The sequence below is a fragment of the Deinococcus sp. Leaf326 genome, from assembly GCF_001424185.1.
Lineage (GTDB): Bacteria > Deinococcota > Deinococci > Deinococcales > Deinococcaceae > Deinococcus.
Genome location: NZ_LMOM01000021.1, coordinates 1 through 55,869, shown reverse-complemented (window position 1 = coordinate 55,869; position 55,869 = coordinate 1). Strand labels below are relative to the sequence as shown.

Sequence of the window (55,869 nt, the reverse complement as noted above, 5' to 3'; positions counted from 1 at the left end):
GCCTGAACGAGTGGCATACGGCGGGCCAGGGCCGCCCGCAGACCCCGGCCGCCGGGCTGGGCGGCGTCGAACTGTACGCCCCCGATCTCGCTCTGGTCCGCGAACGCCTCCAGGGCCAGCCAGACGTACAGGACGGGGGCGACCACCTGCGGCTACGCGACCCCTGGGGCAACGTGGTCACGGTGTTTCAGGGCTGAGCCTCCCGGTGCTCCGGGGCGGCGGAGCTAGGCCGTTCCAGTGGGAGTCGTAGCGGGCACACTGTCCCACACGGCCTCCAGTCCGGTCGGCGTGCTTGCCCCAGCGGGAATGGCCGTCACAAGCACCTCATACTTGCCAGTCACGAACACCTTGAACCCGCGGCCATGCAGGCCCCGGCGGGCGGCACTCACGTCGGCGGCCAGCAGGCTCAGGTCGGGCCGGGCAAAGTTGCGCATCCGGGCGCCGTAGCTCAGCTCGCCGGCCCGGTAACGCGCGTTGGGGTAGCCCAAGATCAGGCCGCCGCCCGGCGTGAGGTGATAGCGGCGGAGCGTGGCCAGCAGCACGTCCTGGCGCACCCCCGGACTCTGGAGCAGGCTCAGGGCCAGCACGAGGTCGAAGCGGCCCAGCTCGGGCCGGGGCAGCTCGTTCACGTCGAGCGGCACGAAAGTGCCCTGCGGATGACGGGCCGAGGCCGCCGCGAGCGCCGACGCGTCAAGGTCTACGCCGACCACCTCCAGCACGCGGCCTGGCAGGGCCAGGGCCAGGGCGTCGAGCTCGCGGCCCGCGTTGACGCCCAGGGCCAGCACGCGCCCGCCGGGCGGGGGGTCCACGCGCCGCAGCGCCTCGACGAAGGTGTGCAGAAACACCGGGTCTTCGAGCTTGTCCACCCGCGCCCAGTCGCCGCCCGCTCCGTAACCCGCCGCGTCGGGATCGGGGCCGGGGGGCCGGGACCGCAACCGCACGCGCACCCGACCCCCCGGCAGGCGCTCGGGGGTCAGCAGGTGGGCGCCCAGCAGATCAGCCAGGTCGGCCCAGACGGCCCAGGGACGGTGCGTGCCGGCCGGCCCCGTCTCGCCCGCATACAGGCCCAGGCCCAGATCGGGGTCGGGCACGTCAAGTGCCGCCTCGCCGTCCCGCAGGGCCGCACGCACGGCAGGCACGATCTCGGACAGCGGTTCGTGGGTAAACGTCAGGGGCACGGGGCGGCAGCATAACGCACGGGCGCGCAGCCACGAAAAACCCCCGCCGACAGGGGCGGGGGGCTAATGGACGTGGCTCAGCCTTTGAGAATGCCGGCGAGCTGGCGCAGGCCAGCCTGGTCTTCGGCGGGCGCGGCCGAGACGATCGCCTCGACTTCGCTGCCCAGGTTGGGCAGGAGGTTGGCGGCTTCTTCCAGGTTGCCGCTTTCCAGCGCGGCCTTGAGTTCGGCCAGACCAGCCACGACGTTCTCGGCGCCTGCCGCGCCGCTCAGGGCGCTGTGCCAGCTCGAGACGTTGGAGACGGCCGTGTCGGCGTCCACAGTGGTGAGGCCGCCGGAAAGGGCCTGGATGGTGCTCTGGAGTTGGCTGTTCATGGTCTGTCCTCCTGCTGAAAGTGGGGGGGTAGGCGAGCGGACGTGGTGCCCAAACATGTCACCACTCGGCCCGCGCGCGGAGTGTACGCCCGCCCCCGCTGTGAGAAATCGGCTAAGAGGACCGGCTTTGCGCCCCACCCCCACTCTGTCAGGTGGGCTACGGTGAGCCGCATGCGCCCGCGCTGAGCTGCACCTGTGCCTGACCTTCCCTTCCGAAACGGCGCCGACCTGGAGACGCTGCTGCGGCGGGTCTTTCTGGCGGCGGGAGACGACACGCCCGTCGGACGCCGCCTCGCCGTGACCTTCCTGATTCACGGTCCCGAGGCCTGCGTGCGGGTGGACGGCCGAGACGGCCAGACGGCCCACCTGAGCAGCGGCGACGAAGCGCGCAGCCAGGACAGCGACCTCGTGTTCGAGCTCGAAAGTGGCGAGGCCGCGCATGCCTTCTGGCGCGGCGAGCTCGGGCCGGTCGAGGCCGTGCGCTCGGGCCAACTGCGGCTACGCGGGCCGCTGCTTCAGGCCCTGGCCCTGGCGCCGGGCCTCAAGAAGGTGCAGGCGGCCTACCGCGGGGCGACGGCCGACCTGCCGGAGGGGGCGCCGGAACCCGCGCCTCAGTAGCCCCGGTGGGTCACCTGCGCGCCCCCGTCTTCCAGCCAGGCCGTCACCACGCCCACGGCTGCCTTGACGCCGGGCGTGATGATCGGGCCGCCGAAGCGGGCGAGGCGCACGAGGTGGGTGCCGTCCTCGCGGCCGGTCACGCCGATCAGGACCTCCTGGGTCAGCTCCGCCTCGACGACGTGGGCCTGCACCACCCAGCCGTCGCGGCGCAGGCTGGCGTACAGGTCGAGCAACACGACCGTCCAGCCCGGAGTGCTGTCGAGGCCGCGCACGGGCGCGTGGGCGGTCCGCTTGTCGAAATCGGTGGGCGCAAAAGCGGCGGGCAGCTTCAGGATGGCGTGGGGCACGTCGGTCTCGTTCTCCGGGTAGGGGGTGAAGGTGCCGCCCGGCACGCTGGGGTGCGCGGTCGCCACGAAGCGGACATGGTGCGCCGAGAGCCCCAGGTCGCGCCACTTGCGGGCGTACTTGGTCTCCAGGGCGGCGGCGGGCGGAGCCACATGCTCTGCGCGCATGACGCCGCTGGCCTCGGCCTCGGCGCAGGCGAACTCGAAGTATTCGTCGTGATCGGTGGTCAGGAGCACCGCGCCGCCGTCCCGCAGCCGGCTCGCCGCCAGCCGGAAAAAGGGCGCGCGCAGCAGCCGGTGCTCGGTATGCCCCGGCTTGGGCCAGGGATCGGGAAAATTCACGACGATTTCCGTGAGGCTGCGCGGCGGCACCACCTCGCGCACCAGCACGTCGGCCGGCAGCTTGGTCACGATGGCGTTCTCCAGGCCCGCGTCTCTCAGGCGGCGGTTGGCCTTGAGGAGCGACACGCCCGAGATCTCGACCCCCAGGTAGTTGGGCGCCTCGGCAAAGGTGCGGGCATAGTGCGGCCAGAAGTGCCCGTCCCCGAAACCGACCTCCAGCACCCAGGGGCGCTCCGGGGTGTGCGGGTAGAGGCGCGCGGGATCGTCGGGAAAGTGGAAGTCGCCGAGCTGATAGATCATGCGGCCTCCCCTCCCGGAACCTCGGACAGCAGTTCGGCCGCGAGACGTGCGGCGTCGCCCAGCACCGAGGCGTAGGTGTGCTCGCCGGGGGTGCAGCGCCCGAGCATCCGCACCCGCGCGAGGCGGTTGACCCGGAAGCCGTCCAGCTCGGAAGGCGCGGGCGTCAGGAAACGCACGTCGTAAGGCGGCGCGCCCTCGCCCGCCGCCGCGTGGGCCTCGGCGCCGACGAGCCACACGCCGCTGCGCGTGAGGTCATCGGCCAGAAAGTCGTAGGCGACCTCGGAAAGCCGCCCGGCCTCCTCCATCGTGTCCCCGATCAACAGGCGGCCCTTGAGAAAGGCCCCCACCGCCAGCACGGCCACGCGCGCCCGCAGCGGCGGCCCTTCCCAGGTCGAGAGGACGACCTGCTCGTCTTCCTCGTCGAGTTCGGTCACGGTGCTCTGAAGCAGGTGGATGCCGGCGGTGGCCTCGACGCGCGCCTTGAGCTGCCGGTGAAAGGTCCAGCCGTCGGTGTCGGGGGCCACCGCAGCGGCCACCTCGGCGAAGAGACTGCCGTCCGGGAACCCCGCGCCCTGGATGGTCGGCGCGTACAGGTTGCCCAGGTGGTCGAGGGCCTGCGACACGAGCAGCACGTCGCGGCCCGCACGGGCCAGCCGCCACGCCAGCTCGGTGCCCGCGAGGCCCGCGCCGACCACCGCCACGTCGTACAGGTGCCCCGGCTGCGGCTGGCTGCGGGGAGAGGAGGCGAAGAAGGTCACGCAGGCGAGTGTAGAGCACCCGGTCCAGAGACAGGCGGGTTCCTCCCGGACAGGACGCGGCGAGGGTGGTGCGGGGGCCTCATGGGCGGGGCATCCGCGGGCCGGGCGTAGCCTGTCACGCATGGCCCTCAACGCCGGCTATTCCTACCACTCGCAGGTTCAGCGCGGCGGCGTGAGCCTGCTGGCGTATCTCACGGGCACATTCCGGCATTCGGCCGCCGAGGTATGGGCCCAGAGGCTCGCGGCGGGCGAGATCGAGGTCGGCGGCGTGCGGGCCACGGGCGATGAAGCGCTGCGCCCCGGTCAGGAGGTCGTGTGGCACCGCCCGCCCTGGCAGGAGCCGGACGCGCCGCTGGAGTTCGGGGTGCTGTTCGCGGACGCCTCACTGCTCGCCGTGACCAAGCCCTCCGGGCTGCCCACGCTGCCGGGCGGCGGCTTTTACGAGCACACGCTGCTGCACCAGGTCCGGCGGCACTTTCCCGGCGCCTCGCCGCTGCACCGGCTGGGGCGCGGCACGTCGGGGCTGGTGCTGTTCGCGCGGGGAGAAACGGCGGGCGCGGCCCTCTCGGCGGCGTGGCGGGAGCGCGAGGTCACGAAGACCTACCTCGCCCTGGTCGCCGGATTGCCCAGCTGGGACACGCTGGAGATCACCGCGCCCATCGGCCCGGTGGCGCACCCCCGGCTGGGCGAGGTATACGCGGCCAGCCCGGCCGGCAAGGCCTCGCACTCCGCCGCGCGGGTGCTGGAGCGCCGGCCACAGGCCCTGGGCGTGGGCGAGACGCTGCTGGCCGTGGACATCCACACCGGGCGGCCCCACCAGATCCGCATTCACGTGGCCTGGGCGGGCTTTCCGCTGCAGGGCGACCCGCTGTACGCCCCCGGCGGCGGGCCCCTGCCCGAGCTGCCGGGGCTGCCCGGTGACGGCGGCTACCTGCTGCACGCCTGGCGCCTGGGCTTCCGGCACCCCGGCACCGGCCAGTGCCTCACGCTGGAGGCGCCGCCGCCCCCCGAACTCCAGATGTGAGCCGGACTACACATGGAAGCGCTAATTAATAAGTAAATACTCACTTATGGCCCGACCACGAACGATTTCCGACGAACAGGTGGTGGACGCGGCCAGGGAAGTGTTTCTGGAACAGGGATTTTCGGCGACCACTGCCGAGATCGCGCGCCGGGCGGGGGTGTCGGAAGGTACCCTCTTCAAGCGCTTTGCGAGCAAGGAGGACCTGTTCGAGGCCGCGCTGGGCCTGCACCAGCGGTCCACCTGGCAAGACGAGTTGCAGGCCCGCACCGGCCAGGGCGAGGTGCGGCGCACCCTCGAAGACGTGGCGATGTCCATCATCTCCGAGATGGAGCGGGTCGTGCCGCTGCTCACCACCGTCTTCGCGCGCGGTCACGACCCCAGCCACAACACCCTGCTCCAGCGCCTCGAACATCCGCTGCGCCACGACCTCGACGCCCTCGCCGCCTACCTGCGCGCCGAGATCGCCCTGGGCCGGGTGCGGCCGCTCGACGCCGACCTCACCGCCCTCACGCTGATGGGCAGCCTGACCATGCACGGTTACGACGCCTACCTCCTCACACCCGACACGCGCCGGTTGTCCATCGACCAGGGGCGGTACGTGCGCGGCCTGCTCGACCTGCTGTGGCCGGGCATGGCCCCCTAGGCCCCCGCCCATGCCGGTAAAAAAGCCCCGACTCATTAATGACCGTCTCCGGGCGGGTTCTTCCCGTCCTCTCGCCCGAGGTTCTATGCCCACACGTTCCCTTCCGTTTCTGCTGGCCGGCCTGCTAGTCGTGCCCCTCCTGCCGGGGTCGGTCGCTGCGGCCCAGACGGCGCCCGCCCAGGCAACACCTGCCTCGGTCGCCGCACCCGTCTCCTCCTCGTCCGCTCCCCTCACCTCACTGAACGCCGTGCTGGCCGGGCTGCGGCAGTCACCAGGCTGGCGGGCCGCCGACCTGAGCTACCGCGCCGCGCAGCTCTCGCTGGACAGTGCCCGCACCCGCGCCGGCCTGAGCCTGAGTGCGGGCGCCAACGCCGCGCTCGTGCGCGTCCCCTGGGAGAACGGCGCGTGGCAGAGCAGCGGCACCGTGACCCTGAGTGCCGGGATCAGCGTGCTGCCCTGGTCGCCCGCGCTGGAAGGAGTCCGCAGCGCCGAACGCGCGCTGGGCGCCGCTGCCACCGACCTGCGCTCGGCGCGGGCCAGCCTGACGCTGCAGGCGGCCCAGGCCTACGCCGGAGCGCGCAGCGCGGCCCAGGCCCTGGCGCTGGCCGACACGGGCGCGGCCCTGAGCGCCCGGGTGCTGGAAACGGCGCAGGCACGGCGCGCCCAGAACCTGATTCCCGAAGAAAGCCTGCTCCAGAGCCGGGGCGCGCTGGCGCAGGCCCAGGCTGCCCAGGCCCAGGCCGCGCGCGGCGTGCAGAGTGCGGCGCAGAGCCTGGCGCGGCTGCTGGGCACGCCGGTCACGCTGCCGGGAACGGCTGCCGAGTTCGCGGCGCTGCCTACGCTGGACGGCGCCGCTACCGACGAGGCCGCCCTGCTGGCCCGCGCCGCCGCGGCCCGCCCCGAGATCGTCCGCGCGCTGGCCGGCCTGGCCGACGCCCAGGCCGGGCTGGCCGCCGCGCGGCTCGACGCCACGCTGCCGGACCTGACGGCGGCTGTGCAGGCCGGGCAGCTCAGCGACGCCCAGGGCAATCCGGGGCGGCTCGTGTCGGGCAGCCTGAACTTCAAGACTGGCGTGCTGGGCGCGCAGGTCAGCCTGCCGCTGCGCAACACGGACGCGGTCCCCAGTGGCGTGGCCCTGAGCCTCACCGGGACCTTCCCACTGCTGGGCAGTGGCCGTCCACAGGCCGCCGCACAGGCGGTGCTCGGTACGCAACAGGCCGCCCTCGCGCTGGAGAACGCCCGCCTGGGCGTCGAGCTGGAGGTCCGGACCCGCTTCTCGGACCTTCAGAACGCGCGCGGCGCCCTGAGCGCCCTGCAACTCGCGCAGGACCAGGCCGCCGTCGCGCTGCAGAGTGCGCGCGCCCGTCTGGACGCCGGCCTCGGCACCGCGCTGGAAGTCGCGCAGGCCGAACTGAATCTCGCCCAGGCCGCGCAGGCGCTGGACCGCGCCGCGCAGGACCGCGCCCTGAGTGCGCTGGCCCTGGCCCAGGCGACCGGCGAACTCGACCCGGCGCTGCTGGGCAGCCTGCCGCCCGCACTGCCCAACCCTTCCGCTCCAGCCCCTTCAACCCAGACCCTTCCCACCGATTCAGGAGCACGCCCATGAAGACCCGCCCCGCCCTTGCCCTACTGACCGCCCTGACCCTGAGCGCCGCTCAGGCCCAGACCGCCCTGACCCTCACGCTGCCCTCGGCGGTGGCCCGCGCGCTGGACAGCGGCCCCGACGTAACGACCGCCCGCGCCAACCTGCAAAAGGCCCAGGCCAACCTGCGGGCGGTGCGCGCCGACCCCACCTCCATCATCACGACGCTGACCCAGGCCGAGCAGGGCGCGGCGGCGGGGCTCGCGGCACTGAACGCCGCCAAGCTGAACGTGGCCCAGACGGTGATCACGCAGTACGTTGCGGCTTCGGAAGCGGCCGGGCGCGTGAGCCTGAACACGGCGCAGGTCGCCCTGGACACCCGCAATCTCCAGATCGCACAGGCGCGCCTCGCCTCGCGGGTGGCGACCGCCCTGGACGTGAGCCGCGTGCAGACCGCCCTGAACAGCGACCGCCAGGAACTCGCCGACGCGCAGGCGCAGGTGCCGGTGCTGCGCGCGGGGCTGTCGCGCACGCTGGGGCTGGCGACCGGCACCGAGCTGACCCTGGCCCCATTGCCCATGCCCCCGGCCGCCAGTGGGACTGTTGCCACGTTGCAGAGCGGCCTGAACACCCGCCTGAGCGGGCTGGTGCAGGCAGCGCAGGGCGCCGAACTCGCGGCGCTGCAGGTGCGCGTCGCCAACAACGACTACACCCCGGCGCGCACGTTGCAGGACGCCCAGGTGGCCCTGGCGAACGCCCAGCGCAGCCTGGACGACGCTGCGCGCGCCGCCGCGACGGGCGTGCGCGACGCAGCCCGCGCGGTCGAGAACGCCCGGCAGCAGATCGGGGTAGCGCAGGCCCAGGCCCGCAACGCCCAGACCGCCCTGACCCAGGCCCAGGCCCGGCTGCGGGCCGGCACCGCCGCCGCCGTCGAGGTGCAGCAGGCGCAGGTCCAGGCACAGCAGGCCAACTTCGGCGTGCAGCAGGCGCAGAACGGCCTGTGGCGCGCACTCGCGGGCCTGGGGGTCGCCTCGGGTCTCGACCAGACCGGACTGGTGCGATGAGCCCCCGACCCCGTACTGGAACGCCGGCCCTGACGTTGGCCGCCCTGACCCTGGGCGCGCTGCTCGCGGCCTGCTCGCCCTCCGGCAAGGCGGCGCGCAACGACCTCGACGCCGCGCCGCCCAAGACCACCCGGCTGGCCGTGAGCACCGTGACGGCCCGCAGCGGCACCCTGAGCGCCAACCGCAGCGTGGCGGCCAACATCCGCGCGGTGCGTGACAGTCAGGTGGCGGCGCAGGCCGGCGGGGCCGTGCGTGCCCGGCTGGTGGACGAGGGCGAGCGGGTCGCGGCCGGGCAGGTCGTGGTGCAGCTCGACGACACCACGCAGCGTCAGGCGCTGGAAAATGCCCGCCTCCAGGTGCAGCAGGCGCAGATCAGCCTTCAGCAGACGCAGCAGAACGTGGCCGGGTCGGGCGGAGCGCTGGAGGCGGCCGTGACCTCGGCACAGGCCAGCCTCGCGCAGGCCACCCAGAGCGCGCAGAGCAGCGAGAACCTCTACAGCCTCGGGGGCATCAGCCTCGCGGACCTGCAAGCGGCGCGCGCCGCGCTGGCGCAGGCGCAGGGCGCCCTGGCCCAGGCCCGGCAGAACCTCGCCCAGAACGGCCGCAGCGCGCAGGCCAGCGTGCCGCTGCAACGCGCGCAGCTCGACACCGCGCAGGCGGGCGTGCGCCAAGCCGATCAGAACCTCGCGCGCACGCAGGTCCGCGCGCCCTTTGCCGGAGTCGTGGCGGACATCGGCGTCGAGGAAGGCGAGTTCGCCGCGCAGGGCAGCACCGTGTTCCGGCTGGTGGACCCGGCGAGCATTCAGGCGCGCTTCAACGTGCCGCCCGCCGACGCGGCGGCCCTCACCGACGGCACCCGGCTCAACCTCGGCTACGGCGGCGTGAACTATGTGGCCGTGGTGCGCGGCAACCCGGCAGTGGCGGGCACCGACCGCCTGGTGCCGGTCACCGCCAACGTGCAGGGCGGCGAGCGGCTGCCGGTGGGCGCCTCGGCGCAGGTGCGTTACCGCGCGGCGCTCGGACGCGGCGTGCTCGTGCCGGGCACGGCGGTGCAAAGCGACGGCGGCGAGAACAGCGTGTATGTCGCCGAAAACGGCGTGGCGCGGCGGCAGCCCGTGACGGTCGTGGCCGAGGCCGGGGCCCAGGCCGCCGTGACTGGTCTGGAGGCCGGCGCGCGGGTCATCAGCCCGGTGCCGGCCAGCCTGCAGGACGGCGACGCAGTCGAAGCGGGCCGCTCCGCGGCGGCAGTGCCGGCGGCTCCGGCCTCCGGTGAGGGCAGCCAGCCATGAGCGTGCGTGAATCGGCCGAGTTCAACGCGCCGCGCGGCAAACTGCCCGACGGCACGCCGGAACCGGGGGTCAATCCGCTCGTGCGCTTCAGCGTGCGCAATTACGTCTTCTCCATCGGCATCTTCGTGATGGTCGCGCTGCTGGGGCTGGTCTCAACGACCCGCCTGGGCGTGGACCTGCTGCCCAATTTCGAGGTACCGGTGCTGGCGGTCAGCACCGGCTATCCCGGCGCCAACCCGGATCAGGTGGACCGCGAGGTCAGCCGCCGCGTCGAGGACGCCGTGAGCACCCTGGCGGGCGTGAGCGACATCAACACGACGAGCGTGAACGGGCAGTCGGCCGTGGTCATCAGCTTCGCCGACGGCATCAACGTCGACTCGGCCGCCAACAGCGTGTCGCAGGCGGTCGCGGCCATCCGGGGCACGCTGCCGGCCGGCGCCGACGCCCCGGTCGTGCAGAAGTTCGACCCCAACGCCACCCCCATCCTGACCCTGGCGCTGCTGGGGGGCCGCGCCGCGCCCGAGGGCGTGACCACCTACGCCGAGGACACCCTGGTGCCCCGGCTGCAACGGGTGGAGGGCGTGGCCGACGTGACCCTGAGCGGCGGCCCCGAACGGCAGGTGCAGGTGCTGCTCGACCCCCTGCGCCTCCAGAACTACGGCCTGACGCCCGCGCGGGTCACGGGGGCCATCGGCGCCTCGGCGCTCGACCTGCCGGCGGGGTCGCTGACCCAGGGAGGCAGCGCCACCTCGCTGAGCACCCGCAACACGCCGCGCAGCGCCTCCGACGTGTCGGCCATCACGCTCGACGCCTCCAGCGGCCTGCGGGTCTCGGACGTGGCGAGCGTGCGCGACACGAGCGCCGCCCCCGGCAGCCTGGCGCGCGTGAACGGCCAGCCGGCGGTGCTGCTCGCCGTGCGCAAGGCCAGCGGCAGCAACAGCGTGGCGGTCGCCCGCGACGTGCGCGCCGCGATGGAAGCCCAGCCGCTGCCCGCCGGCTACCGGCTGACCGTCGCCAGCGACACCACCGAGCAGACCCGCGCGACGGTCAGCGACACCTTCAACGAGTTCCTCATCGCCGTGGCGGCGGTAGGCGTCATCTGCCTGCTGTTCCTGGGGCGGCTCAACACGGTGCTGTCGGTGATCATCGCCATTCCGATCTCCATCAGCGCCGCACCGCTGCTGTTCGGGCTGATCGGCGTGACCTTCAACCTGATTTCGCTGCTGGCGATCATCGTCGCCATCGGCATCGTGGTGGACGACTCGATCGTCGTCGCCGAGAACGTGCAGCGCTACCGCGACCTGGGCTACGGCCCGGTGCGCAGCGTGCTGCTGGGCGGCTCGGAAGTCTTCTCGGCCGTGACGGCCGCGACCTTCTCGCTGCTCGCCGTGCTGATTCCGCTGAGCTTCATGCCGGGCATCCTGGGGCAGTTCTTCAGCCAGTTCGGGCTGGGGATCGCCGCCGCCATCGCCCTGAGCTGGCTCGAGAGCCTGCTGTTCCTCACCGTGCGCATGGCCTACACCCGCGAACCCAAGGTCCTGACCTGGGCCGACGTGCCGCGCACGCTGGGGCTGCTGCCGACCTTCTTCCTGGCCGCCCTGCGCGGCGTAAAAACCGTCCCCGGCTGGCTCGGGCTGATCCTGGCGGGCGCCGTGACCTTCTTCGCACTGCGCGGGCTGGGCTGGCCGGCCGCCGCAGTCGCCGTACTGAGCGTGCTGCTGGCCCCGGCCGTGCTGGCGCTGGTGCGCTACGTGGTCACGGCGCTGTACGCCCTGCTCGAAGCCCTTACTGGCACGCTGCACGGCCTGACCAACCGCGCCGTGCTGCGGGTGGCGAAGGCCTACGCCCGCACCCTGGGCGGCGCGCTGAAACGGCCCGGTATCGTGCTGCTGATCGCGGGGCTGTTCCTGCTGAGCGCTCCGCTGGCGCTGCGCGGCGTGGGCTTCGGCTTCGTGCCCAAGAGCGACAGCGGCGTCCTGGGGGTCAACTTGGAGCTGCCCTCCGGCACCACCCTGAGCACCACCGATGCCATGACCCGCCAGATGGAAGCGAAGCTGCTCGGTCACCCCGAGGTCCGCCTGGTCCAGACCAGCGTGGGCCAGGGCCAGCAGTCGCTGAGCACGTCGGGCAACGTGGCCGCCCTGACCGTGACGCTGGTGGGCAAGGAGGAGCGCCCCGGCATCGAGGAACTGACCACCCGCTACACCGACGAATTGCAGCCCATCGCCGCGCGGGTGCCAGGCACCAGCCTGCGCGTGGGCGGCGAGTCGCTGGCCCCCGGCGGCGAGGCCGACGTGAGTCTGGCAATGAGCGCCCCCAACCAGGCGCTGCTGGCCGAGCGCGCCCGCACCCTGCTGGGGCTGCTGGAGGAAGACCCCAACATCCGTACAGTCGAGAGCAGCCAGGCCAACACCCGCGAGGAACGGACCTTCGTGCCGAGCGCCGAGCAGCTCTCGGGCACCGGCCTGAGCGCGACCGACGTGGCCCAGGCCCTGCGCACCTACAACGACGGCTCGGTGGCCGGCAGCGTGCGCGACGGCGACCGCAGCGTGGACATCGTGGTCAAGCTCGACCCGGCGCGCATCCAGGGCGAGCAGAGCCTGCTCTCGCAGACCGTGTACTCGCAGGCCCTGGGGGCCAACCTGCCCCTGTCGCAGCTCGGACGTTTCGAGACCGGCGAGGCCCCGGCCACGCTGCGCCGCCTGAACAAGGCCTACACCGCCACCTTCGACATCAACCTTGTGCCGGGCGGCCCCAACGCCTTCGCCTACCAGAACGAGATCATTCAGAAAGCCACCGCCGCCGGGCTGCTCGCGGGCGGGGTCACGCTGGGCAACGCCAGTTCGGTCGGGGTGGGCAGCCTGACGAGCGACCTGATCTTCTACGGGCCGGTCATCATGATCGCGGCGATCCTGCTCACGTACCTCGTGCTGGGCTCGCAGTTCAACTCGTTCCGCTACCCCATCTACCTGCTCATGCCCATTCCGCTCGCCATCGTGGGCGCGCTGTGGACCCTGCACCTGTTCGGGGCCGATCTCGACGTGATCACGGTGCTGGGGATGGTCATTTTGCTCGGCCTCTCGACCAAGAACTCGATTCTGTATCTCGAATTCGTGACCGAGCGCGCCCGCAGCCTGCCGCTGCGCGAGGCGCTGCTCGAAGCGGCCGAACTGCGTTTCCGGCCCATCCTGATGACCACCCTGACCGTGCTGGTCATCAGCATTCCGCTCGTGCTGGGGCACGGCGACGGCGCCGAGTTCCGCCGGGGCCTGGGGATCGTGATTCTGGGCGGCGTCATCACGAGCACGCTGCTGACCTTCTATGTGGTGCCCAGCGTCTTCTGGCTCTTCGAGCGCAAGAGGTTGAAGCCCGACCCCAAACCCGAACCCCTGGAAGGGGGGTTGGTGGCCGGGGACTGAAGCGCCGCGGCCAGAAAGGAGAGAGGGGAACGTCCAGTCCGGGCGCTTCCCCCCTCTTCTTCCCCAAGCCGCCTGAACCCTCCTCCCACGCGGAGCGGCCCTGCGGGTCCCTAGCCTGGGGGCATGAGTCTGAGAGACAGCTTCACCAGCGACGAGTGGTTCAAGGTCATGACCGGCCCCGGCCGCGCGGGCGCCGTGGTCGTGGCGGCCAGTCCCAGCGGCCTGACCGGCATCGTGGCCGAGACGCAGGCCATCGCGGCGGCGGTGCGCGAGAGCGTGAGTGCCCAGGGCCGCACGCCCCTGATGGAAGCGATGGCCGCCGACCTGCTGGGTAAGCCGCCCACGCCGCCCGCCCAGGAGCAGGCCCGCACGGTCGAGGACGTCCGCATCCAGAGCCTCGAAGCCGTGCGGCAGGCCGTGTGGCTCGTGAGCGCCAAGACCAGTCCCGAGGACGCCGAGGCCTACCGCACCATGCTCGTGCGTGTGGCCGAGCGCACGGCCTCGGCGGCCAAGGAAGGCGGCTTCCTGGGATTCGGCGGCGAGCAGGTGAACGACAAGGAGCGCGCCGCCATCGAGGAACTCAAGCGCGTCATCGGTGGCAACACCCAGACCCTGCCGGAGCAGCCCGCCACCCTGATCCACGAGACGCCCCCCGGCACGCCCGAACGCTGAACCGGTCCTACTAGCCCTTCACCTGCTGCCAGCGGCCCTCGGAGATCACCTCGGCGGCGCCGCCCACCACCATGATGGCGGTCTGGTCGTCGATGGCGTAGCACGGCCCCTCCAGGCCAGCCGCCCAGCGCTGCGCCGCCGACAGGGTGTTGCCAGGCATCGCCTCATGGTCCAGGTGTGGGAAGCCCGAGAAGTCCACGATTCCGAGCGTGCGGTCGTCCGGCGCCGAGGGCCAGGCGACGAACTCCTCCCCGATCCGGGGGGTGAGCACCATGCTGCCAGCACTGACGCCCACCCAGACCGTCTCGGCCAGGGAAGGGAGGAGAGCCGCCAGACCGGATTCCCGGAGCCAGTGGGCCAGGTAGGTCGCGTCACCTCCGTCGACCAGCAGCACGTCCGCGCCCCGGACCCACGGTTCCCAGCGGTCCTGGCCGATGCTCGGCAGCGCGGTGAGTTCAAGCACGCCCACCGACTTCCAGCCCAGGCCACACATGGTCGCCGGGGTGCTGTCGGTGACGAAACGCCGTACCGATGCCGGCCCGCACCAGGGGTGGCCCCACTGCGCCGTCGGAATGCACAGGGCGCTGGCCTCGGCGACCGGTTTGCCGAGCAGGCCCTCCAGGGCGCCGTGGATGCTCGCGTTCGTGACGCCGCCCGAAGTGAGCAGGAGTTTCATGGCGCCGCTCCCCACTGGCGGCACAGGTCCGGGGTACTGGTGTAAGAGGTCATGCCCCCCCAGTTTGCTCCTGGCAGAGAACTGACCCCCGTCTCAGAACTGTTCCCAGGGACATCCTGACGGCCGGGGCCAGCGCCGGAGGTCAGGTGATCCCAGCGCCCCGAACCGGGCGTGACGGCTGGGCCGCCGATTCCCCGAGGCCACTCGGCCGCCTCTGCTCCCGACCCCCGCCTGCGCTATGGTGAACGGCGAGCGGGGCCGCGACTGGCGCTGAACGTGGGCTGACCACGGGGAAGCGGTGCCCCAAACCGAGCTGATCGCGCGCCTGGGTCGAAGCGTCTCCGCACACGCGGGGGCGCTCCCGTGCATGTTGTAGATGCACTTTTTGGGGGAGCAGACATGGCAAGACGGGCACTGATTTCCGTGAGCGACAAGACCGGCGTGGTGGACTTCGCCCGCGCCCTCTCGGCGCGCGGCTGGGAACTGCTGAGTACGGGAGGCACCCACGCGGCGCTGGAAAGCGCGGGCCTGAAGGTGACGGCCGTGAGCGACGTCACCGGCTTTCCCGAGATGCTGGACGGCCGCGTCAAGACGCTGCACCCAGCGATCCACGGCGGCATCCTCGCGCGGCGCGAAAGTGGGCACCTGGGCGAACTGGCGGGCCAGGGGTTCTCGACCATCGACCTCGTGTGCGTGAACCTCTATCCCTTCCGGGAGACGGTGGCGCGCGGCGCGCCGGACCCCGAGGTCATCGAGAACATCGACATCGGCGGCCCGGCCATGATCCGCTCGGCGGCCAAGAACCACGCCGGCGTGCTGGTCCTGGTGGACCCGGCCGACTACGCCCTGGCCCTGCAGGACGAGGTCTCGGCGGCCGACCGGCGCCGGCTGGCGGCCAAGGCCTACCGCCACACCAGCGAGTATGACGCGGCCATCACGGCGTATCTGGATGGCGCGTCCGATGAATTGCCCACTGCGCTGCCCGAACACCTCTCGCTGGACCTGACGCGGGCCGCGCAGGTGCGCTACGGAGAGAACCCGCACCAGCCCGGCGCGGTCTACCGCTGGGGAACGGCGCGCGGGCCGGTCATCGACGCGCAGGTCGTGGCGGGCAAGCCCATGAGCTTCAACAACTACGCCGATGCCGACGCCGCCTGGGCGCTGTGCGCCGCGCTGGCCGAGCAGGAAGCCCAGACCGGGCAGGTCGCCTGCGTGGCCGTCAAGCACGCCAACCCCTGCGGCGTAGCCCTGGCGCAGGACGTGAAGACGGCCTGGGAGCGCGCCCGCGACGCCGACACCCTCAGCGTGTTTGGCGGAGTCGTCGCCGTGAGTGCCCCGGTGGACCTGGCGGCGGCCCAGGCGATGCGCGGCACCTTCCTCGAGGTCCTGATCGCCCCCGAGGTCACGCCCGAGGCCGCCGCGTGGTTCGCGGAAAAGAAGCCCGACCTGCGCGTGCTCGTGGCCGCGCAGCCCCGGAACGTGAGCGTGCTGGACGTGCGCCCGCTGACCGGCGGGTTCGCCGTGCAGGAGCGCGACGCCCGCCCCTGGGACGACCTGTGCCCCGAGACCGTGACCCGGCGCGAGCCGACGGCGCAGGAGTGGTTCGACCTGCGCTTCGCCTGGGCGGTCGTGAAGTACGCCCGCAGCAACGCCGTCGTGCTGGCCAAAAGCGGCGTGACGGTCGGTCTGGGCGCCGGCGCGGTCAGCCGCATCTGGGCGGCCGAGCGCGCGGTGGCGAACGCGGGCGAGGCGGCCAGAGGCGCCGTCCTCGCCTCGGAGGCGTTCTTTCCCTTCGACGACGTGGTGCGCCTCGCGGCCTCGGCAGGTGTCACGGCCATCTTGCAACCCGGCGGAGCCAAGCGTGACCCCGAAGTCATCGCCGCGTGCAACGAGCTGGGCCTGAGCATGGTCTTCACCGGCTCGCGGCACTTCCGGCACTGAGGGGCCTGAGCATGGGTAAGCAGCCATGAGTGACCATCCCCTGTCCCTGCGCGGCAAGACGCTGGCCGACGCCGTCCTCAAGGGCGTGCGCCGCGACCTCGCCGCCTGGGACTTCCAACCGCATCTCGTAAGTGTGCTGGCCTCGGCCGACGAGGCCTCGCGCGTGTACGTCGAGAGCAAATCGGGGCGCGCGCGGCGCCTGGGCGTACGCTTTTCGGTGCGCGACCTCGGGGCCGGGGCCACGCAGGAAGGGCTGCACGCGGTGTTGCAGGCCCTCTCGCACGACCCGGACGTCCACGGCGTGGTGCTGGAGCTGCCGCTGGCGCCGGGCCTCGACGCCGACGCCGCGCTGCTGTGCCTCGCGCCGCAGAAGGACGTCGAGGGCCTGACCCCCGCCAACCTCGCGCTCATCGCCGCCGGACGCGAACCGGAGGCGCTGCTGCCCCCCACGCCGCGCTCGGTGCGTTTCCTGCTGCGGCAGGCCCTGGGTGACGACCTGCGTGGGCGGCGGGCGGCCGTGATCGGGCCGGGACGCACGGTGGGCCGCCCACTGACTTTCATGCTCAACAACAAGGGCATGACGGTCACGCTGTGCAACGAACACACCCGCGACCTCGCCGGGGTGCTGGCCGGGGTGGACGCGGTAGTGGTGGCGGTAGGCCGCGCGGGGCTGCTGCGCGCGGATCAGGTCGGCCCCGAGCACGTGGTCATCGACGCAGGCATCAACGTGCAGGCGGGCGGCGAGGTGGTCGGCGACGCCGAGCCCCACCTGCCAGTACGCGCCCAGACCCCGGTGCCGGGCGGTGTGGGCCCGCTGACGAGCGCGCTGATGTACCAGAATCTCGTGCGCGCCGTGAAGTTGCAGCGCGGCGAGCCGGTCGAGTAGCGCTTTTCGGCGCGCGACCCCGCCTAGCCGCGCAGGAAGGCTCCGACCCGCTCCGGCAACGCCTGCGGGTCCATCAGGAAGGCGTCGTGGCCGTGCGGCGAGTCGAGTTCCCAGTAGGCCGCGCGCGGCAGCCGCTCGGCGCAGGCACGCACCTCGGCGGCCGGGTACAGCACGTCGCTCGTGATGCCCACCACGAGCACCGGCACCTGCACCGCGCGCAGGTCGGCGTCGCTGGGCTGAAAGGCGTCCATTGCGCTGGTCAGGGCCACGTAGCTGCGCTCGCAGAACCGGGCCTGCAACTTTTCGCCGTGGTACTCGAGGTAGGAGGTCACGGCGGGCACGCCGGGGCGGCGCTGGCCCGGCTGCGTCAGGGCGAGACTCTCGGGACTGCGGTAGCTGAGCATGGCGATCTGGCGCGCGACCTTGAGCCCCTCGCCGCCCGGCGCCGCGCGGATGGCGCTGCGGGCCGCCGTGTTCAGGCCAATCGCCCAGGGCGAGTGCCGCGCCGGCGCGCCCACAATCACGGCCCGTTCCACGAGGTCGGGGCATTCAAGGAGCCACGCGTAGGCCAGCATTCCGCCCATGCTCGCGCCGACCACACGCACCCGGCGCACGCCCAGGTGCTCCAGCAGGGCGCGGCCCACGCGGACCATGTCGCGCAGGCTCAGGGGCGCGTCCTGCCCGGCGATCTGCGGCAGTTCCGAGGGGCCGGACGTGCCGGCGCAGCCGCCCAGCACATTGGCGCAGATCACGTAGTCGCGTCTGGGGTCCAGCGGCCGGCCCTCGCCCAGAAAGTCGGGCCACCACTCGTGGACGGCGCCCGTGCCGGTCAGGGCGTGCAGGACCAGGGTGGCGTCCTCGCGGGCCTCGCCGTAGGTGTGGTAGGCCACCCGCACGTTGTTCACCGGGCAGCCGTTGTCGAGCAGCAGAGGCTCGCGGCGAAACAGCAGCGCCGTTCCCCGCCGGGGCCGACAGTCGCCTGCGTCCTCCTGTGGGGCCGGCGGCCGGGCTTCCTGGGGGGGCAGGGGGCGGGTGGGGGCCATCAACGCGGTCACGGGCGACCTGCGGGACATGGGGGACAACAGGAACAGAGAACAACGGAACGCGCCATGCGGCTGGCCTCCTCACAGTGAAGCGGGGCGGGGCCAACCCGGACAACAGAGAAGCGCCCCTCGACTCGGTACGGCGAGAAGGGGCGCGCAATTCCTCCGCGTGACCTTCCCTCTTGGTCCCGTGCCGGCGGTTCATCGTTGACCTGTCCGGTGGGCTGGCCTTGGCACCGTGACGTGATGGGGTCCGGTTGCCGCGCCGTCTGCGAGCCAGGTCTCTCGGGCGCTCTGAAGTGGGTCGGCTCCATGCGGGAGCTGCCTACCAGCGTAGCGTCCGGGACCGGCAGGGGTCAAGTCTGGCCCACGCCATACCGCGGCCGTACTGGCGACACCTGCTCAGATATTTCATCTACACTTCTGAGGTCGGACACATCCCCCTCACATCTCTAAGCGGCCTGTCTACCGGCCGCCCTTCAGGAGAGCTATGAAACGACTTTCCCTCACGCTCGGCACCCTGGGGCTCGCGCTGCTGGCGGCCTGCGGTACCTCGACGTCCCCCGTCCCCACGCCGGGCACCCCGGCCGACTTCTCGGGTCTCAAACTGCTTGCCCCCGGCCAGCAGGGCAACATGCGTACCGATCTCAAGGTCAACATCGTGTTCGTGGGCTACCGCCAGACCTCGCCCGGTCAGGTGGCGACGGCGCGTCAGGTCAGCACGGGCGACTTCGACCAGATCCTGCCGGCCTCGTACAGCTCGGTGGCCCGGGTCCCCAGTGCCTACGGCCGCACCGAGCCGACCGGCAACACCTTCGACTACAAGTACAACTATGTCTTCGCCGACCAGAGCTTCGAGGACGACTTCTTCAAGCAACTCAAGGACACCGGCACCGAGAAGAACCTGACGGTCTATCAGCAGCTCTACAACTGCCAGAACGACGTAGACCCCAAGACGGGCAACCCCACTTGCACCTCGCCGGCCGGCAACATCAACCGCGAGGTCACGGGCAACTACGAGATCGACGCGCTGAAGACCGAGAACTGGCTGGCCGACAACGTGGGCCGCGTGGGCGTGAAGGCCGGCGAGTACACCGTGTTCCTGGTGAACTGGTACGACCGCCCCGACTTCAAGTTCCACAGCTACACCCGCGCCGAGGCGGCCGACAGCGACACGGGGGCGAAGTTCGGCGAGCGCGCCAGCCGCCGCTTGGTCGCCTGGGGCGGCAGCGTGCGCGAGAACGCCGCCGCGCAGCGCGTGTGGTTCTACGACCTCTCGGCGAACCCCGACGTCTGGACGAGCGCCTACGACATCACCAACTCCGACACCGACGGCGACAAGACCGCCGACTACCGCATGCCCCCCATCTGGGACTACGGCAGCCGCAAGGCCAGCCTGGGCTACGGCCGCAAGGTCAGCCCCGACCTCGCCCTCGTGACGCGCTACGTGGCCCTGAACCTGCTGTTTACGCCCAGCCCGATCTACCGCGCGGCCCTAACGCCCCCGCAACTGCCCGAGGACATCCAGCTCGACCTCCACGTCGAGCAGGGTGACCAGGCCGCCGCACAGGGCCAGGTGCTCAAGCCCGACCTCGTGCAGAGCCGCGTGTCGGTCCTGCAACCCTTCGCCAAATTCTCGAACACGGTCAAGAGCACGGCGCTCAGCGGCGACCTGGCCGACGTGTACAAGTGCTTTTTCGTCGACACGAGCATTCCCGAGGATATCTGCTCGCCCGACTACGCCGACGTGACCGGCGAGCGCCTGTTCCAGTTCGGCGTGAACGAGCTACGCGCCAGCTACGCCACTACGCCGGCCGGGCGCTATCTGCTGCCGGTCTACCTGTTCAACGACGACGCTGACGCGCAGGGCGGGCTGCTGGGCGTCGCCTACGACGACGGCGAGACGGGCACGCAGAGCTTCGTATACTCGTTCCTGACACCGGGGCTGTTCAAGGCCGGCTACGGGTTCACCGACACGACCACGCACGAGGTCGGCCACCACCTCAGCCTCTCTCACCCGCACGACGGCTACGACAGCGAGACCGACACGTCCTACGGCCCCAGCGGTCCCTACGCCTTCGCCAACCTGGGCGACGAGAGCGCCACGATCATGTCGTACAACGACCTGTCGCGCACCTTCGGGCAGTTCAACCTCGACAGCCAGTACCGCTACCTCACCGCCGCCTACCTGACCAACGCCAACGCCGTGCTGCAGCTCGCGCGTCAGGGCGGCCAGGAAGCCCGCGTGGCCGCGGCGGCCAGCAGCGCCGACAGCCTGTTCGCGCAGGCCGAGAGCCGGTACGGCGCGCTGTCCTACCTCGAGGCCGCCCAGCTCGCCCACCAGGGCTACCGCCAGGTCCTGGACGCCGCGCAGTCCGCCGGGATCAAGGTCGAGGGGTACAAGTGGTACCAGAACCTCAACGGCCTCTCGACCCAGTCGCTCGCCGCCAAACCGCGCTACAGCCGCACCTTCTTGCCCCAGAAGGGCCTGGTGGTCTTCCCTGAGGAGACCCGCGCCCAACGCATCAAGCGCCTCGCCCGCTGAGCAGGGACTGAACGCAGGACGGACACCTCCGGGGAGGTGTCCGCCCTGCGTCTACGTCGTCTGCAAAAGCGGGCGCTTACTTCAGGATTTCGTCGCGCGTGACATTCAGGTACACGGCTACGTCGTCCATGCTCTCGACCTGCGACAGCTGGACATAGTGGTGCTGGCCGTCGGTGCTGTCGTTCTTGGTCAGCTTGAGCTGTTCTGCGCCTTCCATATGGTCCACCGTGCCGACGTGCTCACCGTTGACATCCTTGACCTGGAGGTGGTCGCCTTCCTTGGCGAGGCGGTCCTTGAGGTCCTGGGCGATGCGGTCGCTGATCTGGGTGTCTTGGGTCATGGGGCTAGGCTATGGGGCGCGCGTGGACCTGGGATGACAGTCAGCTTCAGGCGGGCGTTAGGGAAAATTGACCGAATCTGTAGGTCAGAGGAAGCTTCATTTGGGCCCTCCCCGGATGGCCTAGAGGTCAAGTTCGTGCGGGTTCGCCCAAGTGCCCGCCCAGCTCGGCCCGCACGACCATCAGCCCCTGCCCGAGCAGGTTCTGGCCCCAGGCCTGCCAGGAATTTTCGGCCTGCGCCTCACTGAACCCGATGCCCCAGATCCGGTCGTTGGCAGCGGCCTCCACGAGTTCGGCGTCACCGGTCTCCAGCAGCACCCGCCGCAGCGCCGCATTCTGTCCGAATTTCAGCCGCAGCATGTCCAGCGCGGCCCCGAAGCGGGCCTCCATCCACGCCCCCTCGCTAAAGGGCGTGACCCGGCGGCCCAGCGCTTTGCACTCGCCGGGTGAGGTGGCCCTCAGGATGGCCTGCCGCGTCGCCTCGTCCCCGAACAGGGCCGCCTTGCGGGCCATCAGGTACTGCTCGGCCCAGCGGTAGGTCTCGCCGCCGTCGGTAAAGACACTCGGATGGAAATTGGAGAACGGGTGCGCTGTCCGGTAGAAGTAGAGGGTGGCCGTCATGCCCCTACGGTGGCGCCCGCGCACCGCCAGGGCAATCGGCCGGATGAGCTAGGCCAGATCACCCTTTTGAACCCTGGGGAAGCGCTTGCCGTCGGGACTGGCCAGCGCCACATAGATCGTTGATGAGGTGGTCGTCGAGCAGCGCCGCACCGGTCAGGTCTGCGAGGTCCAGCCCCACCGTGCGTGTGCCACTGCCGGGCCGGGCGACCAGCAGGCACACGAGAGGCGCGTCATCCCGCACCCCGCGCCCACAAAAGCAGGTCGCCGTCGTCCGCTGTCCAGCCGGTGCCGACGCGCACGAACCCGGTCTTTTCCAGCACGCGGCCGCTGGCGACGTTGCCCGTGGCCGTCTGGGCCGTCAGACGGTGGACGCCGCCTGTGGCGAGCAGAGAGTCGCACAGCGCTCCCACAGCCTCGGCGGCGTAGCCCTGACCCCAGGAGGCCGGAGTAAAGCCGTAACCGATTTCCAGGTCGCCCGCCGCGTCCCGCCCACCCTTCGCGCCGAGCTGGCCTATGACCTCGCCGTCCCCGCGCCGCACCGCGACAAAGGTCAAGCTGGCCTCGGCCCGCCCGGAGGTCGTCAGTTCCCGCAGCAGCGCCGGAAACATCGCCAGCGCGTCGCCCGGCCACTCGGGGCCGAAGTGCAGCGTCCGCTCGCCCCCTGGGCCCTGGTCGTCCAGCGTGAATTCGGCCCGCTCCAAGCGGTGCTCAATCATCTCGCGGCTCAGGGGAAGCAGCCGCAGCCGGGGCGTGTTCAGCAGGGGCATGGAGGCAGCATACCGGGCACGAATGCCGCGAAGGGCTATCCTGGGCAGGATGACGAAAGACGGCGGCAAGAAAGACAACAAGGCGGCGCAGTACGGCGTGACGCCCCAGAGCGTGGACTTCAACGACTGGTACAACGAAGTCGTGAAGAAGGCCGACCTAGCCGACAACTCCCCGGTGGCGGGCGCGATGGTCGTGCGGCCCTACGGCTCGGCCCTGTGGGAAAACGTCGTGCGCTGGCTCGACGACCGCTTCAAGGCGACGGGGCACGAGTCGCTGATCTTCCCGACCCTCATTCCGATGAACTTCATCATGAAGGAGGCCGACCACGTCGAGGGTTTTGCGCCCGAGCTCTTCACGGTGAACAAGATCGGCACCGAGGAACTGGCCGAGCCCTACGTCATGCGCCCCACTTCCGAGACGATCATCGGGCACATGTGGAGCGGCTGGCTCAACTCGTACCGCGACCTGCCCTTCCTCCACTACCAGTGGGGCAGCGTGTTCCGCGCCGAACTGCGTACCAAGGCCTTCCTGCGCACCTCCGAGTTCTACTGGCACGAGGGCCACACCGCCCACGCCGACGAGCGTGAAGCGCGCGCCGAAGTGCGCATGATCCTGGACCTGTACCACGAGTTCTGCCGCGACGTGCTCGCCCTGCCCGTGGTGCGCGGCGAGAAGACCGCCTCCGAGCGCTTTGCCGGGGCCGTGTCCACCTACTCCATCGAGGGCATGATGCGCGACGGCAAGGCGCTGCAGTCGGGCACCTCGCACTACCTGGGCCAGAACTTCTCCAGGGCTTTCGAGGTGAAGTTCCAGACGCGCGAGCAGAAAGAAGAGTTCGCGCACACGACCTCCTGGGCGATTTCCAGCCGGATCATCGGGGCGATCATCATGACGCACGGCGACGACTCCGGCCTGATCATGCCGCCCCGCATCGCGCCCATTCAGGTCGTCGTGATTCCGGTGGGCCGCAAGGACAACTTCGACGAGATGGTCGCCGAGGGCGAGAAGCTGGCCGGCGAACTGCGCGCCGCCGGAGTGCGCGTGAAGGTGGACAAGCGTGACGGCGTGACCAACGGCTTCAAGTACAACGACTGGGAGCTCAAGGGCGTGCCGGTGCGCATCGAACTCGGCCCCCGCGATCTGGAGCAGGGCGTGGTCGTGGTCAAGAACCGCCACGGCGACGAGAAGGAGACCCTGGCCCGCGCCGAGGTGGTGAGCGGCATGGCCGCCCGCCTGGACGCGGCGCACGACTGGCTGCTGAAGCGGGCGACCGACTTCATGCTCAGCAACACCGTCACGGTGGATACCTACGAGGAGTTCAAGGCGGCCATCGAGGCGGGCAAGTGGGTACGCGCCTTCCACTGCGGCGATCCCGAGAGCGAGCGGGCCATCAAGGAAGACACTAAGGCGACCGCCCGCAACGTGCCCCTGGACGACGCCGAATTCTTCGCGGAGCCGGAGGAGGGCGTGTGCGTGCATACCGGTAAGCCCGCCGCCTACGGCAAGCGCGTGATCTTCGGCCGGCAGTACTGAGGCGCGCGGGGAGGAAGCAGGCCTGAATCCTGGCCCACGGCTTCCCCTGTCTCCGGGACCAGGTTCCTGCACGGCGCGGGGGCCCGGTCTTTTTGCCGTCCGCACATCCCCTGGCCCGCTGCCCACTTTCATACTGGGGCATGACCCAGACCTCCGACGCTGCCCTGCGCCAGCACGTCCGCGCCCTGCTGACCGACCGGCAGGCCCACCTGATGTTCGGCGACGTGGTCGAGGACTTCCCCCTGGCCCGCATGAACGACCGCGTGGACGGTCTGCCCTATTCGGCCTTCGAGGTGCTGTGGCACCTGCGCTTCACGCAGCGCGACATCCTGAATTTCGTGCGGGATGGGCCGTATGAGGAGGTCGAGTGGCCCCAGGGCTACTGGCCCCACCGCCAGGACGCTACGGAGGCCGAGTGGCACGCCGAGACGGCCGCCTTCCACGCCGACCTCGCCGCGCTGCTGGAGCTGCTGGACGACCCGCGGACTGACCTGTTCGCCGTAGTGCCCAACGGCCGGCCCCCAGAAGGTGAGGGTCAGACCTGGCTGCGGGAATTTCTGCTGGTGGCTGACCACAATGCCTACCACCTCGGCGAACTGCTCGTCCTCAGGAGGCTGCTGGGCGGCACCTAGGCGCCTATTCGGCGTCCGCCGAAAGGGCGCGCAGCTGCTCCGCGGCATCCCTGGAGACGAAACCGCCGTGGTAGGTCTGGATGCCTGCCGGGGCCAGGGCGGCCAGGGCGCGCACACTCCGCGCCGCCTGCGGAAGGTCGGGCGTGAACTGGGGGTTTGGACCGTGCAGCGTGCCGTCCTGGCTGGTCAGGGCGTCACCCGAGATCAGGACGCCGTCCTTCTCGACCAAGAAGCTGAGGTGCCCCACCGTGTGGCCGGGCGTCGCTACGACGCGCACACCGCCCGCGAGGTCCAGCACCTCACCGTCTTCCAGCACCCGGCTCACGCGGATCTCCTCCAAGCCCCCAAGTGGGGGCGCGGCCGGGCGCTTCTGCGGAGACTGCTGGCCCTGCACGAACGGCACTTCGGCGGCCGAGGCCCAGACCTCCGCGCCGCTCTCCCGCACCACGTCGGGCAGCAGGCCGATATGGTCGAGGTCGTGGTGCGTGACCAGCACGCGCCGGATATCCGCCAAGGCCACTCCTTCGGCCGCGAGTGCCGCGCGCAGCAGCTCCAGCATTCCGGGAAATCCGGTGTCCACCAGGGTCGGTCCCTGCACCGGGTCCAGGATGAGCGAGAGATTCAGGGTGGTCGGCGTTCCCGATGGCGGTGTGGCGCTCAGGGCGATGTCGCGGACGTGTGCACTCAGGATCATGCGCCGAGGCTAGGCAGCGCGGCGCGTCCTGGCAAGGGCTGCCCTTCGCCGTTTCTTCAGGTCGCGCGGCGGGCAGGGGGCGGGGGCGCGGCGGCCGGGCGGGTCACGCTCGTCAGGACGCTGCGGTACTCGCCCGGCGTGATGAGCCCCATCGCCATGGCATGGCTCGCGGCATTCAGGCTGTCGGCGGCCAGCACGAGGTCCACCCCGGACCCCCGCACCTGCTCGCGCAGTTTCATGACGGCAGCGTCCGTACCCGCGTCGCTCACGTCGCGGATATAGACCGCCAGCACCCGCCCCGGATGGCGCTGCACGACCTCCGAGTAGATGACCGGGTCCTGCTCGCCGCTGTCGCCCACGAGCACGAACTTCAGGTCCGGGTAGCGGGTGAACAGCCGCTCGATGATCTCGTGCTTGTAGCCCCCGTGCCCGCCCAGCAGGTCCACGCCCCAGTTGCGCAGAAAGAGCGGCCCCAGCGGAATGCGCCGGTAATCCAGAAACTGCCACAGCAGGTCGAAGAAATTCCACGGACTGCTCGACACGTAGAAGATCGGGTTGCGCGCCGCGCCCTCGCGGGTCAGGGCGCGGTACAGCGCCCCGACACCGGGAAAGGGCGCGCGGGTGCGGGCGTTGCCGGTCAGGACCGTCATGAGCATCCGCGGCAGGCTGGTCACGTCCGACTGCAAAACTGTGTCGTCCAGGTCGCTGATGATGCCGAACCGGGCCTGCTCGACCACCTGCGCGCGCCCCAGCGCCGCCAGCTCGCGGCCCTCGATACTCAGCGCCACCTCGTGCCAGCCGCCCACCAGGGGAAGGGCGGGAACGAAAGTCAGGGTGAAGTAGCCGTCCGAATCGCTCACCGCGCGGACCAGGGTGTCGCCCAGCCGCCCGATCACCTCGACGCCGCTGACCTCGCGCGAGAACATGCGCCGCAGGATGTTGCCGAAATTGCGCCAGCGCGGGTCGGCCTTTCTGGGCGGTTTGAGGGTACGGGGCAGCAGTACCCGGCCGGTCAACTCGACGGTGTGCGGGGTCCCCCAGCCCACATAGGGCTGTAGCAGCAGCTGGCCCCGGCGGCGGCGTGGCTGCAGCACCCGGCTGATGCCCCGGTCGGCGGCCATCACACCGCGTTCAACGACGGGCAGCAGCAGCTTGAACAGCGTCTTGGCCGGATTCACCCGCACAGTGTAAACACCGGGCGGCTCCGGGCGGCTCCGGCCGTCACCCGCTGGCCGCTCAGGCTTCACTTAGTCTTCCCGGAACGCGTCCGGTCTCCCGGAGACGACCCCGTGGTCCGCACGGCGTTTCCGTAGCGCCGGGCGATGACCACGCGGCGCACCAGCAGGTCGCCCAGGCCCGGCCACAGGGCGTCGAACAGGGCGAGCAGGCGGTAGACCCGCGGCACGGTCACTTCCCGCCGGGGGCGGCGCAGCACGTCGGCGACCGCGACGGCCACCACCTCCGGCCCCGGCATAGGAAGCCGGGCGCCGGCGGTCATTTCGCTTCTGACAAACCCCGGCGCCACCAGACTGACCTCGACCCCGCTGCCCAGCAGCTCGCGCCGCAGCGCCAGCGAAAAGCCGCGCAGCCCGAATTTGCTCGCGCTATACAGGCCCTGGGTCGCCACCCGGCCCGCCACCGACCCGATGTTCACGAGGTGGCCCGAGCCGCGCGCGCGCATCTCGGGCAACACGAGGCGCGTGAGCTCGACCGGCGACTCCAGATTGACCCGCAGCACCCGCAGCGGGTCGGGGTCGTCCCACCACCAGCCGCGCTCGACGGTCACGCCCGCATTGTTGACCAAAACGTCGATGCGCCCGAACTGCGCGTGGGCCGCCGCCACCAGGGCGCGGCGCGAGGCGTCGTCCGTCACGTCGGTCGGCACCGCCAGAACCCGCGACCCGCTGGGGTCGAGCTCGCGGGCCAGCGCGGCCAGGTCGTCCGCGCGCCGCGCCGCGAGCACGAGCGCGTACCCCCGCGCCGCGAGTTCCTGCGCCGTCGCCCGCCCGATGCCGCTCGACGCTCCGGTCAGGACCACGACCGGGCGCCGCGCCGCGCCTTCCCCTCCAGATGCCGAACCGCTGGTCATGCCCGATGCTAGAGCACCCGGCCCTCTGGCGCTCCGCCCCCCGCCGTTCTCAGGCGCGCATCAGGCTGGAGCGCGAGACTGGCGGGCATGTCCGCCCTATCCCGCCGCCTGGGTGCCCTGGCCCTGTGCTCCGGCGCGCTGCTGGCCGGCGCCGGAGTGACCGCCCAGACCATTCCAGCCACGGCGCCCACCACGGCGTCGCCCGTCCCCGCTGCCCTGCCCGAGCTCTCGCCCCTGGCCCCGCGCCCGGCCGCAGCGCCCGTCCTGACGCCTACACCGGTCCTGCCCACGCGCCCGGCCCAGAGCGCACCTGTAGGCGCTCTGCCGGCCGGGTTTTCGGCCACACCGGCCGATCCCCTCTATCCGCGGCAGTGGAACCTGCGGGCGGTCCATGCGGACGGGGCGTGGGCACTGCTACGGGGGCAGACTCTCTCGCCGGTCACGGTGGCCGTGCTGGATACGGGGTACGTGCCCTCGGCCGAACTGGGAACGCGCCTCGTGCCCGGCTACGACTTCGTGTCGGACCCGGCGCGTGCGGGCGACGGCGACGGGCGCGACCGCAACCCGGCGGCGCTGGGGACCTATGCCTACCACGGCGAGGGAATCGCCGGGATCATCGCGGCCGCGCACGACGGCCGGGGCATGGCGGGCCTGGACCCGCGCGCCCGCGTCCTGGCCGTGCGTGTGGCCGGCGCCGACGGCATGATCGCGCCGCAGGACCTCGCCGACGCGCTGCGCTGGGCCGCCGGACTGCCGGTGGCGGGCGCGCCGGCCAACCCCGCCCCCGCCCGCATCCTGAACCTCAGCCTGTACGCCGACTTCGTGCCGCTGACCGACTGCGACGCCCGCGTGCAGGCGGCGGTGGACGCCGTGACGGCGCGGGGCGCCCTGGTCGTCGCCGGAGCAGCGAACGACGGCGCCGACAGCCGGGGCTACTCGCCGGCCGGCTGCCGGAACGTGCTGACGGTCACGAGCGCCACCGAAGCCGGCACCCGCCCTGCCTATGCCAACTGGGGCCGCAGCGTATCGCTGGCCGCGCCCGGCGGCGAACCGGGGCACGGGGTGGTCGTGAGCAGCGTCAGCGGTCCCGGCGGTGTACGCGACCCCAACGGCACGAGTTTCGCCGCGCCGCACGCCTCGGGGGTGGCGGCCCTGCTGCTCGCGGCGCGCCCCAACCTCACCCCCGCCGCGCTGCGTGACCTTCTGACCCGCACGGCCACGCCCTTTCCCGGCGGGCGCTGCGATCCCGACCCCCTCAAGAGCTGCGGCAGCGGCACCCTGAACGCCGAAGCGGCGCTGCGGGCGGCGCTCGCCCTGCCGCAGAGCAACCGCACCAGCCGCTGAGCGTGCGGCGGGCTGGGAGCCGGGACGCCTGACCAGCTCCGGCCCGCTAGCCTGGACGCATGAGGACCGACTCTTGAACGCGCCGGCCTGGCGCATCTGGCTCATCGCGGCGCTGATGTGCGGCTGGGGCATGCTGAGCATCCGCTTCGTGCAGAAGGGCGATACGGCCCTGGCCCTGATGTGCCTGTTGCTGCTCGTCGCCAACGGCGTCACCCTGTGGCGCCTGACCCGCCGGGGCAAATAGACGGGTTGCCGGAACGGACGCGGCCCCCCTCCTAACATGGAAGGGGGGCCGCGTCCGTCCTATCCCCTCTGCATCGCGGGCATGGGGGTCGGGCTGGGCAGGCCCGGCGTGTCCGGGTTATCCGTCGGCATGGGATCAGGCATGCCGGGGGTGTCCGGATTGACCGGAGGATCCATGATGGGACCGGTGTCCTCACGGCCGGGCATCTGCTCGGGGGTGGGCGAGGGCATGTCGGTCGGCTCGCTGGCCGGGGCCGGGGGGCTGTCGTAGGGTCCGGTCATAGGCGTACCTCCTTGAACTGGGTAGATCCAGTGTGCCGCCCACCCGGCTGCGGAGGCTGACAGACACCTAAAGGCGTCTTGAGGTGCCCGCGTTCAGGAACCCGCACCGGCCTCCACCGCGCCCGGCTCGGCCTCCTCCAGTACGGCGCGGGCAGTCGTCTCGTCCACGATCAGGGTGCGGATCAGGCCGCCGCACAGGGCGGCGCGCAGCGCCGGCGCCTTGCCGGGGTCGGCGACCACACACACCGTCTGCGGATGGTCGCGTACCCACGACAGTTCCGGACCGCTGCTGCGGGCGTTCAGGTCGATGCCCGAGGCGCGGCCGTCGGCGCGGTAGAACACGGTGGCGATGTCCCCCACCGCCCCCTGACGTTCCAGGCCCGCGAGATCCTCGGCGTCGAGGTACCCGGCCACATGCACATGGCTGGGCGTGGACGCGCTGAAACTGCCCACGCTGAACATGAGAAGTTCGGCCGCGCGCTGCAACTCCAGAACGTGCCCCACGCTGCGCTCGCGCCACATGGCTTTACGGGTCGCGGGATCGTCGAAGAAGGTCGGCACCGGAAACAGGTATGACCGCCCCCCGCAGGCGTGAGCAAAGCGCGAGAAGGTATCGGCCACGAACCCGCTGCTGAAATCCAGGGCGCTGGCGCTGCCGTTCAGTTGCACGAACTGCGTCTCAGGCAGGGCGCGCGGTGTCAGGGCGCGGCTCACGGCGTCGAGGGTATTGCCCCAGGCCAGGCCCACCGTCATGCGCGGGCGCAGGTGCGCGCCCAGCCAGTGTGCGGCCGCCTGCGCGACCCGCTCCATGCGGGTGGCCCGCGGGCTGCCGTGCCCCGGACTGCCGGCGGGCAGGCTCACCACATGGGGCTGCAGGCCCGGCCAGCGCGCCCGCAGGCCAGCTTCCAGATGCTGGGGATGGGCCTGTGGATCGTGAATACGGATTTCGACCAGCCCGGTGCGCCGCGCCAGGGTCAGCAGACGCGACACGCGCGGACGCGACACCCCCAGTTCGCGGGCGATGGCATCGGTGGTCAGGCCCTGCTGGTAGTACAGCCGCGCCACCTGGACCGCCTGCACCACGTTGGGGTCGGCCGCGTCCGGAAGGGGCGAGGTGAGAGACGAAGCGTCGGACATATGACGCTCAGCATAAGAGTCCGGGGCACCTTTGACCGGTCGTCCAGAACACCGGGAATGGAAGCGCCTCCACACTGCACAAGTGTTCAGACACTCTTGACAGATGTTCAGCGGCATGGCAACGTACCCTCAACCACAATTTTTTCTGCCCGGCAGCGGGCAGCGCTCATCCGGCATGAGGGGCCGGGGGCAGGGGGAGGACGTATGAAATTTACGGCGGCGCAGGAATTTGTAGCGGAGCTGATCGGCACGATGGTGCTGATCCTCTTCGGATGCGGGGTGGTGGCGATGGTGGTGCTGTTCGCCAGCACCGACCCCGTCATTCCGGGGCAGATCGTCAACGGCGGCTATACCAACATCACCCTGGGCTGGGGCTTCGCGGTCCTCATGGGCATCCTGATCTCGGGCGGCATCAGCGGGGCGCACCTGAACCCGGCCGTCACGCTGGCGCTGGCCGTCACCAAGCGCTTTCCGTGGAGCAAGGTCGCGCACTACGTCGCCGGACAGATGATCGGCGCCTTCCTAGGCGCGGCCATCGTGTTCGCGGTGTACTACGCCAAATGGATCCAGTTCGACCCCGGCCTGGAAAGCACGACCGGCGTCTTCTCGACCTTCCCGGCCATCGCAGGCTCCTTCTGGCCCGGCATGGTGGACCAGATCGTGGGGACCGCCCTGCTGGTCGCCCTGATCCTCGCCATCGGCGACAAGCTGAACAACCCGGTCGCGGCGAGCTGGGGACCGCTGGCGGTGGCCTTCGTGGTCATGGCCATCGGCATGAGCTTCGGGGCGATGCACGGCTACGCCATCAACCCCGCGCGTGACCTCGCGCCGCGCCTGTTCGCGCTCGTCGCCGGGTTCAAGAACACGGGCTTCGAGAACGGCGTGTGGATCGTGCCGGTGATCGGGCCGCTCATCGGGGGCGTCGTGGGCGCCCTGATCTACGACGCGCTGCTGGGCCGCGCCCTGACGCGCGCCGACGAGAGCGCCCGCCAGCTGACCGACCAGCAGGGTGTAGACCCCGAATTCAACCTCAAGCGCTAAGGCGACCCGACGGAGAACCTGACCATGACCAGCCAGAACCAGTACATCCTCGCCCTCGACCAGGGCACCACCAGCAGCCGCGCCATCGTCTTCAGCCACGACGGCAGCATCAAGGCCTCGGCCCAGAAGGAATTCCGCCAGATCTTCCCCAGGCCCGGCTGGGTCGAGCACGACGCGGGCGAAATCTGGAGCACCCAGAGCGGCGTGATGCAAGAAGCCCTGAGCAGCGCGGGCATCCGCGCCAGCGACGTGGCGGCCATCGGAATCACCAACCAGCGCGAGACGACCCTCATCTGGGACCGCACGACCGGGCAGCCCATCCACAACGCCATCGTGTGGCAGGACCGCCGCACCGCCGGCTACTGCGACGAACTGCGCGCCCAGGGCAAGGCCGAGGTGTTCCAGCAAAAAAGCGGCCTCGTGCTCGACGCCTACTTCTCAGGCACCAAGGTCAAGTGGCTGCTCGACAACGTCGAGGGCGCGCGTGAAAAGGCCGAGCGCGGCGAGCTGGCCTTCGGCACGATGGACTCGTGGCTCGTCTACAAGCTGACCGGCGGCGAGCGCCACATCACCGACGTGACGAACGCCAGCCGCACCCTGATGTGCAATATCCACACCGGCGAGTGGGACGACGAACTGCTGGAGATCCTGGGCGTGCCGCGCAGCCTGCTGCCCGAGATCCGCAGCAGCAGCGAGGTCTACGGCGAGACGAGCCAGGGCCTGCTGGGCGCGCAGGTCAAGATCGCCGGGATTGCCGGCGACCAGCAGGCGGCGACCTTCGGGCAGGTCTGCCTGGAACCCGGCATGGCCAAGAACACCTACGGCACCGGCTGCTTCATGCTCATGAACACCGGCAAGGAAGCCGTGCCCAGCGAGAACCGCCTGCTGACGACCATCGCGTGGCGTCTGGGCGACGGCCCGATGGAGTACGCCCTGGAAGGCAGCGTCTTCGTGGCGGGCGCGGTCGTGCAGTGGCTGCGTGACGGCCTGAAGATCATCCGCAGCAGCAGCGAGATCGAGGCGCTGGCGAGCAGTGTGGACAGCACCGACGGCGTGATGCTCGTGCCCGCCTTCGTGGGTCTGGGCGCACCCTACTGGGACAGCTACGCCCGCGGCACCATCGTCGGCATGACGCGCGGCACCACCCACGCGCACATCGCCCGCGCGGCGCTGGAGGCCATCGCCTTCCAGTCGGCCGAGCTGCTCGAAGCCATGCAGAAGGACAGCGGTTCACCTCTCAAGGAACTGCGCGTGGACGGCGGCGCGAGCAACAACAACCTGATGATGCAGTTCCAGGCCGACATCCTGGGCGTGCCGGTCGTGCGCCCCAAGGTGACCGAAACGACGGCGCTGGGCGCGGCGTACCTCGCCGGGCTGGCGGTCGGCTTCTGGCAGAGCGAGCAGGAGATTGCCGCCCAGTGGCAAGAAGAGCGCCGCTTCGAGCCGCAGATGGAGGCCGCCGAACGCGAGCGTCTGATGCGCCGCTGGAAGCAGGCCGTCGAGCGTTCGCGCGCCTGGGCCGAGGAAGACAGCCAGGCCTGAGCCCCTGTCCCCTGCTGCGCCCCCGCTTCCCTCGCCGGGAGCGGGGGCGCGACTCTTAAGAAACGGCGACCTTCAGCCCCCTTGAACATCCGTTCAGAATGCTTGAACATATGTTCAAAGTGTTTTCAGGCGGACAGACCGGTGCGCCTCTCTCTCTTTCCACAGGAGCTGTGTCATGACCAACCAAGTTGCCGACCTCCGCCCCGCCTCGCTGCAAGCCGTCACCGCCCAGGACACCTGGGACCTCGTGGTGATCGGCGGCGGGGCTTCGGGCCTGGGCACCGCCGTCGAGGCCGCCACGCGCGGCTACAAGACGCTGCTGCTCGAAGCCCACGACTACGCCAAGGGCACGTCGAGCCGCAGCACCAAGCTCGTGCACGGCGGCGTGCGCTACCTCGCCCAGGGCAACGTATCGCTGGTGCGCGAGGCCCTGCACGAGCGCGGCCTGCTCAAGAAGAACGCGCCGCACCTCGTTCACGATCTAGGCTTTGTCATCGCCGCCTACAAGTGGTGGTCGCAGCCCTTCTACGGCATCGGCCTGAAGATGTACGACGCCCTGGCCGGCAAGCTCAACCTCCAGCCCAGCCGCCTGATCGGCCGCGCCGAGGCCCTGAAGAAGATCCCGACCTTCAAGAAAGAAGGCCTCAAGGGCGGCGTGCTGTACTTCGACGGCCAGTTCGACGACTCGCGCCTCGCCGTGACGCTGCTGCGTACCCTGGAAGACCACGGCGGCGTGGCCCTGAACTACTCGCCCGTAACCGGCCTGGTCAAGGAAAAGGGCCCGGACGGCAAGGACAAGGTCGCCGGCGTGACCTTCCGCGACGAGGAGAGCGGCCAGACCCATACGGTCCGGGCGCGCAGCGTGGTAAACGCCACGGGCGTGTTCGTTGACGACATCCGCCGTATGGATACCCCCGGTGCCAAGCCCATGCTTTCGCCCAGCCAGGGCGTGCACGTGGTTGTGGACCGTAAGTTCCTGCCGGGCGACAGCGCCATCATGGTGCCGCGCACCGACGACGGCCGAGTGCTGTTCGCCGTGCCCTGGCACGACCATGTGGTGATCGGCACGACCGATACCCCGGTGCCCGAGGCCAGCCTGGAACCGCGCGCGCTGCCCGAGGAGATCGACTTCATCCTGCGCACCGCCGAGCAGTACATGGACCCCGCCCCCAAGCGGGAGGACGTGCGCAGCGTGTACGTGGGCCTGCGCCCGCTGGTCAAGAACGAGAACACCGACGGCGCGGGCAGCACGGCGGCGCTGTCGCGCGACCACATCATCCGGATTTCGGACTCGGGCCTGCTGACCCTGACGGGCGGCAAGTGGACGACCTACCGCCGCATGGGCGAGGACGCCGTGAACCGCGCCGCCGTGCTGGGCGGCCTGCCCGAGCGCCTGACCCTGACGCCGGGCCTGAAGCTCCACGGCTGGAGCAGCCCCGAGGAGACCGCGCGCCGCGCCGACCACTGGCGCGTGTACGGCTCAGACGCCGAGGCCGTGCAGGCCCTGCCGGGCGCCGACCGCAAACTGCATCCCGAGCTGCCCTACACCGAGGCCGAGGTGCGCTGGGCCGCCCGCCGCGAGCAGGCCCGCACCGTTGAGGACGTGCTCTCGCGCCGCCTACGGGCGCTCCTGATCGGCGCGCGCGCCAGCATCGAGGCCGCCCCGCGCGTGGCTGCCCTGCTGGCCGAGGAACTGGGGCACGACGAGGCGTGGCAGCGCGCCCAGGTCGAGGCCTACCGTCAGGTCGCCGACGGCTACGTACTGGCGTAAAGCAAAGGAAGAGGCGGTGGGGGTATGTCCCCCCACCGCCTCTTCCTTTGCCGGAACCGGGCCTCAGCCCTCCTGAGCCGCCGTCCGCTCCCCGGCCCGGACGTGGGCAAGGATCAGGGTGGCGGTCGCCTCCAGGGCGTCAGTGTGGGTGCGCTCGTAGGCGTGGCTGGCGTCCACACCGGGGCCGATGAGGGCCACCGGGTAGTCGCCGCCCGCGCGCCAGGCGGCGGTGCCGTCGCTGGCGTAGTAGGGGTACAGGTCCACCCGCAGCTCCAGCCCCGCGCGGCGGGCGGCGGCGCGCAGGCGGTTGCCCAGCGCGTGGTCGTAGGGGCCGCCCGAGTCGGCCACGCACAGGGTGACGTGGTGCTCGCTGCTCGTCTGGCCCTCGCCCACGGCGGCCATGTCCACTGCCACGAGTTCGTCGGTGTGCGGCGCGATGCCGGTCGCGGCCCCGTGGCCGACCTCCTCGTAGGTCGTGACGTGAAAGGCGACCGTGCGCGCGGGTGGCGCACCCAGCAGTTCGCGGGTCACGCCCAGGAACACCGCCACCGCCGCCTTGTTGTCAAGGTGCCGGGACTTGATGTACCCAGCGGGCGTCATGCGCGGCCGGGCGTCGAAACTCACGAAATCGCCCACACCGATGCCCAGGTTCAGCGTCTCGGAGGCGCTGCGGGTGTCCTCGTCGAGGCGCACCTCCATCACGGCCTGCTCGCGCCGCAGGTCTCGCAGCGCCGCGCCGTGCACGTGGGTGGACTGCCGGATGTTCACGACCGTTCCGGTAATGGTCCGGCCCTCCTGGGTGTGCACGAGCACGTCCTCACCCTCGACGGTCGCCCAGTCGTAGCCCCCCAGCGCCGAGAGCAGTAGCCGCCCCCCCGGCTTGATGGCCTTGACCATCGCGCCCAGGGTATCCACGTGCCCGCTGAAGGTGACATGGCCCTCGCCCGTGCCGGGAACCTCCCAGGTCAGCGCGCCCTTGCGGGTGCGGACCGGCGTGAGCCCCAGTGCCTCCAGCTCGGCCGCGACCAGCGCCACGGCCTGCTCAGTGAAGCCGGTGGGACTGGGCGTCTCCAGCAGGCGCATGAGAACGTCGAGGACATACTCGAGCGGGGTCGGGCCCGCAGCGGCGCGGGTCATGCGACCACCGCCGGGGCGGCGACCGCGTAGCCCAGGGCGCGGGCGCTGTCGGCCGTGTGGGCCAGCGCTTCGGGATCCAGACCCAGCAGTTCCAGTTCGCGCACGCCGCGCGACCGCAGTTCGGCGTCCAGGCCGGTTCCGGCGAAGGCGTCGGGCCGCGTGGCGCGCACCAGAACCTCGCCCGTCTCGGCATGAAAGTCTGGGTACAGCGTCCAGGCGCGCGAGAAGGTCTCGTGATCTGTCCCCGTCTCGCCGTCCCACTGCACGAACGCGAGCAGGTGCCCGGCCTCTCGGGCGCGGGTCACCTGCCGGTTCCAGTCGAGGGTCAGCTCACGCTCGTCGGCGCGCCCCTCCAGGGAAGAACGCTGCGCGCTGAGCAGCACCAGGGCCTGCGACGTAGATGACATCGCGCGGATGATAGCGGAGCGCGCGGGGTGAGGGCAGAAGACTGTGGGGCGTCCTCAGTCGGCCCGCCCCGGCGTCTGGCCCTCCGGCCTACTCCTGGCCTTCGCGCACCGTCATGATGCTCAGGCCGGCGTCCACATACATGGTCTGGCCGGTGACGCCCGTACCGAGGTCGGAAAGCAGGAACAGGGCCAGCTTGCCGACCTCGCCCGGGGTGGCGTTGCGGCCGAAGGCGGCGTTGCGCGCGCCCTTGTCGTACAGGCCGCTGAAGCCGGGGATGCTGCGCGCGGCGATGGTACGCATGGGACCGGCGCTGATGGTGTTCACGCGGATCTCGCGCAGGCCGAGGTCGGCGGCGAGGTAGCGGGTCGCGGCTTCCAGCGCCGCCTTGGCCACACCCATCACATTGTACTTGGGCACGACCTGCTGCGAGGCGTGGTAGGTCAGGCTCACGATGCTCGCACCGTCGTTCAGCAGCGGTTCGGCGTGACGCGCCGCCGACACCAGGGTGTAGGCGCTGACGCTCAGGGCGGTGTTCCAGTCCTCGGGCGAGGTATCGAGGAAGCGGTTTTCCATCGCGCCGCGCGGCGCGAAGGCGATGGAGTGCACCAGCATGTCCAGCGTACCGAACTCCTCTTTGGCGCGGGCGAACAGGGCCGTCATCTCCTCTTCGTTGGTGGCGTCGGCCTGCTGAATCCAGACGCCGCTGTGGCCGGCCGTCAGCTTCTCCAGCTCGGGCTTGAGGCGCTCGCCCTGATACGAAAAGCCCACACGGCAGCCGGCCGCGAGCAGTTGCTCGGCGATGGCCCAGCCCAGGCTGCGCGCGTTCGCCACACCCATAACCAGGGCTGTTTTAGAAGAAAGGTCAACCGTCACACTCATGGTTCCGACTTTAGCGCGGCGGGGGGGCACGGCGCTGAAGCCGGTGCAACTTGGCGGCCCGGCATCCGCAGGGTCCGGCGCCGGCCCACGGCCCCGCCCGCTGCCTACCGATGCTCTAGGCTGTGGCCATGACGAGCGCCCTGGCCCTGTCCCTGCTGCGCGCGCCCAACCTGGGGCCGGCACACGCCTTCAGCACCCGCGCGGGCGGCGTGTCGCGCGGCGCCTACGGCGACCTGAATCTCGACGACCGCGCCGACGACCCCGGCGACGTGGCCGAGAACCGTGCTCGGCTCGCGGCCGCCCTGGGGTTCGCACCCACGCAGATCGCGCGTCTCGACCAGGTCCACGGCACCGAGGTCGTGATCGCGCGCTCGGGCGGCCTGTGGACCGGCGATGCCCTGGTCACGGACACGCCGGGTGTGCTCCTCGCCATCGGCACCGCCGACTGCTATCCCCTGCTGCTGGCCGACGAGGAGGCCGGCGTCTTCGGAGCGGCCCACGCGGGCTGGAAGGGCACCCTGGGCCGCATCGGCGCGGCGACCGTGCGGGCCATGACCGCCCTGGGCGCGCGTCCGGAGAGGGTGCGCGCGGCGGTCGGGCCCGGCATCTGCGGCGCGCAGTACGCGGTCGGAGATGACGTGGCCCGGCAGTTCCGGGAGGCGGGCCTGGGCGAGTTCGTGCTGGACGGGGTACAGGCGAGCGGAAGCCCGCCCCACCTCGACCTCGCGGGGGCCAACCGCGAGGTGTTGCGCGAGGCGGGCGTGGAGGACGTGTGGGTGTCGGGGCGGTGCAGCACGGAAGCCGACTTCTACTCGTACCGCCGCGACGCGGGCGTCACTGGACGGATGTGGGCCGTGATCGGGCGTCCCCTGGCGCGGGACGCCGGTGAGCGGGCATGAGCCTCTTCCGGCCGATGGACGTGATCGACCACGTCGCGCAGATCACCCCGCACTTTCTGGCGGCGCGCGGCCTGAACGGGCTGCTCCTCGACCTCGACAACACGCTGGTGCCTTACGGCAGCTACGCCGAGGAGGGCGAGATGGTGCGCTGGGCAGGCGAACTGCGCAGCGCGGGCGTGGGCCTGTACCTGCTGAGCAATGCCACCGGCAAACGCGCGAGCTTCTGGCTCTCGCGCCTGGGCTTCGCCGGAGTCGGCATGGCGGGCAAGCCCAACCCCCGCGCCTTCCGCAAGGCTCTGGATGCCCTGGCCCTGCCGCCCCACGCAGTCGGCATGGTGGGCGACCAGGTGTTCACCGACGTGCTGGGCGGCAACCTCGCGGGAATGCACACCATCCTGGTCCGTCCCCTGGTCGTCAACGCCCTGCCGCACACCCGCGCGGCGCGGCGGCTGGAACGGCTGGTCCTGCGCCGTTACGGGCACGACTGGGAACCGGGCAAGCGCAAGTCCAGCCCTTGAGCTGGCAGGTGGACGAGCGGCCCCAAGGCAGGCGGATCAGGCTGTTTCCTCTACGCCTCGCTGCGCCCCCACGCACGTTTTCGTCTTCTGCGGCCCGTAACCGGCGACCCGGCCGGGCGAAAGCAAGTTGTGACAAGCCCCCCGCTAGCCTGAGCCGTGGCAAGCCCTGAATTTTCCTGCCGGGCCGCACACGCGGCGGCAGGCAGCGCATGGAGGAACGGACTGTGGCTCTCTCGATAGGTGACCGGCGCCTGGGCGCCATCTTGCTCGAACAGGGCTACGTCAACGACGTGGACCTGCAAAAAGCCCTGGCGCGGCACGCCGAGGTGGGCGGCCGTCTGGCCGACGTGCTCATCGACTCGGGCGTGGTGGCCGAAAAGCGCATCGCGCGGGCCATCGAGGAAGCGCTGGGCATTCCACTCGTCAACCTGCTGGCCGTGACTCCCGAGCCCGCGGCGCTACGGGCCGTGCCGGCGCAGACCGCGCTGAGTATCCAGGCCTTTCCCTTCGCACTCGACGGCGGCACGCTGCGGGTGGCGCTCGTCGATCCACTCTCGAGTCTCGCCATCGAAGCGCTGGAAGACGACAGCGGCCTGAATATCGAGCCGTACCAAGCGCTGCGCGAGGAAGTGCTGTGGTGCCTAGCTACCCACTACCCCGAGTTGCAGCTTCAGGCCCAGACCCCCAGCGAGAGCGGGGGCGTCAGCCGGGCCCAGCTCGGCCAGCGCCTCATCGCCGCCGGGCTCATCGACGACGCGCAGCTTCAGGTCGCGCTGGATATCCAGCAGCAGACCGGCGTGGCGCTGGGCGGCGTGCTGGTCGAGCAGGGTCTGATCACCGAGACCCAGCTCTACACGCAGCTCGCCGAGCAGGCAGGTGTGCCCTTCCTGCCCGAGCCGCGCGGCTTCCAGCCTACAGAGGACGTGCTCGGCAGCATGCTGCGCGCCGACGCGCTGCGGCTCTCGGCGGTGCCGATTGACGAGACGGCGCAGGGCGTGACCGTGATCACCAGCGACCTGCGCAAGCGGGCGGACATCGCGGCGCTCGTGGGCCAGAACGTGCAGTTCATGCTGGCCCAGCCGCGCGATATCGAGCGCCTCATCGAGGAGTTCTACCCGCAGCGCGGCCGCCTGGGTGAGCAGCTCGTGCAGCAGGGCACCCTGTCGCGCGCGCAGCTGCGCGAGGCGCTGCACGTACAGGCCCGCGACAGCAAGGTCAAGCCGCTGGGCGAGGTCATTCTGGACCTGGGGTTCGCCACCGCCGAGGAGGTCGAGGGCGCGCTGCAAAAGCAGAACGTGGGCGGCGGCCGCCTGGAAGACACCCTGGTGCAGTCCGGCAAGCTCTCGCCCGAGATGCTGGCCCGCTCGCTGGCCGCGCAGCTCGGCTATGAGTTCCTCGACCCGGTCCAGAATCCACCCGACGCCAAGGTCGCCCTGATGATCCCCGAGAGCACGGCCCGGCGCTACGTGGTCGTGCCGGTGCGTATCCAGGGCGACGGGCTTGTGGTCGCCATGAAGGACCCGCGCAACGTGTTCGCGCTCGACGACCTCAAGCTGCTCACAGGCCGCGAGATCATCCCGGCCGTGATGGCGGAAAAAGACATCATCCGCCTGATTGAGCGCTACTTCGGCAATCAGGACATGGCGAACCTCAACCAGCGCCTCGTCAAGGAGAGTGCCAAGCGTGAGGCCGTCGTGGACCTCGACCTCTCGGCAGGTCTGGACGACAACGCCGTGGTGCGGGTCGTGGACAACCTGATCCGCGAGGCGGCCCTGCAGGAAGCCAGCGACATCCACATCGAACCCACCGAGACGTCCGTGCGGGTGCGCTACCGCATCGACGGCGTGCTGCGCGAGCAGGCCGAACTGCCCAGAGGCGCGGCCCAGAGCCTCCTGGCCCGCATCAAGATCATGGGCCACCTCGACATCGCCGAACGCCGCGTGCCGCAGGACGGCCGGGTGCGCTTCCGCAAGGGCAGCATCGACATCGACCTGCGTCTTTCGACCCTGCCCACGGTGTACGGCGAGAAGGCCGTGATGCGTCTGCTCCAGAAGGCCAGTAACATCCCCGAGGTCGAGCAGCTCGGGTTTTCCGAGTACAACATCCAGCGCTACTCGGACGTCATCGAGAAACCCAACGGCATCTTCCTCGTCACGGGCCCGACGGGTTCGGGCAAGTCCTTCACGAGTTTCTCTACGCTCAAGCGTATCGCCCGCCCTGAGAAGAACACCACCACCATCGAGGACCCGGTCGAGTACGAAATTCCGGGCATCAACCAGTCGCAGGTGAACAACGCGGCGGGCCTGACTTTCGCCCGCGCCCTGCGCGCCTTTCTGCGGCAGGACCCCGACATCATCTTCGTGGGGGAAATCCGCGACACCGAGACGGCCGAGATCGCCGTTGAGGCGGCGCTCACCGGCCACCTCGTGCTTGCGACGCTGCACACCAACGACGCGCCCGGCGCCGTGACCCGCCTCGAGGAAATGGGCGTGGAACCCTTCAACATCTCCGCCGCCGTGGCCGGGGTGCTCGCGCAGCGCCTCGTGCGCCGGGTGTGCACCGAGTGCAAGGCGCCCACCAATGCCGACCCCGACGTGCTGCGGCGCCTGGGCATCACCGAGCGCGAGCTGCGCGGCGCCCAGCTCATGCGCGGCGCAGGCTGCCCGCGCTGCGGCGGCACCGGTTACAAGGGCCGAATGGGCATCCACGAGTTGATGGTCGTGGACGAGCCACTGCGCGCCGCCATCGGTTCCGGGCGTTCGTCGGCCGAGATCCGTGACGTGGCCATAGAAAAGAGCGGGATGAAGACGCTGCGCCAGGACGGTATCGAGAAGGCGCTACAGGGTCTGACCACCCTCGAAGAGGTGCTGGCCGTCACCTCGAGCTGAGCTGCGCCCCTGCGCCGCGCCTCTTCCCGTCTCCCCTCCTCACCTGAACGGAGTTCCCTATGAGCCCAGCCGACATCACCGATATCCTTCGCCACGCCGCCGAAGCCGGAGCCTCCGACGTGATCCTGACTGTCGGAATGCCCCCACAGTTCAAGATTTCCGGGGCCTACACCAGTCAGAACTTCGAGGAACTGACGCCTCCCGACACCCGCAAACTGATGTACTCGATGATGAACGAGCGCCAGCAGCGCAGCTTCGAGGAACGCCGCGAACTGGACTTCTCGTTCGCGCTGGGCGAAAAGGCCCGCTTCCGCGTCAACACCTTCATGCAGCGCGGGTACGTGGGCGGCGTCATGCGTCTCATTCCCACCAAGATCCGCAGCGCGCAGGACATGGGGCTGCCGCAGTCGGTGGTGGACCTCGCCTCCGCGCCGCGCGGTCTGGTACTCGTCACCGGTCCTACCGGCTCGGGCAAGAGCACGACGCTCGCGGCGATGATCGACCACATCAACAGCACCAAGAAACTGCACATCGTGACCATTGAAGACCCCATCGAATTCATGCACGCGCACAAACAGAGCATCATCAACCAGCGCGAGGTCGGGGCCGACACCCTGAGCTTCAACGACGCCCTGCGCGCCGCACTGCGTCAGGCGCCCGACGTGATCCTCGTGGGCGAAATGCGCGACTACGAGACCATCAAGGCGGCCGTGACCGCCGCCGAAACCGGCCATCTCGTGATGGGCACGCTGCACACCAACTCGGCGCCCGAATCGGTCGACCGTATCGTGGACGTGTTTCCCGAAGAGCAGCAGGAGCAGATCCGCGTGCAGCTCGCCAACAATCTCGTGGCAGTCATGACCCAGCAGCTGCTGCCCCGCCTCGACGGCCAGGGGCGCGCCCTCGCCTACGAGCTGCTGATCGCCAACCCGGCCGTGCGGGCACTGATCCGCGAGGGCAAGACCTACCAGCTCACCAGCGTCATGCAGACCGGCTCACGAGAGGGCATGGTCACGATGGACGCCTTCCTGGCGAACCTGTACCGCCGGCGCGTCATCAGCTACGACGCGGGTCTGGAGCGCGCCATCGATCCCAAGGAATATGCCCGGCTGGCGAACGACGCCGGAGCCAGCCTCGTCGCCGCGGGTCAATACACCCCGCCGGCCCCCACCGCACCTGCGGGCGGCTACACCCAGGGCGCAGGCCTCGGGCGCGGCGACGGGGGCCGGGGCGGCGTGCCCCAGACGCCCATGCCGGCGGCAGGCGACAGCAAGCCTCCGTTTGGCCGCCGATAGCTAGGACGGGGCAGCGGGGCTGATGGCCGTGCCCCGCCCATAGCCCTCAGCTCCAACCGAAATGTCCCCTCCACAACTTGGAGGGGACATTTCGGTTGAACGACTCAGGCGCCGGGCTGTTTGGTCAGGCTCTGGCCCTGGGTAGGGGGCATGGTGGGCTGCTTGTCGCCTTCCGGCTTGGGCAGCAGCAGCAGGTCGAGAACCTGACCCACCCGCTCGACGGTGTGGACACGCAGGTCGCCGAGAATGCTCTCTGGCACGTCCTGCAGGTGCGGCTCGTTGTCCTTCGGAATGATGACCTCGCGGATACCGCCCTGGTGCGCCGCCAGCAGCTTTTCCTTCACTCCGCCGATGGGCAGCACCCGGCCGCGCAGGCTAATCTCACCGGTCATCGCAACGTCCAGGCGCACGGGGCGGCCCGTCACGGCGCTGATGACGGCCGTGGCGATGGTAATGCCCGCGCTGGGGCCGTCCTTGGGCGTGGCGCCGTCGGGGAAGTGCACGTGCAGGTCCATCGTCTTGTGGAAGTCGGGGTCCGCGCCGTATTCGGCCGCGTGCGCCCGCAGGTAGGTCACGGCCGCGCCCACGCTTTCCTTCATCACGTCGCCCAGCGAACCGGTCATGCTGATCTTGCCGCTGCCGGGAGTCGCCAGCGCCTCGACGAGCAGCATGGTGCCGCCCACGCTCGTCCAGGCCAGGCCCTGCGCCACGCCGACCTGGGGTTCTTTCTCCATCTTGTCGGGGCGGTGCATCGGCACGCCGAGGTACTCGGGAATCTGCGCGGCGTCGACCACCCGCATACCTTCCCAGGGCTTTTCCAGCAGCTCGCGGGCAGCCTTGCGGGCCAGCTTGCTGATCTGGCGGTCGAGGTTACGCACGCCGCTCTCGGCGGTGTACTCCTCGACGATGCGGTTCAGGGCGGCGTCGGTGATCTCCATGCGGCCGGTCAGGCCGTGCGACTTGATCTGCCGGGGCACGCGGTAGCGCTTGGCGATCTCCACCTTCTCGGGCTGGGTGTAGCCCGGAATCTGGATGATCTCCATGCGGTCGAGCAGCGGCCGGGGAATCGTCTGGAGGCTGTTGGCCGTCGTGATGAACATGACCTGCGACAGGTCATAGGGCACTTCGAGGTAGTGGTCCTGAAAGGTGTGGTTCTGCTCGGGGTCCAGCACTTCGAGCATCGCGCTGCTGGGGTCGCCGCGCCAGTCGCTGCTCATCTTGTCGATCTCGTCGAGCAGGATGATCGGGTTGGTCACGCCGGCCGTCTTCATCGCCTGGATGATGCGCCCAGGCATTGAGCCGATGTAGGTACGGCGGTGGCCACGAATTTCGGCCTCGTCGCGCACGCCGCCCAGCGCCATCCGCACGAACTTGCGGTTGAGGCTGCGGGCGATGCTCTTACCCAGCGAGGTCTTGCCGACGCCGGGAGGGCCCACGAGCACCAGGATCGGCGCGCGCAGTTCGGCGTCGTCGGTGCGCTCCTCGGCGCTGCGTTCCTGGCGCTGCTCCTCGGTCTCTTCGGGCTTGTGCGTGAGCTGGCGCACGGCCAGGAATTCCAGGATGCGGTCCTTCACATCGCCCAGGGCATAGTGGTCGGCGTCGAGGATTTCGCGCGTGCGGGCGATGTCGAGGATCTCCTCGTCACGCTTGCTCCAGGGCACGTCGGTCAGCCAGTCGATGTAGTTGCGCACGACTGTGCTTTCGGGGCTGCCGCCGGGGGTACGCTCCAGGCGCTGCAGTTCCTTGAGGGCCTTTTCCTTGACCGACTCGGGCATGCCTGCACCCTCGATCTTCTCGCGCAGGGCCTCGACCTCGGCCGGGCCGTCCTCACCGCCGCCGAGTTCCTTGCCGATGGCCTTCATCTGCTCGCGCAGGTAGTACTCGCGCTGGTTGGCGTCCATCTGTTCCTTGACGCGCCCCGCGATCTTCTTGTCCATATTGAAGCGCTCGGTGTCGCGTGCAAGCAGCTTCAAGACAGCTTCCAGACGCTCGCGCAGACCCACGGCCGCAAGCACGTCCTGCTTTTCCTCGGGCGTCCAGGTGGCGTGGTGCGCGACCTGATCGCTCAGGGCGCCCGCGTCGGTCAGGTTTTTCAGGCCTTCGAGCTGGTAGTTGTCCAGGCGCAGGTTCTTGTTCTGGCGCTGGTACTCCTCGAAGGCCGACTTGACCTCGCCGGCCAGCACGGTCACTTCACGGCTGTCGTCGGCGGGGGTGGTCTGCGTCTCGGCGCGCACGCGCATATAGGCGCTGGGCACCTCGTCCTGCACGAGGGCACGCTCCTGGGCCTCGACGAGCACCTGGTAGGTGTTGTCGGGCATCCGCACGACCTGCTTGACCACGGCCAGCACACCCATGTCGTACAGCTCGGCACGGGTGGGATCATCGGTGCGGGCGTCACGCTGGGTCAGCAGCAGCACACGGCGGTCGCTGGCCTGGGCCTCGTCCACTGCACGCTTGCTCTTGGGGCGCCCCACATCGACGTTCATGGTGACGCCGGGCAGGATCACTATGTTTCTCAGGGCGACTACGGGAAGTTCCCAGATCATGTTCTCTCCTTAGAAACCGCTCCCATTAGGCGCGGAAATGTTTGAGTCTACCGGGGATCGCGAGCCTAAAAAATACCCCCGTCTACGGTGTCCAGAGAGTCTAGGCACCATGACGGGGAAAAGCTGTAATCTACCTTGCCTTTAGGCAGACTTTTTGAGTCCCTTAGACTCAAGTAAGGTCATCGGGGCATCGATGTTGCCGGCGTCGAAGGTCAGCTCGCTGAGGTTCTCGAGCGGCATCTCGAACAGCAGGTCGGTCATGGCCTTTTCGAGCACGGCGCGCAGTCCACGGGCGCCCGTCTTGCGCTCGCGGGCACGGTGCGCCACTTCCTTGAGGGCCGCCTCCGTGAAGGTCAGGTCCACGTCCTGGAAGCCGAACAGCGCCTGATACTGCTTGATGATCGCGCCCTGCGGCTCGGTCAGAATGCGCACCAAGGCCTCTTCGTCGAGGTCCTGAAGCTGCACGACCAGCGGCAGGCGGCCGACGAACTCGGGGATCAGGCCGAACTTCACGAGGTCTTCGGGCAGGAAGCGCACTTCCGCCTTTTCCTCACCCTTGTGCTCGGCGCCGAAGCCCACCGCGCGCACGTTGGTGCGGGCACGGGCGATCTCGGTCATGCTCTCGAAGGCGCCGCCCACGATGAACAGGATGTTCTTGGTGTTCACCTGCACGAGTTCCTGCTGCGGGTGCTTGCGGCCCCCCTGCGGCGGCACCTGCGCGACCGTCCCTTCGATGATCTTCAGGAGGGCCTGCTGCACGCCCTCGCCCGACACGTCGCGGGTGATCGAGGTGCCCTCGGACTTGCGGGCGATCTTGTCGATCTCGTCGATGTAGATGATCCCGCGCTCAGCCGCCGCCACGTCGTAGTCGGCCGCCTGCAAGAGACGCACGATCACGTTTTCCACGTCGTCGCCCACGTAGCCGGCTTCGGTCAGCGTGGTCGCGTCGGCGATGGCGAAGGGCACTTCGAGCATCTCCGCGAGACTCGACGCGAGCAGCGTCTTGCCCGTGCCGGTCGGCCCGACGAGCAGGATGTTGCTCTTCTGGAGGTTCGCGTCGGGGTGGGCGAGGCGCTGGTAGTGGCTCACGACCGCGACGGCCAGGGCCTTTTTGGCCTCGTCCTGGCCGATCACGAACTCGTCGAGGTACGCCTTGATCTCGCGGGGGCTGGGCAGTTCTTCGAGGGCGAAGTCGCTGCCCGCCTTCTTGTTCTGCTTGACGAGTTCGTGCGCCCGGTCGGTGCACTCGTTGCAGATGAAGGCCGCCCGCCCCGGCGCCTCGATGAGCTGGGCGATCTGGGGATGCTGCCGCCCACAAAACGAGCAGCGGTCTGCGCCGGTTTTGGTCATTGGTCGCCTCCTACCTGGCGGGTGTTCTCGATCACGCTGTCGATGAGGCCGTACTTCAGCGCCTCCTGGGGCGACATGAAGTAGTCGCGCTCCATGTCGCGCAGCAGCTTCTCGTGCGGGATGTCGGTGTGCTTGTTGTACACACTGATCAAGGTGTCGCGCAGATTGAGCACCTCGCGGGCCTGCACTTCGAGGTCGGGGGTGTTGCCCCGGAACCCGGCCGAACCCTGGTGGATCATGATGCGGCTGTTGGGCAGGGCCATGCGCTTGCCCTTGTCGCCGGCCATCAGCAGGACGCTGCCCATGCTCATCGCCATGCCCACGCAGATGGTGCTGACCGGGGCCTTGATGTAGCGCATGGTGTCGTAGATCGCCAGTCCGGCGTACACCTCGCCGCCAGGACAGTTGATGTACATCTGGATTTCCTGCTCGGGGTTCTGCGAGTCGAGCAGCAGCAGCTGCGCCACGATGGAGTTCGCCATCTGCGACTCGACGGGCGTGCCCACGAAGATGATGCGGTCCTTGAGCAGCCGCGAATAGATGTCATACGAGCGCTCGCCGCGCCCGGTCTGTTCGATCACGTAGGGAATCACGCTCATAACCTCGATTATCGCACGCGCACGTCCCCAGAAGGTGCCCAGAGTGCAGATCGAGTCTGTACCCCCGGCCCCCTCTTCTCCTGCCCACCGGAACGGCGAACCGCCCCCGGACAGGAGGCGGCGCGGCTTACTGGGAGAGGATCAGTAGAACTTGGTCACGCGCTCGACGCTGTGACGGTGCTGGGGGAAGCCGTCTTCGGCGCGCTTGCCGATGGGCAGCAGGCCGGCGAACTGCACGTGCTCGGGCAGGCCCAGCAGTTCCTTGACGGCCTGGGGGTTGAAGCCGAGCATGGGCACGGTGTCGTAGCCCATGCTGCGCGCGGCGAGCATCAGGAAGCCGAAGGCGATGTTGGCCTGGCTCAGGCCCCACTGGCCGCGCTGGGCCACGTCTTGGCCGCCGAAGGTGCCTTCGATGGTCTTGCGCTGGCCGACGCGGCCTTCTTCGCCCATGCCGGGGTGCGCGGTCTCTTCGACGGTCGCGATGGTGTCTTCCATGTCGCTGTAGACCACGATGACGGCGGGCGCGCTGGTGATCTGGCCCTGACCGTAGGCGGCGGCCTTCAGCTGCTCCTTGAGTTCGGGGTTCTGCACGACGGCGAAGCGCCAGGTCTGGAAGTTCCAGGCGCTGGGGGCCAGGCCGGCCAAGCGCAGAATTTCATGCAGGTCGCCCTGGTCCATCGGCTCCTGCACGTATTTGCGGATGCTCACGCGGGTCTCGATGGCTTCGGGAACGCTCAGGGGCTTGGTCTGGGTCGCAGTCATGGGAGAATGCTAGGTCAACCGATTTAAAAAGTCAAGCGATGTAATCCCGGTACTAATTGATCTGTTCAACAGGTGTAAGATGGCGGCATGACCCCCGAGAATGCCACATTCTGCCCGGTGTACCGGGCCATCGGGGTGTTGCAGGAAAAGTGGGTGCTGCATATCGTGCGCGCGCTGCTCGGCGGCGAGAAGGGCTTCAACGAGCTCGCCCGCGCGGTGGGCGGATGCAACAGCGCTACCCTCACGCAACGCCTTGAACACCTCGAACAGCTTCACCTCATTCACAAGCGCACCGAGGACGCGCAGGTCAAACTCGCGCGCAGCGTGTACTCGCTGACCCCCGCTGGTCAGGAGTTGCAGGGCGTGATCGACGCCATCGACCTATGGGCCCGCCGACACCTCAACCTCCCGGACACCACTTCACCGGACGGCGGCTGCTCAGGCACCGAACCGGCCCAGCCAGCCCTGCACTAGCCCGGGCGCCACACCCTTTCAGACGAACCGGGCCGCCCTCATGGAAGGGCGGCCCGGTGTGTTGGGGCTCAATATTCGATCGTCTTGACCTTGTACTTCATCTGCTTGCCGTTATCGAGGTTCACGACGAAGCTCTCGCCGACCTTGCGGCCTATGAGTTCCTTGCCTACGGGACTGTCGTCGCTGATGCGGGGCAGTCCCCCGCTGATGACGGTCGCTTCGGGAGCACTCACGACCTGCACCTTCATGTCTTTCTTGGTCGTCTCGTTGCTCAGGACCACGACGGCGCCCAAGCCAACCCGGCCACCGTCCTGCGTCTCCTCGATGAGGGTCGCGCGGGCCAGGGTGTCTTCGAGTTCCTCGATGCGCGCCTCGATGTTCATCTTCTCGCGCTTGGCGTCTTCGAGGCCGGTGTCCTCGTTGTCGGCACTCGTTTCCATCTGTTCCTGCAGGATGCGCGTGGCCTCGGCCAACCGCCCCTGCTCCTGCGTCAGCGCTTTTTGCATGCGCTCATAGCCCTCGCGGGTCAGTCGGATCTGCTTGGTCGCCTGTGTCACGCTGCTGTTCCTCCGGAAATCGCCGTCAGGGCGGCAAGAGTGGGCCGATAAGGGGTCAAGGGGCTGTAAAGACAGAGAATCGGCGCACATTGTGCCATAGCCCCCGCGTCGGAGCAACGCGCTGACCCCCGGTCGGCCCCCGGAGACCGTGCCCGGCCCACCCGGTTCTCAGCGCGGGTGCGTGACCCGCGACGTCAGCAGGGTCAGGGCGCACAGCGCCGCCGCCATGACCAGCAGGGTGACCGGCACGCTGCCCAGGCCCGCACGGGCACTCAGGGTGCCCATCAGGGCGGGCGCGACGATGCCACCCACGCTGCCCGCCACAAGCAGAAAGGGAATGAACCGGGCGGGCAGGCTCTGGGTCATCCAGGCCAGTGTCGAGCCGAAGACAGGCCCCAGGCTCAGGCCGGCGAGCACATACGCCGCCCCCGCCAACGCAGGAACCGTGGCGGCCATAAGGGCGCAGACCGCCGCCAGGGCCGCCGAGACGAGCACCAGGACACCTGGCCTCACCCGCGCGCCGAACAGCCCCGCCAGGACCCGGCCCAGCGTGAGCCCACCCCAGTAGCCGCTGACGAACAGCGCGGCGTGCGCGTAGTTCAGGCTGTCGAGGTGCCGCCCGGCCCAGGCCCCGAAGCCGACCTCCAGACCCACGTAACAGGCGATGACCCCGGCGAACAGCGCTGCCTGCACCCCGCTGCGCCCCCCGGTGGCCTGGGGCAGCGCGGGCGGCCGCAGGGCCGGCACGCCGAAACGCCGGGCCATGAGCAGCGTCAGGCCGCACAGTGCCGCGACCACCAGAAACGGCAGCGCCAGGTTGCGGGGCGCCAGCATGACCACCAGCAGCGGGGACAGGATGCTCCCTACCCCGAAGACCGCGTTGACCAGATTGACGGCACGGGTCCCGACACTGGCATAGGCCGAGTTCAAGGCCGCGCTGACGCCCCCCAGACCCAGCCCGCCCACCAGAGCTCCGGCGACGGCAACGGCCCAGACGGGCGCGGCCATGAGCACGAACATCCCGGCGATGAGCACGACTGCGGAGGCCACCACCACCCGGCGCACACTGACGCGGGCCAGCGCGAACCCGGCGAGGGGCGGCGCGAGGGCCGATCCCAGAAAGTGCGCGCTGGCGATGAGACCCACTCCGGCCGTGTCTACACCGTAGCGTTCCTGCAGGTACGGAAAAGCCGGGCCGTAACTCGCTTGGAGCACGCCCATCATAAAAAAGGCGGCGGCGCCGGTCGCCAGCAGGGGCACCGACAGCCGCGGCCCCGGCGGCAGCAGGGAAGGCGGCGTGTCCGGGGAGGCGGGCGCAGTCACGCCGGCGAAGGTAGCACTGTCTCTGCTCTGGCCGCGCCTCCCCGTCCAGTTGGCCCAACCTACCGGACCCGGTCCGGTCGATCCTCCCTCAGCGGGGGGCGAAGGTCAGGCTCAGGAGCCAGCGGCCCGACTCGGGCGTCTTGCCCCACTGGTAGCCGATGCTGGGCCCGAGCAGCGAGGGCAGGTCGCCCGCGCGCAGCAACACGTCGCCCCGCAGGGCGGTGGTCTCGCCGGTCCAGCTGCGCGTGAGGCTGGAGCGCAGCATCGCCACCCCGAACTGCGGCGATCCGACCGGCGCGCTCAGGCGGTAGGCGGCCGAGGCGGAGGTCTCGCGGTAGTCGCCGTAGTTCAGGTCGCCCACCGGCACGCTGCCCACCGCCTGACGCTCCAGGTGCGACACGCTGACATTGACACCCGGCGCCGGGTTCAGGTCGAGACCGGGGTTCAGGTCGACGCTGCCCTGGGCCTGCCCCTGTACCGGGAAGGTGAAGAGCCGAGCCGAGGCTCCCAGGCGCACGCTGGCCTGCGGCGTCAGGGCCTGCGATACCGACCCGCCCGCCTCGCTCTGGGTGTAGGGCGCGGTCACGTCGCCCTGCACGGCCACCCCGACGTTGTTCAGTACGCGCACGCGGTTGTCCAGCGCCGTGAGGGCGTACCCGGCCGTGACCCGCGAGGACGCTCCGCCCCCGCGCAGCAGCGCGCCGTACTGCAGCCCCCGGTAGGGGTCGTGTGTGACCTGCGCCGTGGGCACGCCGGCCTCGGCGGTATACCCATTGTTGTAAATCCCGGCGGCGTAGGTCGTGTCGTTGAGGCGAGTCGAGAGGTTGTACTCGACGTATTTTTCGTTGCGCACCACGGACACTCGCCAGTCGGTGCCAAACGGCAGCGGAAAGTAGCGCACGCCGAAGCCGGCGTCGGTCGAGGCGGCGAGTTCGGTGCTCGAAAAACGCGACAGGTAGTTGGCCGGGAGCTTGAGATTCACTTGGGCCGACGCGGCCGGCAGCAGGGCGAGCACAGCGAGCGTCAGGGTGCCCCGTACTCTGGGCACGGGGAGACCAGTAAGCACGGTGGACCTAGAGAAACGGGGCTTGAACATGGGCCTATCTTGCCGGCAGGCATCTGACGCGAGGTGAACGTGAGCTGGGCCACTCTCATGAGGCGGCCCAGCCACTCAGGCCCGGATATTCACGATGGTCACGCCATGCCCGCCCTGGTTGGCCTCCGCGTCGTGGAAGGACTCGACGTTCTTGTCGTTTTTCAGGTAGTCGCGCAGGGTGCGGCGCAGCACCCCCATGCCCTTACCGTGCACGACCCGCAGCGGCGTTTCTTTTAGCGCGCGGGCCTCCAGGATGGCGGTGCGCAGTTCCTCGACCGCTTCCTCGACGCCTAAGCCACGCAGTTGCAGTTCGCTCTGAAAGTTGGTGGAGGTGCGGCCCACGAAAGCCGCGCGCGGGGCGCCACTGCGGGTCTTGGGCGCCGCCTTCACGGGTTCGTCCTTGAGACGCACGTCGCGCCGCCGCACGCCTACCTTCATCACGCCGAGCTGCACGACGAGGTCGTCGCCGCGCATCTCCAGGACCTGTCCCTGGGCGTTGTAGGCCGGTACGTCCACCCGGCTGCCTACCCGGATGGGGTCGCCCCGGTCCTCGCGCACGGGGGGCGCGGGGCGGATCTTCTGGGCGGCGGTGCGCAGTTCGCGCAGTTCCTGCATCACGCGGGGACGGGCGCTGTCCTCCTGGGCGCGGGCCCGCAGCGTCCGCACCCGCTCGATGGCGTCGGCGTAGAGCGTCTCGGCCTTCTGCGAGGCCTCAGCCAACATCTCGCCCCGGCGGGTCTCCAGCGTCTCGCGCTCGGCCCGCACGCGCCCGAGTTCGGCCTCGGCCTCGCGGCGCGCGGCAGCGGCGCCTTCCAGTTGCCCGGCCAGGTCGGCGCGTTCGTGCTCCAGCCCCTCCAGCATCCGTTCCATCAGGCCCGCGTCGGGGCCGAGCAGGGTCTCGGCGCGGTCGAGCACGCCGCCCGGCAGCCCCATGCGCCGGGCGATGGCCAGCGCGTAGCTGCGTCCCGGCTGCCCCACCTGCAGGTGATAGGTCGGGGCCAGCGTCTGGAGGTCGAAGCCCATGCTGGCGTTTTTCAGGCCCAGCGTCTCCAGCGCGAACTGCTTGAGGGGCGAGAGGTGCGAGGTGATGATGCCGCGCGCGTCCTGCGACAGCAGACACTCGATCATCGCCTGGGCCAGCGCGGCACCCTCGTCGGGATCGGTACCGCTCCCCAGCTCGTCCACGAGCACCAAGGTATCGGGCGCGGCGTGACGCAGCACATAGCGCAGGTGCTTGAGATGCGAGGCGAAGGTGGACAGACTCGCCTCAATGCTCTGCTCGTCGCCCACATCCACGAGCACGTCGCGCACGACCGGCAGCTTGGCACTAGCGGCCGCCACGTACAGCCCGCACTGGTGCATGAGGACGTTCAGGCCCAGCGTCTTGAGGGTCGCCGTCTTGCCGCCCATGTTCGGCCCGGTGATGAGCAGCAGCTTGGTGTCGCCCAGCGCGATGTCGTTGGGTACCGGGTTCTCGATGAGGGGGTGACGGGCCTCCCGCAGGTCGTAACGGCCGTCGGGCGACACCTCGGGGCGGTTGAGCCGCCAGTCACGCGCCAGCCGCGCCTTGGCGGCGATGAGGTCCAGTTCGCCCACGGTCACCAATGTCATGGGCACGGCCGTGTCGGAGGCGAGCAGGCCCGAGAGCTCAGTCAGGATGCGCCGGACCTCGGCCTCCTCATCGAGGATCAGGCGGGTGAGTTCGTTGTTCAGGGGCGTGACGGCCGCCGGCTCGACGAAGTAGGTCTGCCCGGTCGCCGAGGCGTCCACGATGATGCCCTGCACCTGCCCCACCCGGCTCGCCAGCACCGGCAGCACGTAGCGGTCGCGGCGGATGGTGACGATGTGCTCCTGCAGCAGGTCGGCCCACTTGTCCAGCGTGGCGGCCAGACGCTCACGAATGCGGCCCCGCAGGGGCTCGATGCGCTTACGGAGGTCGCGCAGGCGGGGCGAGGCGTCGTCGCGCACGCCGCCGTCACGGTCCAGCGCCGAGAGGGTCCGGCGCACGAGGTCGCTGTGGTCGCCCAGCCCCAGCCCCACCTCCCGCAGCGGCCCGCGCGAGTTGGTATGGATGGCGCGGCCCACCGTCATGGCGCCGTCGAGCGAATACGCGGCGTTGAGCAGTTCCTGGCCCGAGAGCACACGGCCCTCGCCCGCCCGTGCGTGCAGTTCGCGGATGTCCTGGATCCCGCCCAGCGAGAGACTGACGCCGAACAGCGCGTCTTCCACCTCGTCAAGTTCCCGCGCGATGCGGCCGGCATCGTCCGAGGGGCTCAGGGCGCGTGCCCGCTCGGTACCGAGCGAGGTCGCGCTGCGCTCGGAGAGGGCGTCGCGGATACGGGGAAAGTCGAGGGCGGACAGGGCGCGTGGATCGAAAGCCATCTTGCCCCGGAGCATAAGCGAGGACCCCCGCAAAAATCGTGGGCCGGGTGGCTTAGAGGGTGCTTAGGAAGCGTTGAGACACGCCGCGCACAGGCTACGATATCCGCTCCGCTTACGTTCGGGGACGCCGAAGGGCCCCCAGAATGTGGCCCATGACCGGATTACGGGTACTGGTGAGTGGGGCGAGCGGCTTCGTGGGCCGGGCGGTCGTGGCCGAGCTGCTGCGGCAGGGACACACCGTCTTCGCGGGGTCGCGCCGGGGCGAAGCGGTCGGTGCGGCCCAGGGCCTGAAACTCGACGTGACCGACGCCACCAGCGCGCTGCGGGCCGTCCAGCAGGCGCAGCCCGACGCCGTGATCCACCTCGTGGGCATCATCACCCAGACGAAGGACCAGACCTTCCAGGCCACGCACGTGGAGGGCACGCGGCACATGCTGGCGGCCACGCCGCGCGGCGCGCGCTACCTGCACATGAGCGCCCTGGGCGCCGACCCCGCCAGCAAAAGCCGCTACTCGGCGACCAAGGGCGAGGCCGAGGCCCTGGTGCGCGCCAGCGGCCTGGACTGGACCATCTTCCAGCCCAGCCTGATCTTCGGCCCGGGCGACGACTTCTTCGGACGGGTGCTCAAGGAACTCGTGACCACCGCGCCTATTGTCCCCCAGATCGGGAACGGCAAGTTCCCCTTCCGTCCCGTCAGCGTCGCGGACGTGGCACAGGCCTTTGTCGGCGCCCTGACACGGCCCGGGACCGTGGGGCAGACCTACGCCCTGACCGGCCCCGAGGAATTCACCTTCCGACAACTGCTTGACGAGGAGCAGCGCGCGCTTGGGCAGAACAAACCGGTCGTGCCGGTCCCCCTGCCCCTGATGGACCTCGCCGTGCCGCTCATGGGCGTACTGCCCAAACCGCCGATCACGACCGACCAGTACGCCATGCTCAAGGCGGGCAACACCGCGCCCAACGAACCGGCGCGAAGCACGTTCGGCCTGCCCATGCACCGGCTTCAGGACGCTCTACCGGGCATCGTGAAGGGAAGCCGCTAGGCCGGCCGCGCGCACCCCTCCCCTATTCCAGCTCGTCGTAGTGGTGCAGCAGCGCCGCCTCGGGATCACCTACCGAGGCGTGGTGGCGCGCCACGAGCTGCGCGACGCGGGGCCGCCCACCAGCGTGCGCCAGCAGTTGCGCGCCGAGTTCGGGATGGGCTGCGCGCACCCCCAGCGCGCCGAGGGGCGGCAGAAGGACGGCGAGCCTCTGCGGCACCAGACCGGCGAGCACGCGCTCCCACACGCGGTAGGGCCGCACGCTCTTGCCGCTGTCGTGCAGCAGCGCGGCGGCCACGAGCTCCGCCCCGGCCTGGGGATGGTCGCGCAGCAGGTGACGGGTCACGCGGCAGGCGTGCTCACGGTCGCGGGCGTCCATGCCCAGATACACCCGCGCCTCGGCGGGCGTGAGCAGCGAGGTCGCCCAGCGGTCGTCGGGGAAGGCGTCAGCTTCGCGGACACTGCGCGCCAGGCGGCGCAACTTGCCCACATATCCCTGGAACCGGCGGCGCAACCGGTCCAACATCGAAAAGTGGCGCATCTCCCCCAGCGTACCGGAAACCCCACATGAAAACGGTCCCCAACCCCGCAATGGGGGTGGGAACCGGGCAGCAGCGGGCTCAGTCGGCGGCCGTCTCGCCGCCCTGTTCGCCCTCGCCCTCGTCACCCAGAGCGGCCAGCGAGCGCTCGACGGTCATGGCGGCGCGGGTCCCGGCCCCCACGCTCGTGGCGAGCTGGCGGTACACGTAGTCGCTCACGTCGCCGGCCGCGAACAGCATCGGCACGCTCGTGTAGATCTCCTCGGTGACTTCCACGTAGCCGTCCTCRCGCAGCGCCACCGCGCCCTTCACGAAGTCGGTGTTGGGAATGTGCCCGATGRAGATGAACACGCCGTCMGTGGGCATRTCGTGGACCTCGCCGGTCTTGAGGTTCTTCAGGCGCACGCCGTTGACGTTGTCCTCGCCCTTGATCTCCTCGACCGC

At 70.0% G+C, this 55,869-nt stretch carries 52 protein-coding genes and 1 riboswitch (1 of these 53 only partly in view); of the genes, 25 read left to right on the top strand and 27 right to left on the bottom strand.

The genetic code is table 11. The features are described from left to right. A protein-coding gene (locus ASF71_RS07225) for a VOC family protein (RefSeq protein WP_056297289.1) crosses the window boundary here: on the top strand, positions 1-197 show its 3' end. 673 nt of this gene lie to the left of the window's left edge; 197 of the gene's 870 nt are visible here — the last part of the coding sequence; its start codon lies off the left edge, out of view; the stop codon is at positions 195-197. A gap of 27 nt (positions 198-224) precedes the next feature. Here the strand turns inward: ASF71_RS07225 and ASF71_RS07220 are convergent, their stop codons facing one another. After that, a complete protein-coding gene (locus ASF71_RS07220; RefSeq protein ID WP_369814978.1) occupies positions 225-1,172 on the bottom strand; it encodes a methyltransferase in 948 nt (315 codons plus the stop codon). 83 nt (positions 1,173-1,255) lie between these two features. After that, the gene (locus ASF71_RS07215; protein ID WP_056297282.1) at positions 1,256-1,552 is read right to left on the bottom strand and encodes a hypothetical protein; all 297 of its coding nucleotides are present in this window, start codon (positions 1,550-1,552) and stop codon (positions 1,256-1,258) included. A 195-nt stretch (positions 1,553-1,747) separates the two neighbouring features. On the opposite strand from ASF71_RS07215, the gene ASF71_RS07210 reads away from it, so the two are divergent. Further along, positions 1,748-2,170, top strand: coding sequence for a hypothetical protein (locus ASF71_RS07210; protein ID WP_056297279.1), 423 nt, complete (start codon positions 1,748-1,750; stop codon positions 2,168-2,170). On the opposite strand, the gene ASF71_RS07205 is transcribed toward ASF71_RS07210, so the two are convergent. Together ASF71_RS07205 and ASF71_RS07200 are read right to left on the bottom strand one after the other, a co-directional pair. After that, complete coding sequence (locus ASF71_RS07205; protein ID WP_056297276.1) at positions 2,164-3,156, bottom strand: tRNA (guanosine(46)-N(7))-methyltransferase TrmB; 993 nt, start codon at positions 3,154-3,156, stop codon at positions 2,164-2,166. The two genes, ASF71_RS07210 and ASF71_RS07205, sit on opposite strands and share 7 nt — an antisense overlap. After that, positions 3,153-3,914, bottom strand: a complete 762-nt coding sequence (locus ASF71_RS07200; RefSeq protein ID WP_056297272.1) for an FAD-dependent oxidoreductase — start codon at positions 3,912-3,914, stop codon at positions 3,153-3,155. The genes ASF71_RS07205 and ASF71_RS07200 overlap by 4 nt, the downstream gene beginning before the upstream one ends. Positions 3,915-4,035: 121 nt before the next feature. On the opposite strand from ASF71_RS07200, the gene ASF71_RS07195 reads away from it, so the two are divergent. From ASF71_RS07195 to ASF71_RS07165, 7 genes are all read left to right on the top strand, one after another. Continuing rightward, a complete protein-coding gene (locus ASF71_RS07195; RefSeq protein ID WP_056297269.1) occupies positions 4,036-4,938 on the top strand; it encodes an RluA family pseudouridine synthase in 903 nt (300 codons plus the stop codon). 46 nt (positions 4,939-4,984) lie between these two features. Then, positions 4,985-5,581 carry a TetR/AcrR family transcriptional regulator gene (locus ASF71_RS07190; protein WP_056297266.1) on the top strand — a complete coding sequence of 199 codons (597 nt, stop codon included), beginning with the start codon at positions 4,985-4,987 and terminating at the stop codon, positions 5,579-5,581. An 85-nt stretch (positions 5,582-5,666) separates the two neighbouring features. Further along, positions 5,667-7,187: a TolC family protein gene (locus tag ASF71_RS07185; protein WP_235514207.1), complete on the top strand. Its 1,521-nt coding sequence runs from the start codon at positions 5,667-5,669 to the stop codon at positions 7,185-7,187. Beyond that, entirely contained in the window at positions 7,184-8,227 is a 1,044-nt protein-coding gene (locus ASF71_RS07180) for a TolC family protein (RefSeq protein WP_056297262.1), read from the top strand. The genes ASF71_RS07185 and ASF71_RS07180 overlap by 4 nt, the downstream gene beginning before the upstream one ends. After that, the gene (locus tag ASF71_RS07175) at positions 8,224-9,516 is read left to right on the top strand and encodes an efflux RND transporter periplasmic adaptor subunit (RefSeq protein ID WP_056297257.1); all 1,293 of its coding nucleotides are present in this window, start codon (positions 8,224-8,226) and stop codon (positions 9,514-9,516) included. Before ASF71_RS07180 ends, ASF71_RS07175 begins: the two co-directional genes overlap by 4 nt. After that, positions 9,513-12,935, top strand: coding sequence for an efflux RND transporter permease subunit (locus ASF71_RS07170; RefSeq protein ID WP_056297254.1), 3,423 nt, complete (start codon positions 9,513-9,515; stop codon positions 12,933-12,935). The genes ASF71_RS07175 and ASF71_RS07170 overlap by 4 nt, the downstream gene beginning before the upstream one ends. A 123-nt stretch (positions 12,936-13,058) precedes the next feature. Beyond that, positions 13,059-13,607, top strand: a complete 549-nt coding sequence (locus ASF71_RS07165; RefSeq protein ID WP_056297251.1) for a hypothetical protein — start codon at positions 13,059-13,061, stop codon at positions 13,605-13,607. A 10-nt stretch (positions 13,608-13,617) separates the two neighbouring features. Here the strand turns inward: ASF71_RS07165 and ASF71_RS07160 are convergent, their stop codons facing one another. Beyond that, positions 13,618-14,283: a Type 1 glutamine amidotransferase-like domain-containing protein gene (locus ASF71_RS07160; RefSeq protein WP_056297249.1), complete on the bottom strand. Its 666-nt coding sequence runs from the start codon at positions 14,281-14,283 to the stop codon at positions 13,618-13,620. Between the two features lie 250 nt (positions 14,284-14,533). Further along, a riboswitch (ZMP/ZTP riboswitch) is annotated at positions 14,534-14,621 on the top strand. Positions 14,622-14,682: 61 nt separating this feature from the next. Between ASF71_RS07160 and purH the strand changes: the two genes are divergently transcribed. Both purH and ASF71_RS07150 read left to right on the top strand, forming a co-directional pair. After that, positions 14,683-16,224 (top strand): bifunctional phosphoribosylaminoimidazolecarboxamide formyltransferase/IMP cyclohydrolase, encoded by a 1,542-nt coding sequence (gene purH / locus ASF71_RS07155; protein ID WP_056297247.1) that lies wholly within the window; start codon positions 14,683-14,685, stop codon positions 16,222-16,224. Between the two features lie 25 nt (positions 16,225-16,249). Then, positions 16,250-17,110: a bifunctional 5,10-methylenetetrahydrofolate dehydrogenase/5,10-methenyltetrahydrofolate cyclohydrolase gene (locus tag ASF71_RS07150; RefSeq protein ID WP_056297244.1), complete on the top strand. Its 861-nt coding sequence runs from the start codon at positions 16,250-16,252 to the stop codon at positions 17,108-17,110. Positions 17,111-17,133: 23 nt separating this feature from the next. Here ASF71_RS07150 and ASF71_RS07145 read toward each other — a convergent pair whose 3' ends face one another. Continuing rightward, a complete protein-coding gene (locus ASF71_RS07145) occupies positions 17,134-18,165 on the bottom strand; it encodes an alpha/beta fold hydrolase family protein (protein WP_235514205.1) in 1,032 nt (343 codons plus the stop codon). A gap of 478 nt (positions 18,166-18,643) precedes the next feature. Here ASF71_RS07145 and ASF71_RS07140 point away from each other — a divergent pair, with 478 nt between their 5' ends. Then, entirely contained in the window at positions 18,644-20,698 is a 2,055-nt protein-coding gene (locus tag ASF71_RS07140; RefSeq protein WP_056297238.1) for a hypothetical protein, read from the top strand. A gap of 76 nt (positions 20,699-20,774) precedes the next feature. On the opposite strand, the gene ASF71_RS07135 is transcribed toward ASF71_RS07140, so the two are convergent. The 3 genes from ASF71_RS07135 to ASF71_RS07125 form a co-directional block, all read right to left on the bottom strand. Next, the gene (locus ASF71_RS07135) at positions 20,775-21,038 is read right to left on the bottom strand and encodes a DUF2171 domain-containing protein (protein ID WP_082505687.1); all 264 of its coding nucleotides are present in this window, start codon (positions 21,036-21,038) and stop codon (positions 20,775-20,777) included. Positions 21,039-21,165: 127 nt separating this feature from the next. Further along, positions 21,166-21,657, bottom strand: coding sequence for an NADAR family protein (locus tag ASF71_RS07130; protein WP_056297235.1), 492 nt, complete (start codon positions 21,655-21,657; stop codon positions 21,166-21,168). A gap of 230 nt (positions 21,658-21,887) precedes the next feature. After that, positions 21,888-22,424, bottom strand: a complete 537-nt coding sequence (locus tag ASF71_RS07125) for a GNAT family N-acetyltransferase (protein WP_056297232.1) — start codon at positions 22,422-22,424, stop codon at positions 21,888-21,890. A gap of 49 nt (positions 22,425-22,473) precedes the next feature. On the opposite strand from ASF71_RS07125, the gene proS reads away from it, so the two are divergent. Together proS and ASF71_RS07115 are read left to right on the top strand one after the other, a co-directional pair. Then, on the top strand, positions 22,474-23,958 hold the full coding sequence (proS, locus tag ASF71_RS07120; RefSeq protein WP_056297227.1) for a proline--tRNA ligase: 1,485 nt from the start codon (positions 22,474-22,476) through the stop codon (positions 23,956-23,958). 140 nt (positions 23,959-24,098) lie between these two features. Next, positions 24,099-24,590 carry a DinB family protein gene (locus ASF71_RS07115; protein WP_056297224.1) on the top strand — a complete coding sequence of 164 codons (492 nt, stop codon included), beginning with the start codon at positions 24,099-24,101 and terminating at the stop codon, positions 24,588-24,590. Between the two features lie 4 nt (positions 24,591-24,594). Here the strand turns inward: ASF71_RS07115 and ASF71_RS07110 are convergent, their stop codons facing one another. From ASF71_RS07110 to ASF71_RS07100, 3 genes are all read right to left on the bottom strand, one after another. Then, positions 24,595-25,284 (bottom strand): MBL fold metallo-hydrolase, encoded by a 690-nt coding sequence (locus ASF71_RS07110; protein WP_056297221.1) that lies wholly within the window; start codon positions 25,282-25,284, stop codon positions 24,595-24,597. A gap of 56 nt (positions 25,285-25,340) precedes the next feature. Continuing rightward, positions 25,341-26,462, bottom strand: a complete 1,122-nt coding sequence (locus ASF71_RS07105; protein ID WP_056297218.1) for an App1 family protein — start codon at positions 26,460-26,462, stop codon at positions 25,341-25,343. A 65-nt stretch (positions 26,463-26,527) separates the two neighbouring features. Continuing rightward, complete coding sequence (locus ASF71_RS07100) at positions 26,528-27,373, bottom strand: SDR family oxidoreductase (RefSeq protein WP_056297215.1); 846 nt, start codon at positions 27,371-27,373, stop codon at positions 26,528-26,530. A gap of 87 nt (positions 27,374-27,460) precedes the next feature. Between ASF71_RS07100 and ASF71_RS07095 the strand changes: the two genes are divergently transcribed. Both ASF71_RS07095 and ASF71_RS24700 read left to right on the top strand, forming a co-directional pair. Further along, on the top strand, positions 27,461-28,717 hold the full coding sequence (locus ASF71_RS07095; RefSeq protein WP_056297213.1) for a S8 family serine peptidase: 1,257 nt from the start codon (positions 27,461-27,463) through the stop codon (positions 28,715-28,717). A gap of 73 nt (positions 28,718-28,790) precedes the next feature. Beyond that, complete coding sequence (locus ASF71_RS24700) at positions 28,791-28,961, top strand: hypothetical protein (protein WP_200939677.1); 171 nt, start codon at positions 28,791-28,793, stop codon at positions 28,959-28,961. Between the two features lie 59 nt (positions 28,962-29,020). Here ASF71_RS24700 and ASF71_RS07090 read toward each other — a convergent pair whose 3' ends face one another. Both ASF71_RS07090 and ASF71_RS07085 read right to left on the bottom strand, forming a co-directional pair. Next, positions 29,021-29,242, bottom strand: coding sequence for a hypothetical protein (locus ASF71_RS07090; protein ID WP_056297211.1), 222 nt, complete (start codon positions 29,240-29,242; stop codon positions 29,021-29,023). 93 nt (positions 29,243-29,335) lie between these two features. Next, positions 29,336-30,379, bottom strand: coding sequence for a sugar-binding transcriptional regulator (locus tag ASF71_RS07085; RefSeq protein WP_056297207.1), 1,044 nt, complete (start codon positions 30,377-30,379; stop codon positions 29,336-29,338). A 204-nt stretch (positions 30,380-30,583) separates the two neighbouring features. Here ASF71_RS07085 and ASF71_RS07080 point away from each other — a divergent pair, with 204 nt between their 5' ends. From ASF71_RS07080 to ASF71_RS07070, 3 genes are all read left to right on the top strand, one after another. Further along, on the top strand, positions 30,584-31,420 hold the full coding sequence (locus tag ASF71_RS07080) for an MIP/aquaporin family protein (RefSeq protein WP_056297204.1): 837 nt from the start codon (positions 30,584-30,586) through the stop codon (positions 31,418-31,420). 24 nt (positions 31,421-31,444) lie between these two features. Then, positions 31,445-32,962, top strand: coding sequence for a glycerol kinase GlpK (gene glpK, locus ASF71_RS07075; RefSeq protein ID WP_056297202.1), 1,518 nt, complete (start codon positions 31,445-31,447; stop codon positions 32,960-32,962). 175 nt (positions 32,963-33,137) lie between these two features. Then, a complete protein-coding gene (locus ASF71_RS07070; RefSeq protein WP_056297198.1) occupies positions 33,138-34,733 on the top strand; it encodes a glycerol-3-phosphate dehydrogenase/oxidase in 1,596 nt (531 codons plus the stop codon). A gap of 63 nt (positions 34,734-34,796) precedes the next feature. Here the strand turns inward: ASF71_RS07070 and ASF71_RS07065 are convergent, their stop codons facing one another. The 3 genes from ASF71_RS07065 to ASF71_RS07055 all read right to left on the bottom strand — a co-directional run bounded on the left by ASF71_RS07065 (position 34,797) and on the right by ASF71_RS07055 (position 37,157). Then, positions 34,797-35,870 carry a M42 family metallopeptidase gene (locus ASF71_RS07065; RefSeq protein ID WP_056297197.1) on the bottom strand — a complete coding sequence of 358 codons (1,074 nt, stop codon included), beginning with the start codon at positions 35,868-35,870 and terminating at the stop codon, positions 34,797-34,799. After that, positions 35,867-36,277 carry an isochorismatase family protein gene (locus tag ASF71_RS07060; RefSeq protein WP_056297193.1) on the bottom strand — a complete coding sequence of 137 codons (411 nt, stop codon included), beginning with the start codon at positions 36,275-36,277 and terminating at the stop codon, positions 35,867-35,869. Before ASF71_RS07060 ends, ASF71_RS07065 begins: the two co-directional genes overlap by 4 nt. A gap of 88 nt (positions 36,278-36,365) precedes the next feature. Continuing rightward, positions 36,366-37,157, bottom strand: coding sequence for an enoyl-ACP reductase (locus tag ASF71_RS07055; protein WP_056297192.1), 792 nt, complete (start codon positions 37,155-37,157; stop codon positions 36,366-36,368). Positions 37,158-37,285: 128 nt separating this feature from the next. Between ASF71_RS07055 and pgeF the strand changes: the two genes are divergently transcribed. From pgeF to ASF71_RS07035, 4 genes are all read left to right on the top strand, one after another. After that, positions 37,286-38,056: a peptidoglycan editing factor PgeF gene (gene pgeF, locus ASF71_RS07050; protein WP_056297189.1), complete on the top strand. Its 771-nt coding sequence runs from the start codon at positions 37,286-37,288 to the stop codon at positions 38,054-38,056. Beyond that, complete coding sequence (locus ASF71_RS07045) at positions 38,053-38,574, top strand: YqeG family HAD IIIA-type phosphatase (RefSeq protein ID WP_056297185.1); 522 nt, start codon at positions 38,053-38,055, stop codon at positions 38,572-38,574. Before pgeF ends, ASF71_RS07045 begins: the two co-directional genes overlap by 4 nt. Positions 38,575-38,798: 224 nt before the next feature. Continuing rightward, positions 38,799-41,462 (top strand): type II/IV secretion system protein, encoded by a 2,664-nt coding sequence (locus ASF71_RS07040; protein ID WP_056298281.1) that lies wholly within the window; start codon positions 38,799-38,801, stop codon positions 41,460-41,462. Positions 41,463-41,521: 59 nt separating this feature from the next. Beyond that, positions 41,522-42,757: a type IV pilus twitching motility protein PilT gene (locus tag ASF71_RS07035; RefSeq protein WP_056297182.1), complete on the top strand. Its 1,236-nt coding sequence runs from the start codon at positions 41,522-41,524 to the stop codon at positions 42,755-42,757. Between the two features lie 104 nt (positions 42,758-42,861). Here the strand turns inward: ASF71_RS07035 and lon are convergent, their stop codons facing one another. From lon to ASF71_RS07015, 4 genes are all read right to left on the bottom strand, one after another. After that, positions 42,862-45,303 carry an endopeptidase La gene (gene lon, locus ASF71_RS07030; RefSeq protein ID WP_056297179.1) on the bottom strand — a complete coding sequence of 814 codons (2,442 nt, stop codon included), beginning with the start codon at positions 45,301-45,303 and terminating at the stop codon, positions 42,862-42,864. 141 nt (positions 45,304-45,444) lie between these two features. Then, on the bottom strand, positions 45,445-46,653 hold the full coding sequence (clpX, locus tag ASF71_RS07025; RefSeq protein ID WP_056297175.1) for an ATP-dependent Clp protease ATP-binding subunit ClpX: 1,209 nt from the start codon (positions 46,651-46,653) through the stop codon (positions 45,445-45,447). Further along, the gene (gene clpP, locus ASF71_RS07020) at positions 46,650-47,261 is read right to left on the bottom strand and encodes an ATP-dependent Clp protease proteolytic subunit (RefSeq protein ID WP_156372663.1); all 612 of its coding nucleotides are present in this window, start codon (positions 47,259-47,261) and stop codon (positions 46,650-46,652) included. Before clpP ends, clpX begins: the two co-directional genes overlap by 4 nt. 132 nt (positions 47,262-47,393) lie before the next feature. Then, a complete protein-coding gene (locus ASF71_RS07015; RefSeq protein ID WP_056297169.1) occupies positions 47,394-48,014 on the bottom strand; it encodes a nitroreductase family protein in 621 nt (206 codons plus the stop codon). An 87-nt stretch (positions 48,015-48,101) separates the two neighbouring features. Here ASF71_RS07015 and ASF71_RS07010 point away from each other — a divergent pair, with 87 nt between their 5' ends. After that, a complete protein-coding gene (locus ASF71_RS07010; RefSeq protein WP_056297166.1) occupies positions 48,102-48,488 on the top strand; it encodes a helix-turn-helix domain-containing protein in 387 nt (128 codons plus the stop codon). Positions 48,489-48,556: 68 nt separating this feature from the next. On the opposite strand, the gene ASF71_RS07005 is transcribed toward ASF71_RS07010, so the two are convergent. From ASF71_RS07005 to ASF71_RS06990, 4 genes are all read right to left on the bottom strand, one after another. Next, the gene (locus tag ASF71_RS07005; RefSeq protein WP_056297163.1) at positions 48,557-49,045 is read right to left on the bottom strand and encodes a GreA/GreB family elongation factor; all 489 of its coding nucleotides are present in this window, start codon (positions 49,043-49,045) and stop codon (positions 48,557-48,559) included. A gap of 168 nt (positions 49,046-49,213) precedes the next feature. Then, complete coding sequence (locus ASF71_RS07000; RefSeq protein ID WP_235514203.1) at positions 49,214-50,368, bottom strand: sugar MFS transporter; 1,155 nt, start codon at positions 50,366-50,368, stop codon at positions 49,214-49,216. Between the two features lie 88 nt (positions 50,369-50,456). Continuing rightward, the gene (locus ASF71_RS06995; RefSeq protein WP_235514201.1) at positions 50,457-51,416 is read right to left on the bottom strand and encodes a hypothetical protein; all 960 of its coding nucleotides are present in this window, start codon (positions 51,414-51,416) and stop codon (positions 50,457-50,459) included. A gap of 123 nt (positions 51,417-51,539) precedes the next feature. After that, positions 51,540-53,846 (bottom strand): endonuclease MutS2, encoded by a 2,307-nt coding sequence (locus tag ASF71_RS06990; protein WP_200939676.1) that lies wholly within the window; start codon positions 53,844-53,846, stop codon positions 51,540-51,542. Positions 53,847-53,998: 152 nt separating this feature from the next. On the opposite strand from ASF71_RS06990, the gene ASF71_RS06985 reads away from it, so the two are divergent. After that, on the top strand, positions 53,999-54,889 hold the full coding sequence (locus tag ASF71_RS06985) for a complex I NDUFA9 subunit family protein (protein WP_056297158.1): 891 nt from the start codon (positions 53,999-54,001) through the stop codon (positions 54,887-54,889). A gap of 22 nt (positions 54,890-54,911) precedes the next feature. On the opposite strand, the gene ASF71_RS06980 is transcribed toward ASF71_RS06985, so the two are convergent. Together ASF71_RS06980 and ASF71_RS06975 are read right to left on the bottom strand one after the other, a co-directional pair. Beyond that, entirely contained in the window at positions 54,912-55,427 is a 516-nt protein-coding gene (locus ASF71_RS06980; RefSeq protein ID WP_056297154.1) for an HD domain-containing protein, read from the bottom strand. A gap of 79 nt (positions 55,428-55,506) precedes the next feature. Next, the coding region (locus ASF71_RS06975) for an NAD(P)/FAD-dependent oxidoreductase (protein WP_162243094.1) at positions 55,507-55,869 on the bottom strand (363 nt) is incomplete at its 5' end.

Bases quoted from the DNA above. Each gene is read 5' to 3' on its own strand.
- ASF71_RS07165 (WP_056297251.1), top strand. From the start codon at position 13,059: ATGAGTCTGAGAGACAGCTTCACCAGCGACGAGTGGTTCAAGGTCATG.
- ASF71_RS07055 (WP_056297192.1), bottom strand. From the start codon at position 37,157: ATGAGTGTGACGGTTGACCTTTCTTCTAAAACAGCCCTGGTTATGGGT.
- purH (WP_056297247.1), top strand. From the start codon at position 14,683: ATGGCAAGACGGGCACTGATTTCCGTGAGCGACAAGACCGGCGTGGTG.
- ASF71_RS07190 (WP_056297266.1), top strand. From the start codon at position 4,985: ATGGCCCGACCACGAACGATTTCCGACGAACAGGTGGTGGACGCGGCC.
- ASF71_RS07180 (WP_056297262.1), top strand. From the start codon at position 7,184: ATGAAGACCCGCCCCGCCCTTGCCCTACTGACCGCCCTGACCCTGAGC.
- ASF71_RS07090 (WP_056297211.1), bottom strand. From the start codon at position 29,242: ATGACCGGACCCTACGACAGCCCCCCGGCCCCGGCCAGCGAGCCGACC.
- ASF71_RS07015 (WP_056297169.1), bottom strand. From the start codon at position 48,014: ATGACTGCGACCCAGACCAAGCCCCTGAGCGTTCCCGAAGCCATCGAG.
- pgeF (WP_056297189.1), top strand. From the start codon at position 37,286: ATGACGAGCGCCCTGGCCCTGTCCCTGCTGCGCGCGCCCAACCTGGGG.
- clpX (WP_056297175.1), bottom strand. From the start codon at position 46,653: ATGACCAAAACCGGCGCAGACCGCTGCTCGTTTTGTGGGCGGCAGCAT.
- ASF71_RS06985 (WP_056297158.1), top strand. From the start codon at position 53,999: ATGACCGGATTACGGGTACTGGTGAGTGGGGCGAGCGGCTTCGTGGGC.
- ASF71_RS07110 (WP_056297221.1), bottom strand. From the start codon at position 25,284: ATGATCCTGAGTGCACACGTCCGCGACATCGCCCTGAGCGCCACACCG.
- ASF71_RS07215 (WP_056297282.1), bottom strand. From the start codon at position 1,552: ATGAACAGCCAACTCCAGAGCACCATCCAGGCCCTTTCCGGCGGCCTC.
- ASF71_RS07035 (WP_056297182.1), top strand. From the start codon at position 41,522: ATGAGCCCAGCCGACATCACCGATATCCTTCGCCACGCCGCCGAAGCC.
- ASF71_RS07080 (WP_056297204.1), top strand. From the start codon at position 30,584: ATGAAATTTACGGCGGCGCAGGAATTTGTAGCGGAGCTGATCGGCACG.
- ASF71_RS07175 (WP_056297257.1), top strand. From the start codon at position 8,224: ATGAGCCCCCGACCCCGTACTGGAACGCCGGCCCTGACGTTGGCCGCC.
- ASF71_RS07170 (WP_056297254.1), top strand. From the start codon at position 9,513: ATGAGCGTGCGTGAATCGGCCGAGTTCAACGCGCCGCGCGGCAAACTG.
- ASF71_RS07130 (WP_056297235.1), bottom strand. From the start codon at position 21,657: ATGACGGCCACCCTCTACTTCTACCGGACAGCGCACCCGTTCTCCAAT.
- ASF71_RS06990 (WP_200939676.1), bottom strand. From the start codon at position 53,846: ATGGCTTTCGATCCACGCGCCCTGTCCGCCCTCGACTTTCCCCGTATC.
- ASF71_RS07160 (WP_056297249.1), bottom strand. From the start codon at position 14,283: ATGAAACTCCTGCTCACTTCGGGCGGCGTCACGAACGCGAGCATCCAC.
- ASF71_RS07140 (WP_056297238.1), top strand. From the start codon at position 18,644: ATGAAACGACTTTCCCTCACGCTCGGCACCCTGGGGCTCGCGCTGCTG.
- ASF71_RS07010 (WP_056297166.1), top strand. From the start codon at position 48,102: ATGACCCCCGAGAATGCCACATTCTGCCCGGTGTACCGGGCCATCGGG.
- ASF71_RS07060 (WP_056297193.1), bottom strand. From the start codon at position 36,277: ATGTCATCTACGTCGCAGGCCCTGGTGCTGCTCAGCGCGCAGCGTTCT.
- ASF71_RS06980 (WP_056297154.1), bottom strand. From the start codon at position 55,427: ATGCGCCACTTTTCGATGTTGGACCGGTTGCGCCGCCGGTTCCAGGGA.
- ASF71_RS07065 (WP_056297197.1), bottom strand. From the start codon at position 35,870: ATGACCCGCGCCGCTGCGGGCCCGACCCCGCTCGAGTATGTCCTCGAC.
- ASF71_RS07085 (WP_056297207.1), bottom strand. From the start codon at position 30,379: ATGTCCGACGCTTCGTCTCTCACCTCGCCCCTTCCGGACGCGGCCGAC.
- proS (WP_056297227.1), top strand. From the start codon at position 22,474: ATGACGAAAGACGGCGGCAAGAAAGACAACAAGGCGGCGCAGTACGGC.
- ASF71_RS07125 (WP_056297232.1), bottom strand. From the start codon at position 22,424: ATGCCCCTGCTGAACACGCCCCGGCTGCGGCTGCTTCCCCTGAGCCGC.
- ASF71_RS07095 (WP_056297213.1), top strand. From the start codon at position 27,461: ATGTCCGCCCTATCCCGCCGCCTGGGTGCCCTGGCCCTGTGCTCCGGC.
- ASF71_RS07205 (WP_056297276.1), bottom strand. From the start codon at position 3,156: ATGATCTATCAGCTCGGCGACTTCCACTTTCCCGACGATCCCGCGCGC.
- glpK (WP_056297202.1), top strand. From the start codon at position 31,445: ATGACCAGCCAGAACCAGTACATCCTCGCCCTCGACCAGGGCACCACC.
- ASF71_RS07100 (WP_056297215.1), bottom strand. From the start codon at position 27,373: ATGACCAGCGGTTCGGCATCTGGAGGGGAAGGCGCGGCGCGGCGCCCG.
- ASF71_RS07070 (WP_056297198.1), top strand. From the start codon at position 33,138: ATGACCAACCAAGTTGCCGACCTCCGCCCCGCCTCGCTGCAAGCCGTC.
- lon (WP_056297179.1), bottom strand. From the start codon at position 45,303: ATGATCTGGGAACTTCCCGTAGTCGCCCTGAGAAACATAGTGATCCTG.
- ASF71_RS07115 (WP_056297224.1), top strand. From the start codon at position 24,099: ATGACCCAGACCTCCGACGCTGCCCTGCGCCAGCACGTCCGCGCCCTG.
- ASF71_RS07045 (WP_056297185.1), top strand. From the start codon at position 38,053: ATGAGCCTCTTCCGGCCGATGGACGTGATCGACCACGTCGCGCAGATC.
- ASF71_RS07135 (WP_082505687.1), bottom strand. From the start codon at position 21,038: ATGACCCAAGACACCCAGATCAGCGACCGCATCGCCCAGGACCTCAAG.
- ASF71_RS07195 (WP_056297269.1), top strand. From the start codon at position 4,036: ATGGCCCTCAACGCCGGCTATTCCTACCACTCGCAGGTTCAGCGCGGC.
- ASF71_RS07185 (WP_235514207.1), top strand. From the start codon at position 5,667: ATGCCCACACGTTCCCTTCCGTTTCTGCTGGCCGGCCTGCTAGTCGTG.
- ASF71_RS07150 (WP_056297244.1), top strand. From the start codon at position 16,250: ATGAGTGACCATCCCCTGTCCCTGCGCGGCAAGACGCTGGCCGACGCC.